At 47.9% G+C, this 57,671-nt stretch carries 39 protein-coding genes and 15 tRNA genes (2 of these 54 running past the window's edge); 32 read left to right on the top strand and 22 right to left on the bottom strand.

Annotated elements, in window-relative coordinates; genetic code table 11:
• The 8 genes from ybgF to HR45_RS11455 form a co-directional block, all read left to right on the top strand.
• Positions 1–464, top strand: the 3' portion of a protein-coding gene (gene ybgF / locus HR45_RS11490; RefSeq protein ID WP_037443048.1) for a tol-pal system protein YbgF. Its footprint begins 277 nt before the window's first position; the window shows 464 of its 741 coding nt (coding positions 278–741); its start codon lies off the left edge, out of view; the stop codon is at positions 462–464.
• Between the two features lie 165 nt (positions 465–629).
• A tRNA-Lys gene (locus tag HR45_RS11485) sits at positions 630–705 on the top strand.
• A 16-nt stretch (positions 706–721) separates the two neighbouring features.
• A tRNA-Lys gene (locus HR45_RS11480) sits at positions 722–797 on the top strand.
• Between the two features lie 28 nt (positions 798–825).
• Positions 826–901 (top strand) — tRNA-Lys (locus tag HR45_RS11475).
• Between the two features lie 21 nt (positions 902–922).
• Positions 923–998 (top strand) — tRNA-Lys (locus HR45_RS11470).
• A gap of 23 nt (positions 999–1,021) precedes the next feature.
• A tRNA-Lys gene (locus tag HR45_RS11465) sits at positions 1,022–1,097 on the top strand.
• A gap of 21 nt (positions 1,098–1,118) precedes the next feature.
• Positions 1,119–1,194, top strand: a tRNA-Lys gene (locus HR45_RS11460).
• Positions 1,195–1,217: 23 nt separating this feature from the next.
• Positions 1,218–1,293, top strand: a tRNA-Lys gene (locus HR45_RS11455).
• A gap of 114 nt (positions 1,294–1,407) precedes the next feature.
• Here HR45_RS11455 and HR45_RS11450 read toward each other — a convergent pair.
• Together HR45_RS11450 and radD are read right to left on the bottom strand one after the other, a co-directional pair.
• The gene (locus HR45_RS11450) at positions 1,408–1,665 is read right to left on the bottom strand and encodes a GrxA family glutaredoxin (protein ID WP_037443047.1); all 258 of its coding nucleotides are present in this window, start codon (positions 1,663–1,665) and stop codon (positions 1,408–1,410) included.
• Positions 1,666–1,743: 78 nt separating this feature from the next.
• A complete protein-coding gene (gene radD / locus HR45_RS11445) occupies positions 1,744–3,534 on the bottom strand; it encodes a DNA repair helicase RadD (protein ID WP_241461108.1) in 1,791 nt (596 codons plus the stop codon).
• A 191-nt stretch (positions 3,535–3,725) separates the two neighbouring features.
• On the opposite strand from radD, the gene pheS reads away from it, so the two are divergent.
• Genes pheS through ihfA form a run of 3 tightly spaced genes read left to right on the top strand, consistent with a single transcriptional unit; the run spans position 3,726 to position 7,409 of the window.
• Positions 3,726–4,706, top strand: a complete 981-nt coding sequence (gene pheS / locus HR45_RS11440) for a phenylalanine--tRNA ligase subunit alpha (RefSeq protein WP_037443045.1) — start codon at positions 3,726–3,728, stop codon at positions 4,704–4,706.
• A 15-nt stretch (positions 4,707–4,721) separates the two neighbouring features.
• On the top strand, positions 4,722–7,109 hold the full coding sequence (pheT, locus tag HR45_RS11435) for a phenylalanine--tRNA ligase subunit beta (RefSeq protein WP_037443043.1): 2,388 nt from the start codon (positions 4,722–4,724) through the stop codon (positions 7,107–7,109).
• Between the two features lie 3 nt (positions 7,110–7,112).
• Entirely contained in the window at positions 7,113–7,409 is a 297-nt protein-coding gene (gene ihfA, locus HR45_RS11430) for an integration host factor subunit alpha (RefSeq protein WP_037443041.1), read from the top strand.
• 182 nt (positions 7,410–7,591) lie between these two features.
• On the opposite strand, the gene HR45_RS11425 is transcribed toward ihfA, so the two are convergent.
• From HR45_RS11425 to HR45_RS11405, 5 genes are all read right to left on the bottom strand, one after another.
• A tRNA-Met gene (locus tag HR45_RS11425) sits at positions 7,592–7,668 on the bottom strand.
• Between the two features lie 28 nt (positions 7,669–7,696).
• Positions 7,697–7,773: transfer RNA gene (locus tag HR45_RS11420), tRNA-Met, on the bottom strand.
• Positions 7,774–7,796: 23 nt separating this feature from the next.
• Positions 7,797–7,873, bottom strand: a tRNA-Met gene (locus HR45_RS11415).
• A 28-nt stretch (positions 7,874–7,901) separates the two neighbouring features.
• Positions 7,902–7,978, bottom strand: a tRNA-Met gene (locus HR45_RS11410).
• A gap of 23 nt (positions 7,979–8,001) precedes the next feature.
• Positions 8,002–8,078: transfer RNA gene (locus HR45_RS11405), tRNA-Met, on the bottom strand.
• Between the two features lie 224 nt (positions 8,079–8,302).
• On the opposite strand from HR45_RS11405, the gene rlmKL reads away from it, so the two are divergent.
• From rlmKL to rmf, 4 genes are all read left to right on the top strand, one after another.
• Complete coding sequence (rlmKL, locus tag HR45_RS11400; protein WP_037443108.1) at positions 8,303–10,438, top strand: bifunctional 23S rRNA (guanine(2069)-N(7))-methyltransferase RlmK/23S rRNA (guanine(2445)-N(2))-methyltransferase RlmL; 2,136 nt, start codon at positions 8,303–8,305, stop codon at positions 10,436–10,438.
• A gap of 15 nt (positions 10,439–10,453) precedes the next feature.
• Positions 10,454–12,370 (top strand): ABC transporter ATP-binding protein, encoded by a 1,917-nt coding sequence (locus tag HR45_RS11395; protein ID WP_037443039.1) that lies wholly within the window; start codon positions 10,454–10,456, stop codon positions 12,368–12,370.
• 29 nt (positions 12,371–12,399) lie between these two features.
• Positions 12,400–14,247, top strand: a complete 1,848-nt coding sequence (locus HR45_RS11390) for a DUF3466 family protein (RefSeq protein WP_037443037.1) — start codon at positions 12,400–12,402, stop codon at positions 14,245–14,247.
• A gap of 382 nt (positions 14,248–14,629) precedes the next feature.
• Complete coding sequence (gene rmf / locus HR45_RS19260) at positions 14,630–14,806, top strand: ribosome modulation factor (protein WP_081933464.1); 177 nt, start codon at positions 14,630–14,632, stop codon at positions 14,804–14,806.
• Between the two features lie 69 nt (positions 14,807–14,875).
• Here rmf and fabA read toward each other — a convergent pair whose 3' ends face one another.
• Complete coding sequence (fabA, locus tag HR45_RS11385) at positions 14,876–15,391, bottom strand: bifunctional 3-hydroxydecanoyl-ACP dehydratase/trans-2-decenoyl-ACP isomerase (protein WP_037443035.1); 516 nt, start codon at positions 15,389–15,391, stop codon at positions 14,876–14,878.
• Between the two features lie 74 nt (positions 15,392–15,465).
• Positions 15,466–17,058 carry a Lon-insertion domain-containing protein gene (locus tag HR45_RS11380; protein WP_037443033.1) on the bottom strand — a complete coding sequence of 531 codons (1,593 nt, stop codon included), beginning with the start codon at positions 17,056–17,058 and terminating at the stop codon, positions 15,466–15,468.
• Between the two features lie 203 nt (positions 17,059–17,261).
• Here HR45_RS11380 and HR45_RS11375 point away from each other — a divergent pair.
• From HR45_RS11375 to rplY, 9 genes are all read left to right on the top strand, one after another.
• A tRNA-Ser gene (locus HR45_RS11375) sits at positions 17,262–17,352 on the top strand.
• A gap of 272 nt (positions 17,353–17,624) precedes the next feature.
• Entirely contained in the window at positions 17,625–18,269 is a 645-nt protein-coding gene (gene uvrY, locus HR45_RS11370; RefSeq protein ID WP_037443031.1) for a UvrY/SirA/GacA family response regulator transcription factor, read from the top strand.
• A gap of 98 nt (positions 18,270–18,367) precedes the next feature.
• Positions 18,368–20,200, top strand: coding sequence for an excinuclease ABC subunit UvrC (uvrC, locus tag HR45_RS11365; protein ID WP_037443029.1), 1,833 nt, complete (start codon positions 18,368–18,370; stop codon positions 20,198–20,200).
• Between the two features lie 43 nt (positions 20,201–20,243).
• Positions 20,244–20,792: a CDP-diacylglycerol--glycerol-3-phosphate 3-phosphatidyltransferase gene (gene pgsA / locus HR45_RS11360; RefSeq protein WP_037443028.1), complete on the top strand. Its 549-nt coding sequence runs from the start codon at positions 20,244–20,246 to the stop codon at positions 20,790–20,792.
• Positions 20,793–20,910: 118 nt separating this feature from the next.
• Positions 20,911–20,986, top strand: a tRNA-Gly gene (locus HR45_RS11355).
• Between the two features lie 8 nt (positions 20,987–20,994).
• Positions 20,995–21,068: transfer RNA gene (locus HR45_RS11350), tRNA-Cys, on the top strand.
• Between the two features lie 117 nt (positions 21,069–21,185).
• Positions 21,186–22,523, top strand: a complete 1,338-nt coding sequence (locus HR45_RS11345) for a L,D-transpeptidase family protein (protein WP_052074701.1) — start codon at positions 21,186–21,188, stop codon at positions 22,521–22,523.
• 132 nt (positions 22,524–22,655) lie between these two features.
• Positions 22,656–23,204, top strand: coding sequence for a peptidoglycan L,D-endopeptidase MepK (gene mepK, locus HR45_RS11340; protein ID WP_037443027.1), 549 nt, complete (start codon positions 22,656–22,658; stop codon positions 23,202–23,204).
• Positions 23,205–23,324: 120 nt separating this feature from the next.
• A complete protein-coding gene (rplY, locus tag HR45_RS11335) occupies positions 23,325–23,612 on the top strand; it encodes a 50S ribosomal protein L25 (protein WP_037443025.1) in 288 nt (95 codons plus the stop codon).
• A gap of 66 nt (positions 23,613–23,678) precedes the next feature.
• On the opposite strand, the gene tamB is transcribed toward rplY, so the two are convergent.
• Positions 23,679–27,530, bottom strand: a complete 3,852-nt coding sequence (gene tamB / locus HR45_RS11330) for an autotransporter assembly complex protein TamB (protein WP_052074700.1) — start codon at positions 27,528–27,530, stop codon at positions 23,679–23,681.
• Positions 27,527–29,302 (bottom strand): autotransporter assembly complex protein TamA, encoded by a 1,776-nt coding sequence (locus HR45_RS11325; RefSeq protein ID WP_081933463.1) that lies wholly within the window; start codon positions 29,300–29,302, stop codon positions 27,527–27,529. Before HR45_RS11325 ends, tamB begins: the two co-directional genes overlap by 4 nt.
• Positions 29,303–29,511: 209 nt before the next feature.
• Here HR45_RS11325 and HR45_RS11320 point away from each other — a divergent pair, with 209 nt between their 5' ends.
• From HR45_RS11320 to HR45_RS11305, 4 genes are all read left to right on the top strand, one after another.
• Positions 29,512–30,540 carry an isoaspartyl peptidase/L-asparaginase family protein gene (locus tag HR45_RS11320; RefSeq protein WP_037443021.1) on the top strand — a complete coding sequence of 343 codons (1,029 nt, stop codon included), beginning with the start codon at positions 29,512–29,514 and terminating at the stop codon, positions 30,538–30,540.
• 95 nt (positions 30,541–30,635) lie between these two features.
• Positions 30,636–31,052: a CBS domain-containing protein gene (locus HR45_RS11315; RefSeq protein WP_037443019.1), complete on the top strand. Its 417-nt coding sequence runs from the start codon at positions 30,636–30,638 to the stop codon at positions 31,050–31,052.
• A gap of 94 nt (positions 31,053–31,146) precedes the next feature.
• Positions 31,147–35,022, top strand: coding sequence for an ATP-dependent RNA helicase HrpA (gene hrpA, locus HR45_RS11310; RefSeq protein ID WP_037443017.1), 3,876 nt, complete (start codon positions 31,147–31,149; stop codon positions 35,020–35,022).
• Positions 35,023–35,384: 362 nt separating this feature from the next.
• Positions 35,385–36,143 carry a sulfotransferase family protein gene (locus HR45_RS11305; protein WP_156104062.1) on the top strand — a complete coding sequence of 253 codons (759 nt, stop codon included), beginning with the start codon at positions 35,385–35,387 and terminating at the stop codon, positions 36,141–36,143.
• 44 nt (positions 36,144–36,187) lie between these two features.
• On the opposite strand, the gene HR45_RS19720 is transcribed toward HR45_RS11305, so the two are convergent.
• From HR45_RS19720 to HR45_RS11260, 9 genes are all read right to left on the bottom strand, one after another.
• On the bottom strand, positions 36,188–40,030 hold the full coding sequence (locus HR45_RS19720) for a S8 family serine peptidase (protein WP_037443013.1): 3,843 nt from the start codon (positions 40,028–40,030) through the stop codon (positions 36,188–36,190).
• A gap of 498 nt (positions 40,031–40,528) precedes the next feature.
• Positions 40,529–41,482, bottom strand: coding sequence for a lactate/malate family dehydrogenase (locus HR45_RS11295; protein WP_037443011.1), 954 nt, complete (start codon positions 41,480–41,482; stop codon positions 40,529–40,531).
• Between the two features lie 300 nt (positions 41,483–41,782).
• A complete protein-coding gene (locus tag HR45_RS11290) occupies positions 41,783–43,504 on the bottom strand; it encodes a DUF885 domain-containing protein (protein ID WP_037443009.1) in 1,722 nt (573 codons plus the stop codon).
• A 166-nt stretch (positions 43,505–43,670) separates the two neighbouring features.
• The gene (locus tag HR45_RS11285; RefSeq protein WP_037443007.1) at positions 43,671–44,222 is read right to left on the bottom strand and encodes a hypothetical protein; all 552 of its coding nucleotides are present in this window, start codon (positions 44,220–44,222) and stop codon (positions 43,671–43,673) included.
• Between the two features lie 210 nt (positions 44,223–44,432).
• Positions 44,433–45,365, bottom strand: coding sequence for an AEC family transporter (locus HR45_RS11280; protein ID WP_037443005.1), 933 nt, complete (start codon positions 45,363–45,365; stop codon positions 44,433–44,435).
• Between the two features lie 433 nt (positions 45,366–45,798).
• Entirely contained in the window at positions 45,799–46,155 is a 357-nt protein-coding gene (locus HR45_RS11275; RefSeq protein ID WP_037443004.1) for a cytochrome c3 family protein, read from the bottom strand.
• A gap of 369 nt (positions 46,156–46,524) precedes the next feature.
• Entirely contained in the window at positions 46,525–47,331 is an 807-nt protein-coding gene (locus HR45_RS11270; protein ID WP_037443003.1) for a DODA-type extradiol aromatic ring-opening family dioxygenase, read from the bottom strand.
• A gap of 41 nt (positions 47,332–47,372) precedes the next feature.
• Positions 47,373–48,302 (bottom strand): glutathione S-transferase family protein, encoded by a 930-nt coding sequence (locus HR45_RS11265; RefSeq protein WP_037443001.1) that lies wholly within the window; start codon positions 48,300–48,302, stop codon positions 47,373–47,375.
• 74 nt (positions 48,303–48,376) lie between these two features.
• Entirely contained in the window at positions 48,377–48,826 is a 450-nt protein-coding gene (locus tag HR45_RS11260) for a DoxX family protein (RefSeq protein WP_037442998.1), read from the bottom strand.
• A gap of 140 nt (positions 48,827–48,966) precedes the next feature.
• Between HR45_RS11260 and HR45_RS11255 the strand changes: the two genes are divergently transcribed.
• The 3 genes from HR45_RS11255 to HR45_RS11245 all read left to right on the top strand — a co-directional run bounded on the left by HR45_RS11255 (position 48,967) and on the right by HR45_RS11245 (position 54,311).
• Positions 48,967–49,851, top strand: coding sequence for a LysR family transcriptional regulator (locus HR45_RS11255; RefSeq protein WP_037442996.1), 885 nt, complete (start codon positions 48,967–48,969; stop codon positions 49,849–49,851).
• A gap of 324 nt (positions 49,852–50,175) precedes the next feature.
• Positions 50,176–51,210 (top strand): efflux RND transporter periplasmic adaptor subunit, encoded by a 1,035-nt coding sequence (locus HR45_RS11250; RefSeq protein ID WP_037442993.1) that lies wholly within the window; start codon positions 50,176–50,178, stop codon positions 51,208–51,210.
• Complete coding sequence (locus HR45_RS11245) at positions 51,210–54,311, top strand: efflux RND transporter permease subunit (RefSeq protein ID WP_037442991.1); 3,102 nt, start codon at positions 51,210–51,212, stop codon at positions 54,309–54,311. The genes HR45_RS11250 and HR45_RS11245 overlap by 1 nt, the downstream gene beginning before the upstream one ends.
• Positions 54,312–54,329: 18 nt before the next feature.
• Here the strand turns inward: HR45_RS11245 and HR45_RS11240 are convergent, their stop codons facing one another.
• On the bottom strand, positions 54,330–55,367 hold the full coding sequence (locus HR45_RS11240; protein ID WP_037442988.1) for a patatin-like phospholipase family protein: 1,038 nt from the start codon (positions 55,365–55,367) through the stop codon (positions 54,330–54,332).
• A gap of 324 nt (positions 55,368–55,691) precedes the next feature.
• Between HR45_RS11240 and HR45_RS11235 the strand changes: the two genes are divergently transcribed.
• The gene (locus HR45_RS11235; protein WP_037442986.1) at positions 55,692–57,077 is read left to right on the top strand and encodes an FAD-binding oxidoreductase; all 1,386 of its coding nucleotides are present in this window, start codon (positions 55,692–55,694) and stop codon (positions 57,075–57,077) included.
• A gap of 85 nt (positions 57,078–57,162) precedes the next feature.
• On the opposite strand, the gene HR45_RS11230 is transcribed toward HR45_RS11235, so the two are convergent.
• Positions 57,163–57,671, bottom strand: the 3' portion of a protein-coding gene (locus HR45_RS11230; RefSeq protein ID WP_037442984.1) for a D-alanine--D-alanine ligase. Its footprint extends 496 nt past the window's final position; the window shows 509 of its 1,005 coding nt (coding positions 497–1,005); its start codon lies off the right edge, out of view — the gene reads right to left on this strand; it ends in the stop codon at positions 57,163–57,165.

The raw sequence follows: 57,671 nt of genomic DNA, 5'->3' as shown, positions 1-57,671 counted from the left end.
CCAAGCTGGGCACCAGCGGCACTGCTAACAGTGTGCCAGCTCAACAGAGTGTTACCGCGACCACGGGCTCAACGCCTTCGTCTCTGTCTGAAACAGATGCCTATCAGCAAGCAGTAGATCTGGTGCTGAAGCAGCGCAAGTATGATGCAGCCATTCCGGCATTCAAAAGCTTTATTAGCCAATACCCGAATTCGACCTTTGCTGATAATGCTAACTACTGGTTAGGGCAACTGCTTTATAACCAAGGCGATCTGACACAAGCTAAAGTGGCATTTGAAAATGTGGTCAGCAATTTTAAGGAGTCAGGCAAGCGCGCTGATTCTTTAGTGAAATTGGGCATGATTGCTGAAAAGTCGAATGATAAAAATGCGGCACGCAACTTCTATAACCAAGTGTTGAGAGAGTATGCGAGCAGTGCTGCGGCACGAATTGCGCAGCAACAATTGGCGGCAATTAAGCCATGATTTAACAGCAATTAACCAAAAAAACTTCACCTCGTTTGTTTTTCAGGCAAACAATAAAAAAAGCAGATTTTACGCTTGCATGAGAAACTGAAAACGGTATTATAGGCGCCCACAACGCGGGGCAGCTTAAATAGAAGTTAAAAACGTGTTGTGAAGTTTGAGCATGGGTCGTTAGCTCAGTCGGTAGAGCAGTTGGCTTTTAACCAATTGGTCGAAGGTTCGAATCCTTCACGACCCACCATTTCAAACCCTATGTTGGGTCGTTAGCTCAGTCGGTAGAGCAGTTGGCTTTTAACCAATTGGTCGAAGGTTCGAATCCTTCACGACCCACCATTTTTTTGATTTGTCGGTTATCCCAGATGGGTCGTTAGCTCAGTCGGTAGAGCAGTTGGCTTTTAACCAATTGGTCGAAGGTTCGAATCCTTCACGACCCACCATTGCATATTACCCAATTAGACGGGTCGTTAGCTCAGTCGGTAGAGCAGTTGGCTTTTAACCAATTGGTCGAAGGTTCGAATCCTTCACGACCCACCATCTAATTAATTCACGCCTATGATGGGTCGTTAGCTCAGTCGGTAGAGCAGTTGGCTTTTAACCAATTGGTCGAAGGTTCGAATCCTTCACGACCCACCATTGCATATTACCCAATTAGACGGGTCGTTAGCTCAGTCGGTAGAGCAGTTGGCTTTTAACCAATTGGTCGAAGGTTCGAATCCTTCACGACCCACCATCTAATTAATTCACGCCTATCATGGGTCGTTAGCTCAGTCGGTAGAGCAGTTGGCTTTTAACCAATTGGTCGAAGGTTCGAATCCTTCACGACCCACCATGATATAAAAATCCTTAGCTTGCTTCCTTGTATTCGCCGTTTATGCATCGCGTCTTTGTGTTTATGAATAACAAAAAAGCGCCCGTAGGCGCCTTAACTTAAGCACTTAACCACTTAAAGCATCGCGTTCTCGCGAACAAAGGCTTCAAACTCAGTGCAACCGCCAATAGGCTGTTTATCAACAAAAATTTGAGGCACAGTTTCGACTGGCTTACCGACACTTTTGGATAAGTCCGCTTTGGTGATCCCTTCTTCATGGATATCGACATAACGGAATTTAAAATCTTCGTGCTTCTCTGTCAGTTGCTCTGCTAACTGTTTCGCACGGACACAGTATGGGCAACCTGGACGACCAAAAATAACAACGTGCATGGTAACTCCTGATTGAAAATTTGCTCAACAGTACAACAGCCCGAGATATGAGTACAGTGCCGAATGACGGAATGCATGTTAGTCGCGAAAATTTGCACCAATTTGATATCGGCCCTGATAGTCAAAAAATTTATCAATGAGCTGCCAGCCGCGCTTTGCTTTGCGTTGCAGTAACAATAGATCGGGTTGTTTGAAGCGGTTCGCATCGGCAATAACGTCGTCCGCGGTTTTATATTGCGCCAGTTTTAGCCCCGGACGACAGTCGTGCTGCTTTAAAAATGCGGCATATAAGGCGCGTCGTTGTGCAGCAGTTTGCAGACGAAAGGTCTCACTGAATTGATTGCCTTCAACGTCAATATACTCAACCCGCAGCGCACCATCTTGTGCGGTCAGCAGCATAGTATCGACTCGAAAAAGGTGATGATGACGGCTGCTTAATACCTCTTTTAGGCGTTTGTCCGGATCCACCATCATCGATTGGCAGCTATTACAGTTACGCGCGGCGATATCATTTTCTGCACCGCAATCTGGGCAAATTTTAGCGCGAAAGCGAAACTGGCATTGAACTGCACTCTGGCCTACGAGCCCCTGGCAGCGGCGACCAAAGTGCTCGATGATATCGCCGTCATTATCGACTTTGCCCCAAAAGGTATTGGCAAAGCCGCATTCTGGGCAGGGAACTTGTACCGCTACAGCGTTACTTGCCGGTTTAGCCTGCGGAATTTCCGGTGCGAACAGGTCAAAGCCATTAGCAGCATAATCGATAATCAAACAATCTTGCTTGTTAGGCGCCAAACGTAGCCCTCGTCCCGCCATCTGCTGGTATAAACCGGCAGAAGCCGTTGGGCGCAAAATAGCGATTAAGTCGACATGTGGCGCATCAAAACCGGTGGTGAGCACCGCTACATTGACCATGAACTTGATTCGTTTAGCGCGAAATTCTGCAATAGCGAGTTCTCGTTTTGTCGCCGGCGTGTCTGCCGTAATCAACTCCGCTGACGCATTTTGGAGTAACTGCATAATTTCGGCAGCATGCCGCACACTGGCGGCGAAGATAATCACGCCTTGGCGATGCTGAGACAGCTGAATTAGTTGCTCAATAATAGCGGTTGTCGCACGGCCCTGATGATGTATTAGCGCATCAACCTCTGTCGCGGAATAGTCCCCTTGAGTAGGTCTAGAGAGTTGCTCGAAATCATATTGAGCACTCAGGCCATCAAAGGTTTTTGGTGGCGTAAGGTAGCCTTTTTTGACCAAATAACGTAGTGGCAATTCAAAGATGCAATCTTCAAATACGCCGTTTTCGCTGCCAACCTTGCCGTGATAATGGCGTTTGTAAATGTAGCCGCTGTCTAAGCGATATGGGGTAGCGGTAAGACCAAGTACTCTAATGTTGGGATTATGGCGCTGTAGTTCGCCCAATAATGTCTGGTATTGAGACTGTTCATCATCGCCAACACGATGACATTCATCAATAATCACCAGTGAAAAAGCGTCATTAAAGACCGCAAGATTACGTGCAGCAGATTGAATTGATGCGACCACAGTCTTGCCGTGCACCATTTTTTGTTTGAGCCCGGCAGCATAGATACTTAAGTCATCGTCCAGTAGCTCAACTTTAGCCGCGTTTTGCTCCACCAACTCTTTGACATGGGTGAGTACCAATACTTTGCCGCGCGCCACCCGTGCTAGCTCGGCAATCACAATGCTTTTACCTGCCCCCGTAGGTAACACAATGACGGCACTGGACTGGTGTCGCCTGAAATGTGTGAGCACGGCGTCGACGGCTTGCTGTTGGTAATCACGCAGCTGTAATGACGAGGCGTTGGGCATAAACAGTTTATAAATCGGAAAATTTGCCCGCAGCATACCACAGCTTGTTTTTAGCTGGAGCTTGCAGCCGAATTTGTTACGACTTTGGTGAAAAAAACTCCATGTTTTCATTCGTTAATTTAGATTGTCACTGGCTAAATGGGGGGGACTGGCGTAAAATTTCCATCCTTTAAATATCATTCAGATACACCCACAGCCCGCTGGGCTGGCATGCACTGGAAGGGAAGATGCAGCAGTTAACAGAGATCGTACAGCAGGCCCTCAACGCCATCGAAGGTGCCGCAGATCTAAAAGTACTAGACGAGATTCGTGTCGATTACCTTGGTAAGAAAGGCAAAATTACCGACCTGATGAAATTGATGGCGACGCTGAGTGCTGAAGAAAAGCCCGCGTTTGGTCAGAAAGTCAACGAAGCTAAAAAGCAAGTTCAGCAAGTGCTGAGTCAACGTATTGATGCGTTGAAAGCGTCAGAGCTTGAAGAAAAATTGAAAGCGGAACAGATTGACGTCACTCTTCCCGGCCGTCGACTGGAAAATGGTGGTCTGCACCCAGTGACGCGTACCATTGAACGTATCGAGTCTTTCTTTGGCGAACTTGGCTTCAGTGTAAAACACGGTCCAGAAGTTGAAGATGGTTATCACAACTTCGACGCGTTGAATATTCCTGAACATCATCCAGCACGTGCTGACCACGATACCTTCTACTTCAACCCAGAAGTGGTACTGCGTACCCAAACTTCGGGCGTGCAAATTCGTACCATGGAAGTAGAGCAACCGCCACTGCGTATTATCTCTCCTGGGCGCGTTTATCGTAACGACTACGACATGACTCACACGCCAATGTTCCACCAAGTGGAAGGTTTGTTAGTCGATGAAAACGTCAGTTTTGCGCAGTTGAAAGGCATTTTGCATGACTTCCTGCGTAACTTCTTTGAAGAAGATTTAGAGATCCGTTTCCGCCCATCTTATTTCCCATTCACTGAACCTTCAGCTGAAGTGGACGTGAAAGGTAAGAATGGTTGGTTGGAAGTTTTGGGCTGCGGTATGGTGCATCCCAATGTACTGCGTGGCGTTGGAATTGATCCTGAAAAATACTCCGGCTTTGCCTTTGGTATGGGCGTAGAACGTTTGACCATGCTGCGTTACGGCGTAACTGACTTGCGTTCATTCTTCGAGAATGACCTACGTTTCCTCAAGCAATTCAAATAACGGAGCTAAAGTAATATGAAATTCAGTGAATCTTGGCTTCGTGAGTGGGTTAACCCTGCGATTAGCCGTGAAGAATTAGCCCAGCAGATCACAATGGCAGGCCTTGAGGTCGACGGCGTTGAAGGTGTTGCTGGTGAATTTACCGGTGTCGTTATCGGTGAAGTGGTTGAATGTGGTCAACATCCAGATGCAGACAAACTGCGCGTGACGAAAGTGAATGTTGGTGGCGAAGAGCTGCTCGACATCGTCTGTGGTGCGCCAAACTGCCGTCAAGGCTTGAAAGTCTGTGTTGCTGTTGTTGGTGCTGTACTGCCAGGTAACTTCAAAATTAAGAAAGCCAAGCTGCGTGGTCAGCCATCGAATGGCATGTTGTGTTCTTATGGCGAGCTAGGTATCGACATCGAAAGTGATGGCATTATTGAATTGCCAGCAGATGCACCGCTTGGCACTGACGTGCGTGAGTATTTGCAGCTTGATGACGCCATTATTGACGTTGATTTGACCGCTAACCGCGCTGATTGTTTAGGCATGGTAGGTCTAGCGCGTGAAGTCGGCGTATTGAACCGCGCGACGGTCACGGCGCCAATTTGGGACGCGGTTACCGCTTCACACGATGAAACCTTTGGCGTTAATGTAAAAGCGCCTGACGGTTGCCCTCGTTATCTTAGCCGTGTGATCAACAAGGTTGATGTTACTGCAACAACTCCTGAATGGATGGTGGAAAAGCTGCGTCGTAGCGGTATTCGTTCGATCGATCCTGTTGTTGACATCACCAACTATGTGTTGATCGAATTCGGTCAGCCAATGCATGCGTTTGATAAAGCTAATCTGCATGGCAGCCTGCAAGTTCGTCTAGGTGACGGTGAAGAAAAGCTGACTTTGCTTGACGGCAATGAAATCACTGTTCCAGCGGATACCCTAGTGGTGGCTGATGATAATGGCCCATTAGCCTTGGCCGGGATTTTCGGTGGTGAGCATTCAGGTGTGAACACCGAAACTAAAGATATCGTGCTGGAATGTGCTTTCTTCGCCCCATTAGCGATTATGGGCAAAGCACGTAAGTTAGGTTTGCATACAGATTCTAGCCACCGCTTCGAGCGTGGTGTTGATCCTGAGTTGCAGCATAAAGTGATGGATCGCGCTTCTCGCTTAGTGCTTGATATTTGCGGCGGCGAAGCTGGCCCGGTTGTCGAAGTGAAAGCCGATGAATATTTGCCGCAAGCGGTTGATATCACACTGCGTCGCGTCAAATTAGATAAATTACTTGGTCATCACGTCCCCGATAGCGATGTTGCCGAAATTCTTGAACGCCTCGGATTTGCAGTAAATGTAACTGCAGAGGGATGGCAGGTAACCACTGCTACCTATCGTTTCGATATGGCGATTGAAGAAGATCTGATTGAAGAAGTCGCCCGTATTTACGGGTACAACAACATTCCCGACACCGCACCGGTAGCTTCGTTGAATATGTCGCAGCACCGCGAAAGCGACATCAAACTAGCTAAAGTGCGTAGCATGTTGGTGGCTCGCGGCTTCCAAGAAGCGGTAACCTACAGCTTCGTTGATCCTAAATTGCAAAATTTAGTACATCCAGAGCAAGCTGCGATGGTGTTGCCAAACCCAATTTCTAGCGAAATGTCAGCAATGCGTTTATCGCTGTTTACCGGTTTGTTAACGTCTGTTGGGTATAACCAAGCTCGTCAACAGAGCCGAGTGCGTCTGTTTGAAACAGGTTTACGATTCGTACCAGACGGTGATGCGCCAATGGGCGTGCGCCAAGAGCCAATGCTGGCGGCGGTGATCGCGGGGCCTCAAAGCGATGAACATTGGGCGCTTGAATCCAAAACGGTTGATTTTTTTGACCTTAAAGGTGATCTTGAAGCAATTATTGGCTTGACACTTTCCGATGCTGAATTTAGTTTTAAAGCAGCATCACATTCGGCGCTTCATCCGGGGCAATGTGCTGAAATCACAAGAAATGATCAGGTGATTGGGGTTATCGGCGCAGTACATCCGGCATTAGAAAAGCCGTTTGGCTTAAATGGTAAAACTATCGTGTTTGAACTGTCGCTAAATGCGCTGTTGCACGCCAGTTTACCGGAAGCCAAGCCAGTGTCCCGTTTCCCAGCAAATCGTCGAGATATAGCAGTTGTTGTTGACGAAACGGTTCAAGCGGGTGATATTCTGTCAATGATAAAAAAAGTTGGCGGAAATCAGTTGGTTGGCTTAAACTTATTTGACGTATACCGAGGACAGGGCGTAGTGGAAGGTAAAAAGAGCCTTGCCATCGCGCTTACGTTACAAGATAACGCTCGTACGCTTGAGGAAAAAGAGATTGCTGCCACTGTCGAAACCGTGGTTTCAGCACTCAAGACCGAGTTCAACGCATCGTTGAGGGATTAAAGTATGGCACTTACCAAGGCCGAAATGGCAGAGCATCTTTTTGAAACACTTGGCATAAATAAGCGTGTTGCCAAAGAGATTGTGGAAGCATTTTTCGAAGAAGTCCGGTTAGCGCTTGAGAACGGTGAACAAGTGAAGTTGTCCGGCTTCGGTAATTTCGACCTGCGTGATAAAAACCAGCGTCCTGGGCGTAATCCAAAAACTGGTGAAGATATTCCAATCTCCGCACGCCGTGTCGTTACGTTCCGTCCCGGTCAAAAGCTTAAAAGTCGTGTAGAAGCTGCTAACGCTAAAGAATAAGCGCCTTTCACGCAGTTACAAGCCTAATAGAACCACTACCAGTTTACTGGTGGTGGTTTTTTTATGGTGCTGAATCAGAGATATATCGCAACGTAGATCGTAGACTGGAATAGCGTCAGAAGATGGTAGGGCGAATTTCAGGCATAAAAAAAACCGACCCAAGGTCGGCATTTTATTCGCATTGGTTGCGGGAGCTGGATTTGAACCAACGACCTTCGGGTTATGAGCCCGACGAGCTACCAGACTGCTCCATCCCGCGACTGCGAACATAGACGGCTTAAGTAAATTGGTTGCGGGAGCCGGATTTGAACCAACGACCTTCGGGTTATGAGCCCGACGAGCTACCAGACTGCTCCATCCCGCGACTGAAATTTACTTAAGACTAATTGGTTGCGGGAGCTGGATTTGAACCAACGACCTTCGGGTTATGAGCCCGACGAGCTACCAGACTGCTCCATCCCGCGACTGCGAACATAGACGGCTTAAGTAAATTGGTTGCGGGAGCCGGATTTGAACCAACGACCTTCGGGTTATGAGCCCGACGAGCTACCAGACTGCTCCATCCCGCGACTGAAATTTACTTAAGACTTATTGGTTGCGGGAGCTGGATTTGAACCAACGACCTTCGGGTTATGAGCCCGACGAGCTACCAGACTGCTCCATCCCGCGTCCGTCTAAGTGGTGCGCACTATAGCGATACGGCTGAGTGAATTCAACCTTATTTCGGAAAACAATGTTCAACTGCTCAATTTCACTGCAAATGTTGCTTGGGCGTTAAGTCGTCGCGCGCGTTGGGCTTGGTGGCTTACGCGTAAAAGGCGACAAGTTGTTACCTTTTTACACTGTAGGCGGGTTATAATGCGCGGCTATTACCATTAGTGATGAACTGTTTGATGTTGAATTGTTTTGCTGCTGCGCCGAAGGGCTTTGAATACACACTTGCGACGGAATTGTCGGAGTTAGGTGCGGTTGACGTTAAAGAAAGTGTTGCCGGCGTATACTTTAGTGCTTCGCAGGAAATCTTATACAAAGTATTGCTATGGAGTCGTCTTGCGAGCCGTATCACCGTGGTGCTATATCAAGGCGCCTGTGAAAATGCCGATCAACTCTACAACGCAGCTTACGCAATTGATTGGCCAGCCGAATTTGACAATCGCGCGACCTTTAGCATCGACTTTCACGGGATGGGCGGTTTTATCAACAACACCCAGTTCGGTGCATTAAAAATTAAAGATGCGGTGGTCGACCGTTTTCGTAATGCGGGGCTTAACCGTCCAGACGTTCAACGCACTAATGCCGATATTCGTATCGATGCTCACTTCCGTCACGGACAATTGACCATCTCGTTGAATCTCTCAGGCGCGCCGTTGCATCAACGTGGCTATCGCCATGGCACTGGCGAAGCACCACTTAAAGAGAACCTTGCGGCTAATATGCTGGCTCGCGCCCAGTGGGATAAGACCTCGGCGGTTTTTGACCCGTTTTGTGGTAGTGGCACCATTTTGATTGAAGCTGCGCTCATGGCGTGTGATGTTGCACCAGGCTTGATGCGTGAGCGCTATGCGTTTGAACGTTGGCATCGGCATGACACCAACATTTGGCAAGCACTGCTTAATGATGCCAAAGCGCGTGCCTTCGTCGGCAAGAAGCACTGTGAAGTGAAGTTTTTCGGCAGTGATATCGATTCACGTATGGTCGCACTTGCCAAACGTAACGCGGCGAATGCGGGTGTGGATCATCTTATTCAATTTAATACCGCTAATGTTTTGACTACTGAAGCGCCGACGGAAGCTGGTTTGCTGATTTCCAACCCGCCTTATGGTGAGCGTTTAGGCAATGTGTCGACCTTGTTGCAGTTGTATTTTCAGTGGGGCGAATTACTTAAGCAGAAATTTGGTGGCTGGCGGATGGCGCTGCTTTGTAGCGAAGTAGAACTTCTCTCTGCGCTTAAACTAAAAGCCGATCGCCAATTGAAGATGTTCAATGGCCCACTTGAATGTGCTTTTAACCTTTACACCTTGCACGCCAATAGTACCCGTCGTCAGCAAGATTCACTTACAGAAGCTCATGAGCTGAGTGAATTTGCAGCCTCGTTCGTTAATCGCATTAAAAAGAATGTAAAACAGTTAGATAAATGGGCGGCGAAAGAGGGTATCGATAGCTATCGTATTTACGATGCTGATATTCCCGAATACAACGTGGCGGTGGACCGTTATCCCGGTCATGTGGTTATCCAAGAATACGCTGCACCGGCAAAAATCCCTGAAGCGGTCACTCGTCGTCGTTTGAGCGATGTACTTTTGTCGCTGCCAACAGCGCTGGAGATTGACCCTGAGCGCATTATTCTGAAAACTCGTGAGAAGCAAAAAGGCCGCAATCAGTATCAAAAACTGGACAGCGAAAAATTGGAGCTGACCACGCTGGAATATGGCGCTAAGTTCAAACTGAACTTGACTGATTATTTGGATACCGGCCTGTTCCTTGATCACCGCTTAATTCGTAAGTTCGTTGGTGAGAAATCCAATGGCCGCCGCGTGCTTAACCTATTTGCTTACACTGGCACAGCGTCAGTGCACGCAGCATTAGGCGGCGCCAAAGCGGTGACTACGGTCGATATGTCAAACACTTACCTAAATTGGGCCAAAGATAACTTTATGCTCAATGGCTTGATGGGGCCGCAATATCGCTTTGAGCAAGGTGATTGCCTGCAATGGATTAAAGACTGTAATCAAAGTTTTGATTTGATCTTTATCGATCCGCCAACGTTCAGTAACTCCAAACGGATGGAAGATTCGTTTGACGTGCAGCGTGACCACGGCGAACTGCTGATGGCGCTGTCAAAACTGCTGAATAAAGGTGGCGAGATCATCTTCTCCAACAATAAACGTAAATTCAAAATGGATGAGCAACTGCTAAATGACGCAGGGTTGACCGTGGAAAATATGGATGACCGCATGCTGCCGCAGGACTTTAAACGTAATCCGCACATCCATAACACTTGGCTGATCAGCTTTACTGCCAAGGCATAAGAAAAGGAACATATTTTGAGTCTGGTTCGTATCAACAATGGGTCATTGGCTTATGGTTACATTCCGCTGCTCAGTCATGCGGATTTCACCATCGAAGCTGGTGAACGGGTGTGTATTGTTGGCCGTAACGGTGCTGGTAAATCAAGTTTGCTGAAGATCCTCGCGGGCGACGTGCTGCTTGATGATGGTGAATTTAATATCGCAACCGATGTAAAAGTCAGCCGCCTGCAACAAGATCCTCCAAAAGCCGAAAGTGGCACTGTGTATTCTTACATTGCTGCGGGGCTTGCTGAAGTGGGGGACTTGCTGGAGCAATATCACCAGCTGTCGGCAGCACTCATGCATGCCAGCGACGACGAGCAGCAGCATCAGCTGGCCAAAATGGCAAAACTGCAAGAACGCATTGATGTCCTGAACGGTTGGCAATTTGATACTCGCATTCAACAAAACTGCAAGTTGTTAGGTTTAGATGCTGAAACCAAACTCAGCGAATTGTCTGGTGGCTGGCAACGTAAAGTAGCGTTGGCCCGCGCACTGGTGAGTGAGCCAGATTTGTTGCTGCTCGACGAACCCACCAACCACCTAGATATCGACACCATTGAATGGTTAGAGCAATTTTTAGCTAACTTCCGTGGGGCAATTGCCTTTATCAGTCACGACCGTGGCTTTATTCAGCGTGTAGCGACTCGTATTGTTGATTTAGACCGCGGTATCGCGACCTCTTGGCCGGGCGATTACCAAACCTATTTGGACGGTAAACAAGAGTGGCTGCGTGTCGAAGCGGAGCAAAATGCGCAATTCGATAAAAAACTCGCAGAAGAAGAAGCGTGGATCCGCCAAGGCATCAAAGCACGCCGCACCCGTAACGAAGGCCGCGTGCGCGCGCTGAAATCGCTACGGATGGAACGCCGTGATCGGATTAATCGTCAAGGTCAGGCGCAGATGTCTGTCTCTGATGCAGAGCGCAGCGGTAAGTTAGTGTTTGAAGTGAAAGACTTAAACTACAACTTGCCTGACATCAATTTGGTGAAAAACTTCAATGTCAGCGTGATGCGCGGTGACCGTATCGCCCTGATTGGTCCCAACGGTTGTGGTAAATCCACCCTGATCAAATTGCTGATCGGCCAATTAGAAGCGCAATCTGGTACAGTGCGTACCGGTACCAAGCTGGAAGTGGCTTATTTTGACCAATACCGCGAAGCGCTCGACCCAGAGCAAACCGTGGAAGAAAACGTGGGCGAGGGCAAAAGCACCGTCACGGTAAATGGTAAAGACCGCCATATCCTCAGTTATCTGCAGGATTTCTTATTCTCGCCAGCCCGAGCTCGAACGCCAGTTAAAGCGCTGAGCGGCGGTGAGAAAAACCGCTTGTTGCTGGCGCGGTTACTTTTGCGCCCAGCAAACTTAATTATTCTCGACGAACCCACCAACGACCTTGATATTGAGACCTTGGAGTTGTTAGAGTCTCTGCTCACTGATTTCCAAGGCACCTTGATTCTGGTCAGTCACGATCGGGAATTTATCGACAACACCGTGACCAGCTCATGGTGGTATGCCGGTAATGGTCATTGGAGCGAATTTGTCGGCGGTTACCAAGATGCGGTATCACAAGGTGCAAGATTCTATCGCGAAGCTGCGGAACCAGTTGAAACAAAACCGGTCGAAAAGAAAACCTCTGCCGCTCAACCCGTCGCAGCAGCGGTAAAGCCGAAGAAGCTGTCATATAAACTGCAGCGTGAATTGGAGGCTTTGCCAGAACAGATGGAGCTGTTGGAAGCCGAAATTGATGCGCTGCAACAAGAGATGAATAGCCCCGATTTCTATAGCGGTGAGCAGCAGCTTGTGGCGGAAAAACTGCAGCTTCTTGCAGATAAGGAACAGCAGCTTGAAGCATGCTTTGAGCGTTGGGAAGAACTTGAGTCATTGAAGTAACTCAGTAAATAACAATGGGAAACAATTGAATGAAGTTGAATAGTGCACTGTCGTTGGTTGCATTGAGTGTGATCGGAGTCTTACATGTCACACCAGCACATGCTGCTTCTGTTTATGAGATCGTTAACATCGAAGATGCTGATTTAAACGGTACCTTGGTTGGCTCTCAAAATGGTTATGGTCAAAGTATTAATGCCAACGGTGTTGCGGTTGGGATTGCGAAAGGTAAATCTGACCTCACCAATACAGACGTAGAAACGCAAAACGACTACATCGACAACAACTACGGTGTGTCTCCTCAAAGTACTATCGTCCATACGATTACCACTGAAATTGTCGGTAACAACTTCACTTTTCACGCGTTAGAAAACGACGCTACTACGCCTTGGTTACCTATCTTCGAATCCGTTAACGGTACGACAACGCCTTCCACCACGGATAACTCAGTCGATAGCTATTTTTATGATATTAACGACGCTGGCATTCGTGTCGGTGCTACGACAGCGCCGGAGCAAACTACCGAGTATACCGGCAGTACCGACGGTATCGACAACTGGTACTATCGCAATTATGAAATGCGCGCTTTTGTTAAAAATGGCGCTGATGCATCTGAACTCGCCATTGCCCCAACATACACCACGTATACCGATGAAGACGGCATATCGGTTGATCTAGGTGGCTGGTCAGTGGCGGCTAAGATCAACAATAACAACCTGATTACTGGTTATGGCAGTACTGCGTTGAGTAGCGCGAGCGAATCACGCGTCGACTCTTGCATTAGCAATGCCGATACCACGCCGATTGATGTATGTGTGCAAAGCTATCAGTTCAGCGATAGCGATGGTGTTCGTCGTATTGTTTATCAAACGCGTGCTTTTGTCTGGAACTACGCCAATGATGCGGTGACAGCAACCCAACTGCCGCTCGGATTAGATCCAGGTGAATCAACTCGTATCTTCCAAGCACAAGGGCTCGGCATTAATGACAATGGCGTTGTGGTAGGACGTTCGCACGTATACCGTAACGGTAATACTGACGACCTTTATTATGATGCAGCCTACTGGCAGCAAGATACTGATGGTAACTACCAGTATCACTGGATCCCTGTCATCGATAATAATGATGTACGTAGTTCAAAAGCGGTAGACGTCAACGACGCCGGCATTGTTGTTGGTAGTTATACGGCATATATCAACGGCTACAGCCGTGAGAAGTTCTTTGTCTATGACACGAACTCGCCAGATACCTTGCCTGTTACCCCAAATGATTTCTTCACTTATACCTCCGAGTTGAATAGCTATCCTAAAGACATCAACAATCAAGGTCAGGTGGTAGGTTCTATCGAAACCTCTCATGAACAAGACTTTGATGGTCCGCAAGATGGTTTTATCTATGATGTAAATACTGAAGAGTTCAGCGACATCAACGACCTGTTAACTTGTAGTTCAAAAGGTTATGAGCAAGCAAGTGACGGTACTTGGACTAAGCATACTTTTAGTGTGACTGATAGTACAGGTGCGGATCTTAGTTACGAAGCCGATATTCGCGTGGTTGAAGCAAATAAAATTACTGAAGATGGCACTATTGTGGGTACCGCCTTTGTAAGACGCCCGGTGTATCAAACGAATAGTTCGGGCAACCTAGTCTTAGATGATGACGGCAATCCGTTATTTGAGCTGGATGGTACTGGCGCGCCTGTTACCGGATATGTACCGCGTATGGTGGTGTTAAAGCCAACCAACAGTGGCTCAGCGTGTGAAATCGACGATAGCACAGATGAAGAAGGCACTGCCGCTGATGGTAACTATCAGCGTAAAGGTGCCGCTTTCTGGATGTGGCTGCTGATGTTGCCGCTTGTTTGGTATCGCAGACGCTAATCCTCTTACTGTTTATGTAAAAAATCGGCAATAGTTGCCGATTTTTTTTTGCCAGTTCGTCAGTGAGTTAAGCTTTTTGCGTAATATTTGTGCAATTTTTTGATTGATTCTCGCTGAAAAACGTTCTAATTCTGTATATGAGGTTTATGTTCTATTGCGCCTTTTGCCGTCGTGGATGGTGGTATGGGCTCAAGCTGATTAGCTTCTTATTTGATAGCGTGTGCTGGGACGTTTTTCCGACTTGGTACTGGCCTAATCTGGAGGTTGAATCAAGGGAAGGGCATTTTAGATAATTTCGCTAAGCGCACGTTAACTCGCCATCTTTTGGCAAACGCATTAGTTACCTAAACCTCGATGTCACATTGAAACAGAGGAAACTTGCATGAAGAGACAAAAAAGAGATCGGATGGATCGCGCTTTCTCCAAGGGATTCCAGGCTGGTGTAGGTGGACGATCAAAAGAAAATTGCCCGTATACAAGCTTAGACTCACGCTCGCAATGGCTGGGTGGCTGGCGAGAAGGGGTAGACGGGCGTCTCAATGGCTTGTTTAACAAATAGCAGATTTTGCCCTCCTAAGAGGGCATTTTTGTGTCTAACGCCCGCGATAAATTGCTTTGTAAGCGGTGCTTAGAACGTTGAGGTATCGCTAAATACACCGACTTTCAAATCTGTTGCCGCATAGATTTCTCGGCCATCAACTTCAACCGTCGCATCGGCAATACCCATAATCAGTTTTCGATTAATTGTACGCTTGATGTTCAAGCGATAAGTGACTTTCTTGGCTGTTGGTAACACTTGACCAGTGAATTTGACTTCACCTACACCAAGGGCGCGACCTTTACCTTCGGCACCTTGCCACGCAAGGAAGAAACCGACTAACTGCCACATTGCATCAAGGCCAAGGCAACCAGGCATCACAGGATCATCAACAAAGTGACAATCGAAGAACCAAAGTTCTGGATTGATATCCAGTTCAGCAATCAATTCGCCTTTACCATGAGTACCACCGGTCTCGTTGATTTCAACTACACGGTCAACCATCAACATGTTGTCGATAGGTAATCTTGGGGCATTTTTACCGAATACTTCGCCATGTCCACAGGCAATCAGTTCTTGTTTGCTGAAACTGTTAGCTTTTGTCATTGTTATAACCACGCGTTATTAAATTGTGCCAAGATTAGCGAACAGGTGTAAGCCAAACAAGTCCGATCAGCATATTAAATCCTGCCAGGCTTCAACTTTCTGAGTAAACGGCTGAACAACGAAAAATCTTCTTCATCGCCATTGCCGGCAAGTCGATCTAATCTGCGCTGAACTAAACCGTACAAACTCTCTTCCGGGAAGTTGTCAGCATCATCAGGCTTTCCGGTCGCCTTATTCATTAGTAGTTCCATGGCATCATCCACATGAGATATTTCATAGAGATGAAATTGTCCATTTTTTACAGCCGCAATAATGCGCTCAGGCAGATTAAGTTGCTGCACATTGGAACGCGGAATGATGACACCTTGTTCTCCGGTTAAACCACGTCTTTCACAGAGATTATAGAAGCCTTCAATCTTTTCATTAACGCCGCCAATCGCCTGAACGTTACCAAACTGGTCCAGCGCGCCCGTTACCGCAATACCTTGTGCGATAGGTTGCTCGCTAATGGCAGAAATGAGGCAGCAATATTCGGCTAACGAAGCACTGTCACCGTCAATCTCTTGGTACGACTGCTCAAATACAATGTTAGCACTTAGGTGCAGCGGCGCATCGCGACCGAAGATTTGATACATCAAAGACGAGAGAATCATCATGCCCTTGGCGTGAATGTTGCCGCCAAGTTCGGACTTACGTTCAATATCTGCAACTTCACCGTCACCGTAGTGGACTGACGCGGTAATGCGTGCTGGTTCACCATAAACGTAGTCGCCAGAGTCAATTACTGTCAGACCACAGATTTGGCCAATCATCTCCCCTGATGTGGGGAGATGAATAAAGGCATCATCAACATTTTGAGCTGACAACTGTTCCTGAGCATTGTGACGGAATTGCCGTTGCTGTTTTGCCAATCGTATGTGTTCGCCGGTTACTTCAACGTCGCCAGCAACGGTCGTCGCTTCCTGTAGCAACTGTATGAACACTTGCGAGGCTAAACTTAGCCGCTGTTGGTGCTCTGTCAATTGACAGGAGAAATTCAGCAACGGATTAACTGCAGAGGATGAGAGGCGACAATTGGTCAATTGTGCTAACTGCTGTAACCATGCGACATATTCTTCCAACGTTATCTGGCTGAGATCGACTTCATCCGCCACATCGCCAAATATAGAAAACGTGTTTTGAAAGTTACGTTCGAGTTGAAGGAGTTCACTGTAGTAGCCCGCGTGCCCAATCAAAATGATACGAGCAGTGAGTTGCTGCCATTGCTCACCCCGTTGGTAGCCATTGCGCAGCATCGCCTCTACTAACATCTCCCACAAGCGCGGCTTATGTAATAGCGAATCAGCATCTATAAACAATAAAACGGAAGTCGCTAATATTCCGTTAGACTCGGTGCCGCCAAACAACTGCGCACGCGTAATGCGACCAAACAGATAATCGAATTCTTGTTCAGCAAGTATCGCTAACCCTTTCATCAGTGCAGGTCGATGAATTCCATCAAAATCAGCAATGAACAGCCCCTGATGTTTAAGCCGTAAAAAGGTCGAAAATGCGGATTTCAATCGCGCCTGACCGAGTAATTGTTGGTCAGCTTCAGCGGCTGTTTGGAGTGACACGGCTGGAAATGAGGGTGCCAGTTGAGCAATAGCAATGGGATTTGGCTTCATACTTTCAATAACGATGAACTTAGTAAGGCAATTTTATCACATTCCCAACAAGGGCTAGTGAATTATTACCACGGTATTTCTGTGAAAAATTAATCGGTTCGGATAGATTAAGCACTAAGTTGCGCAGCTTTTGAGCGGACGAACATAATTTTGAAAATAATGGTTTACAAGCATGAGCGCAGCTTATAATATTTGCGCCGTCCGGAGGGGTGGCAGAGTGGTTGAATGCACCGGTCTTGAAAACCGGCATGGGTTTATAGCCCATCCAGGGTTCAAATCCCTGCTCCTCCGCCATATTAAGAGAACCCGCAGCTTAGCAATAAGTTGCGGGTTTTTGCTTTTCTACGCAGTAGTGTTTCATCTGACTATTCACTGATGTTTGTGCAATAAAATTAGGCTGGACTTTTCATCGAGGTAGTTTAGCTAAGCATTTGGCTGAATGGGATTCTTACTGTGTCAGTTTTGTCGTTATTGCACTTTTATAATGGGGGGATTTCAGCTAAATTACCTCTCTAATAAAGGTGAGAATCTGACTTCTTACCTATGACGATCAAGGTGGGTTCAAGTTGATTTCTTTATATTTGGTAGATGACCATGAATTGGTCAGAACCGGTATTCGAAGGATCCTCGAAGACGAAAAGGGCATAAAGGTCGTGGGTGAAGCGGGTGATGGTGAGTCTGCCGTCCAGTGGAGCCGCCAGAATGAAGCGGATGTCATTCTGATGGACATGAACATGCCGGGTATCGGTGGGCTAGAAGCAACACGTAAAATTTTACGTTACCAGCCCCACGCAAAAATTATAGTGCTAACGATTCATACTGAAGACCCGTTTCCCACTAAGGTGATGCAGGCCGGTGCGTCAGGTTACCTGACGAAAAGCGCCAAACCTCCTGAGATGATTCAAGCGATCCGTCAGGTCGCGTCAGGTCAGCGTTATCTGGCCCCAGAAATTGCCCATGCAATGGCTTTAAGCTCTTTCAATCATACTGATGAAAATCCATTTAAGAGCTTATCTGAGCGTGAACTGCAAATTTCGATGATGATCACCAACGGTCAAAAGGTCAATGAGATTTCTGAGCAACTTAACTTAAGTCCGAAGACGGTCAACAGTTATCGATATCGTTTATTTGCTAAGTTAGGGATCAGCGGTGATGTTGAGCTTACCCGTTTAGCCATCCGCTATAAGTTGCTCGATACGGGCCACTTCTAAGTACCAAATTGAGAAAACCTGTGCCACGCCTTGGGCAGGTTTTCTTATCTAGATGATTATCAGCGTTCGCGTGGTGTTTCTGCCAATAGAGAGTGATTATGTCGTCGGTGTTCAACGCCAAACAGTTCTTACGTAATGTCACGTCTGCACCGGGCGTTTATCGCATGTATGACGCCGAAGCGAAAGTTATCTATGTCGGTAAAGCCAAAGATTTAAAAAAACGTCTGTCCTCTTATTTTCGCGCTAATTTGCCCAATGTTAAAACTCAGGCGTTGGTTTCCCATATTGCCAATATCGATGTCACGGTAACTCATAGTGAAACTGAAGCCCTGATTCTAGAAAACGATTACATCAAACGTTATATGCCAAAATATAACGTGCTGCTGCGAGATGATAAGTCGTACCCTTATATTTTGTTAAGCCAGCATCGTCATCCTCGTTTGGCATATCATCGCGGTCCAAAACGTGAAAAAGGGCAGTATTTCGGGCCATATCCTAATGGTGGGGCGGTGCGTGAAAGCCTGCATCTAATGCAAAAGCTGTTTCCTATTCGGCAGTGTGATGATCTCTACTACAAGTCGCGTTCGCGCCCCTGTCTGCAATATCAATTGCAGCGGTGCAGTGCGCCCTGCGTCGGCAAGATTTCTGACGAAGCCTACCAGCAACAGGTGCGCCTCGCCGAACTGTTTTTACGAGGGAAAGATCAGCAAGTCATTGCGAGCTTAGTTGAACAGATGGAGCAGGCATCGCTTTCGCTTCAGTTTGAACAAGCGGCATTGTTTCGTGATCAGATTATGGCGTTGCGTCGAGTCGCTGAGCAGCAGCAAGTGAGTTCAGCGCATGGTGAGATGGACGTTATCGGTGTGCACTATGCCTCGGGGGTTGCTTGTTTTCATTTACTGTTTATTCGTGAAGGCAAGATTATTGGTAGTCGTAGCTATTATCCTCAAGTCCCGGATGCAACAGAGATGGCCGAGGTATTACGCGCCTTTATGTTGCAGTTCTATCTCAACAGCGATGTGCATGGCAGTGTGCCGAAAGAGATTTTGCTGAGTGAAGATTACGAAGAATTGGATGAGCTCACGGAGTTGTTATTAGAGGCTACCGCTAAAAAGGTTGCTGTGCGTACCAATGTCAGAGGCGATCGCGCTGGCTATCTTCGCCTTGCAAAAACCAATGCCACTAATGCAGTACTGACCAAGCTAACGCATAAAAACACCGTTGAAGAACGCTTTCTACTATTGGAGGAAGCACTGGAGTTCAATGGCAATATCGCCCGGATGGAATGCTTTGATATCAGCCATACAATGGGTGAAAGTACTGTTGCTTCCTGCGTAGTGTTTAATCGCGATGGGCCTCAGAAATCGGAGTATCGTCGCTACAACATCAGTGGAATTACCCCGGGCGATGACTATGCTGCGATGAAGCAAGCGCTAGAGCGCCGCTTTGATAAGGTCACGAGTAACGGAAAAATTCCCGATATTGTGTTTATTGACGGTGGCTTAGGCCAGTTGCGCATGGCGCAGGCTGTTGTTGATAGCAAGTTTGTCGGTATCGACAAGGTGCCGATGTTGGTCGGTGTGGCCAAAGGCGAAAGCCGAAAGCCCGGTCTAGAAACCTTGATTTTTGGGGACAGTGAAGAAAGCTTCTCTTTAGCTGATGATTCGCCGGCGTTGCATCTTATTCAGCATATTCGTGACGAATCGCATCGGTTTGCGATCACTGGCCATCGAAATCGTCGCCAGAAAACTCGTAATACTTCAACGCTTGAATCGATCGCTGGCGTTGGCCCAAAACGCCGCAAAGCATTACTGCAATTTTTAGGCGGATTGCAGGAAGTTAAAAACGCAAGCGTCAACGAATTAGCCAAAGTGCCAGGAATTAGTATGGAAATGGCACAAACCATACATGACGCATTGCGAGCCCATTAAATTTAAGGCAAGATTAATCCGCGAATAATCAGTTGGTTCTATCATGCCGTTTAATCTTCCTATGGCCTTAACTTGGTTTAGGCTATTTCTGTTACCTATCTTTATTGTAGTGTTCTACTTGCCTTATCCATGGGCGCATTTTGCCTCTGCATTTGTATTTTGGCTCGCGGCCATTACCGATGCCCTTGATGGCTACATGGCGCGTAAGCTGCAGCAATCAACGCGTTTTGGCGCTTTTCTCGATCCGGTGGCAGACAAGTTAATGGTGACAACGGCACTTGTTTTGTTAGTTGAACAGTTTGATAGCCCGTGGTTGACATTGCCAGCATTGTTCATGGTGGGACGTGAAATCGTGATATCAGCGCTACGAGAATGGATGGCTGAAATAGGTAAGCGCGGCGCAGTCGCGGTAAGCTGGATTGGTAAGTATAAAACTGCGGCACAGATGTTGGCCATTATTGGGCTTTTATGGCAGGTCGACACTTGGATGGTGTACCTAGCGTATGCCTTGCTGTACGTCGCCGCATGGCTCACTTTCTGGTCGATGATGAGTTACATCAAAGCGGCCTGGAACGATTTGATTGCGGGTTAATCAGTTTTAGATCAATTAGTGTGCGAACAGTCACTTAACTGGTTTTACTGAATTGACAGCACAGGTGAAAACCGTAGAATGCTCAGCCGTGAACTACGGTTCCTTCCTTCTTTTTGATGCGACATTAGCTCAGTTGGTAGAGCGATACCTTGCCAAGGTATAGGTCATCGGTTCGAACCCGATATGTCGCTCCAAATTATTAGGCGCGATGGCAGAATGGCTATGCTGCGGATTGCAAATCCGTCGATCTCGGTTCGACTCCGGGTCGCGCCTCCATTTTTTAGCAGTTCCTTATCTTAGACACCCTAAGTCATTTTCACTGTTCTATACTCAACTCAATAATCAGCGTTCGCTGCAGCTTTCATTTCCTATTGGAATAGGGAAGTCAGGACTGTGCAGATTAAGTGTCTTAGTGGGATATTCATTGGGCTTTATGTGGTGGCTGCAACCTCGGCAGTCGCAGCGCCTGCGTCCGTTCGCGAGGCAATGGTAAGCCAATTACAGCTGCTGGCCCTGTTACCTGAACAACATGCTCTACAACAGTATGTTGGCCCCTTGCGGCAATCACCTCAGTCAGCATCAACTATTACCTATCAGGCGCAGCAGGCACTGCAGCGGTTTTGGCAGCAGCATGGTGTTGATATCACTAACAGCCAACAACTCGCTGACGACAACTTTTTTCGAGTGAGCACTAAGGTTTCTGCGTTATTACGGCTTGCTGACACTGCGCCTTGGCCACAGCTTGAACCAGGTGGCTGGCTGAGACCCGGCGATAGTCATCGACTCATACCATTAATTGCTGAGCGACTTTATTTGCTAGGCGATATGCCGCTAGCAAGTGACGCTGATTATGCGTATTCAGCATCGATCGCGGAAGCTGTGCGCCATTTTCAGGCGCGACATGGTCTTAAAGTTGATGCGGTGATCGGTCAGCAAACACTCTATTGGCTTAACGTTTCGCCGTTGCAACGTGCTAAGCAATTGGCGCGCGAATATGTTGCCGAAACCAGCGTGAGGTTTAATTTGCCAGCGCAATATATCTTAGTAAATGTACCTGCCTATGAGTTATCCCTCGTTGACCAGCAACAATTGGTGATGCAGTCGAAAGTGATCGTGGGATTACCGTATCGGCAAACCCCTATGTTACAAAGCGAGATCTCCAGTATTGTGCTCAATCCGAGCTGGCATGTACCGCGAAGCATTGTGCGTCGTAATCTTCTTGCACACATTCGTGCCGACGCCGATTATCTGCAGCATCAAGCGTTTGAAGCGTATGACTATCAGGGGCAGAAGGTGGCATTAACTGAGGTTAATGCGGCAGCGGATATCGATGGTCATTTTCCGTATCGGCTGATACAAAAACCGGGAGAACACAATGCGTTAGGCCGTTATAAGTTTCACTTTTCTAATAGTTATGATGTTTACTTACATGACACCCCCGAAAAGTCGCTTTTTGCCAAGAGTAAACGAGCCCTGTCGTCAGGTTGTGTTCGCGTTGAGAAGGCGGCGCAATTGGCTGAATGGTTAGCTCAGCATGCGATAGTTGATCAATCCAAATGGCAGCAAATGCAGAATGATTTCAATACAACTCAATGGTTTAAGCTGAAACAAAAGTTGCCTGTTTATATCGTTTACTGGACAGCTTGGGTTAATAATCAAGGAGTTGCGCAATTCAGGCCAGATATCTACCATAAACAAAAACGTCAAATTTCTGGCGAATACACAAACTGATAACATGTAGTTTTGAGGCTTTTGTCACTTTTTGGTGGTAAATGGCCATTTTCAGACATTCTTACTTGACCTTGCCGCAATAGATGGTTATTTTCTGAACGGTTTCCATTAGTTGTAGAGGTAGGTTGTTAGGTGTCTTTATCTTGTCCCACACGTCGTCAATTACTCAAAGGCCTAGGTGGCGCGGCATTAATGTCGCTGGTTCCCGCTGAAGCTTTTGCTAGTCGCTCAACGAAAGGAAGTCGTTTTTTGAGTTTCTATAATATCCATACCGGAGAGCACCAGCAGGGCGTTTATTGGGAAGAGGGCGCGTATTTAGGTGAGACTCTGGAGTCGTTCAATCATCTGATGCGTGATCATCGACAAAATATTGAAGCACCTATGGATAAACGTGTTTTTGATATCATCTATAAACTGCAGCAAAAGCTCGCCACCGATAAAGAAGTGCATGTCATTTCTGGCTATCGTTCGCCTAAGACCAACGCCATGTTGGCTGCGCATAGCAACGGTGTTGCAAAGAAAAGCTTTCATATGAAAGGAATGGCGGTCGATTTGTGCATTCCGGGGGTGCCACTTAAGGATGTGCGCCACGCCGCCCTTGAGTTAAAGCTTGGTGGTGTTGGGTATTACCCAAAATCTGGTTTTGTACATGTTGACTGCGGACCGGTTCGCCGCTGGTAGTTAACGGTTTAATTGTTGTTGCTGCGCATTGGTTGTGTTAATATCCGCGCGCATTTTGCACTGGTTACCGTTGGTCGAAAATGGTAGCCCCTATTTATCTAATTGATTGAGAGTATTGTTATGTCTTATACAATTCCAGCCGCTATCCGCACGGAGATCGGGAAAGGTTCGAGCCGCCGCCTGCGTCGTGAGGGTAAAGTTCCAGGTGTTATCTATGGTACTGGTAAAGAGCCTGTATCAATTGTGTTTGATCACAAAGATATCATCAACGTTCAAACTAACGACGACTTCTACTCTAGCGTTCTGACTATCGTTCTGGACGGTAAAGAAGTGCCTGTACGTGCTCAAGCTATGCAGCGTCACGTTTACAAGCCAGTTATTGAACACGTTGATTTTGTATACGCTTAATAGCTAAGTGTTCAAAATGAAAAAGCGCCTTAGGGCGCTTTTTTTGTGTCCCCAGAGAGACGATATTTAGTTATCAATATCAAAGGTGTAATAGATATCAAGCGATTGGCCAATCGCGCTGGAGACGGACTCCAGATACAACTGTGATAACAGATAGTACCGCACTGTGACTTCATAGCCTGGAGTGAATACTCCAACACCATACTTCAGCATCAAATCTTTGCCAATATAACCACTGATGGCGACTTTACCTTCGTTGTCGGTATCAAGCTGGACGTTATTAAAGCCAAACATTTCCACCAAACCAGCAGCAGTATTGCTGATGTTGCCCATGGCTGAGCCGCCACCGCTGAATTGGCTGCCGAGAGAAATCGCTGCGCCGATCATCATGCTGCTGTTGTCACTACTGCTATCGTAGCCTTTACCCTGCAAAATGTAGGATAGGATTTCGGCCTGCTCTTTCGGTGGGTTAGAAAATAGTGTTACCTCGGGTTTCAGCGCATTGCCCGTAATGCGCACCCCTGCCACCATATCTTCGTCTTTGATTTCTCGAATCGCTTCAATATTCAATGTAGGGACTTGTGGTGGGCCAATAAACTGCAGCTCACCCCGAGAGATCGTCAGCGTCTGGCTCATAAACTTATAGGTGCCTTCCTTAAGATTTATATTGCCGTAGATTTGGACTGGCTTGCCCACTTGCTGCTGCAGGTTTAAGGTGCCGCTGAGCATGGCTTTTAACCCGTAGCCATCAATTTTCAACTTGTCACCGATATTGATGCCAATATCGGCCGTAACTGGCGTACTCGCTTGCTGAGCTATCTGTTCGGCTTGAGTGTCATCAAATACGACGTCTTGCGATACACTAACGCCGCCAGCAGGAAGTTGCGTAATGGTAATTGAGCCCGTTGGAATATCGACATTGCCGCTGATATGAATAGTGTCGCCAAGGGCTATTTGGAGATCGGGTGACACGTTTAAAATTGCTAACGGCGGCTGAATAACGGTGAGCTTATTGCCTTTTACATAGATGTTGCCTTCGGCCTTGCCATTTGGCCAACGAATGTCACCGGTTACCGCCGCTCTACCTTTACCCATTTGCCAGTCGCCCGCTAACTGAACATGTTGGCCGTCAAAATCAGCGTTAAGCAGCAACTCATCAATCTTAGTCGGATTATTGCTCAACACTAGTGCGGCTTGGGTAAGCGCTGCATTACCGTGAATTAAAGGTTCGGCAAGAGTTCCTGACAGCATGATGTTTGAGCTAAGCAAACCTTCGAGCGTTTGAAACTGGGGGATTACTTGCTCAAAAAACTTCAGGTTAAACCGATTAACGTTGATCTGCCCACTTAGCTGATGGCGCGGATCTGTGCTGATATCGACATTAGCATCAACTTTCACTAACTCGCCCGCATCTAATGACACATCGCTGTGGAAGCTATCTGCAGTTAATGTGGCCAAAATACTGCCAGCTTGATAGTTAACGGTCTCGCTGTTTTTCGTTTGCTGAGTAAATGTGACTGTGCCAGCGTCAAAGTTAAGGGCGATATCCGCAGTTGGCTTAGCATTTAACGGCAAATCGATCAGAGCACGCATGCTGGCTGAACCTTGCCAATTAATGCCATTGGGTAAAAATGCCGCTAATGCTTTGCTAGGTTGGCCTTGATAGTTGATATCCAGTTTAGGTTGCTGCAAATCCACCTGGTTACGCAGACAGAGTTGATTGTCTATCGCGCTCAAGCAAAAGGGAGTCACACTGCCGGCTTTGGAAGATTGCGCCCATTCAACTGTAATTGGCTGGTCGAGCGACCAATGACCCGCATTTCCACTCGTTTCCAGTTGGTTTATTGCTAAGGCGAGCGCTTGGGTGGACGTGTCATACTGATTATGTCCGGTGAGTGTAACGCTATTTTCACCCGCTAAGCTGAGCATAAACTGCTGCTTACTAAGATTACCGCTTAGCTCGCCTTGTAGACGTCCTAACAGCCTTCGTTGCAGACTGATGTGACCGCTGTTTAGTGCTAATTCAAATTGGTGCTGCTGCAGCGGTTGATAGTGCCCCGCAATTGTTAGTGCCTCGATTTTGTAACCTTGCCAGCCAGCCGCAAGAAGTTTGCCATCTACCTTAACTCGCGGCTGCTGTGCATCACCATCGACCGATAAATTGGCATTGAGATTGCCGTAACCCTTTGGCAACCATTGCGCGAGATCAGGCACTTTTAGCTCGCCCTCAAGATCCCAAGATTCGCCAGCATTGCCTTTAACAAAGAATCGACTGTTAAGGGCAGTCAGCGTCAATCCATCAGAATGAAGGGTAAAACCGTCGCTGGCATTAACATTACCTTGTAATGCAAACGGCAGTTGATCGGCACTGCCAGTGAGGGCGATATTCTCTAAGGCAATACGCCAATGGCCTTGCTGGTATTGGCCGCTGCTCGTGATTGGTCCAGCAATATTACTGTCTGGTAGACGAAACGCTGATGCGGTTGAAGCCTGTGAGAGGGGCGTTTTTCCGGTTTGTGTAACCAGATTAATTGCCCCGAGATTGAGGTCAGCTACTTGGGCATCTAACTGCCAATTAAGCCCTTTAGCATAATTTAGTAAGCCATTAAATGTGACATTACCCGCTGACGTTTCAACATTGAGGTTATCTAAATCAAGTTGCTGCTGTTGGTGATGAACTGTGCCGTTAAGCGTGACGGCTTCCACGAACGGTGTAAACAGCGTGCCATTAAGCGTGGCCTGTTGCGCCGCTAAAGATCCCTGACTGGTTAATGTTAACGCCTCGGTACGATATTGCGGTTGATTAAATGGCCACTGTAGCTGACCATGATTGATGTTAATTTGATAGGGCAGTGCTGGATCGCTTAGTGCAATCTCAGCATCGAGTTCGGCATTTTGGGTGCCGCTGAGGAACGCTGTTAAGGAGAGTTTAGCCATATCCCCCTGCAGCGACAGCTGTGCATCTTGCACGATTTTTTCATCGCTTCCTGGCAGTTGTTCCATGGCAATTTGCGCTTGTAGCTTTGCCGGGTAATTTGCCGTTAAATCGGCGCTGCCTTTTACCGAGATGGCGCCAAAGCGATGTACCAAGGTCAGTTGCGCCACGTCTAGGTGACTTCTATTGATCTGTCCCAATAATACCAATAGCGGAAACTGCTCTTTAGTATCGGCTAGCTCAAGCGTGGTTCCTTCTAAACGCGCCATCTTCACTTGAATAGGAAAGGGGACAGCCACAGTCGGTAAGTTCGCTAATGGCCAAGTGTCATCGTCATTCGCCGATTTATCAGCGCTGCCGGGGGCTAACATTAGTTCGCGGCCGACTAATCGCTGGACAATGATGCCTTGTTGACCCCAGTCGGCATTAATATCGATAGATTCTGCTTGGTAGCGCATTTTATTGATTTTGATATCAATAGTATTCAAGTTAGCGTTGCCTAAGCTAATCTTAAACGGCAGCGCAAAGTTGGACTGTTCAAGCTCGTCTTTCGCTTTCTGTTTGGTATCGTCAACTTGATTATTATCATACGTTTGAATGGCAACATTAATCTCGTCAGCGTGCAAGGCATCGACGCAAACTTCAGCTTTAAGTAAGCACCGTGGACGCCAATCAAATTCGGCTTTGGCGAGTTTGATATCAATGTTGTTATTTTGCCATCGAATATTTTCAAGTGATAAATGACTGTTGAGTGAGCCACTTCGATACTGCAGCGTTAATCCGGGAACCCATTGATTTGCCAACTTGACAGTAACATTGCTGCCAAAAGGTGTAGCGACAAGCAAGGCTATTATCAGTAGTAACAATAGCGGCACGTAAATTAGGCTGCGTACGGTATTTTTAAGCCAACGACGTACGCGTAAACCAACGGTGTTATGCGTATCGTTTCTGTCTTGAGGTGGTATGGAGGACTGTTTGGTCATAGCTCAGTCCCCATCGTTAAGTGAATACGCCAAGTGCTGTAATCGACTTGAGGATCTTTTACACCAAATCCCACATCTAATTTGACCGGTCCGAGCGGAGAAATCCAATGTACACCGCCCCCTACCGATACAACCGGATCAAGCTGGCCGGCATCAAACGCATTACCACCATCCACAAACGCTGCAACACGCCAAGTGGGGGTGACGTAATATTGATACTCTAGGCTGCCAACAGCAAGGTAACGGCCACCGACAACTTGCCGAGCCAGTACGCCGTCATCATTGGTATATTCAATGTAAGGACCGAGTTCTTGGTAGCTGAAACCGCGGATGCTTTGATCACCGCCGGCAAAATAGCGCAGCGATGGCGGGATCTCAGCTAGCTCGCCGCTAGCGGTAAGGTTTACGCCCAAATCGAGGCGCGAGACAAAGCGATGTTTTTCAAAGAAGGTATCTATCCACTTTAACTGCGCCTTTAACCTCGTAAGTCGGATATCAGAGCCTAATATTGGGTCTGTATATTCAACGCTGTAGAGCTGACGGTAACCCGCTTTAGGATCGAGCGTATTATCGCTACGTACTGTTTTGCTGATACTACTGCCTAACATCACGAACATAGGATCATAGGCTTCGCCCGATTGGTTGTAGCTTTCCTGCAGGCCATTAACATAGTAAGAGAACAACCAACCGCTAATGCGCTTATTACGGGCAACGCCCAATATCTTTTTGCGGGATTCTAGCTGCCCTGAATTCGTAAATTCACCACGTTCTTCATCAAACGTCTGGTTTACGCCATAACTGTCCCACAACATACCAGCTTTGATCTGTAGCTGATCATTTAGTGGGTGTGATAGCGGGATCGTATAGGTAAACAACGCCTTAGGGCGTTCAGGCGTCCATTCCAAACTGGTTTCCTGCGAGTGGCCATGGCGATTGACTTGAGGCGTTTTCCAGATCAATTTGACGCGAGGTTCTACCTCTTTTTGACTGCTATTACCGATATCGGCACCTAAACCAATTTGAAATGAATGTGCAGGCTTGGGGGTTAACTCGGCTTTCACAGGGACTTGTCCATCTGTGAGTTTATCTATCTGCGGTAGTACTTTTATTGAAGCGAAATAGCCGGTATCAAGCAGTTGTTGGTTCAATGCGGCAATTCGGCGGGTATTGTATTTAGCATGTGCTCTGAACGGAATTAGCTTATCTAATAACTCCGGCGCTAGCGTTGAGCCTGAAAACGTAATATCGCCAAAGCGATAGCGCTTGCCAGAGTTAAATATCAAGTTAATCTGTGCCGTGTTGAGATCGCGATTTACGCGGATTTCTGCTCGTTCATATTCACCATCAAAATAACCGCGAGCGAACGCAATGGCTGATAGCTGTGACTTCATTTGCTCGTAGTCACCATGGTTGAGTTTATCGCCAGGCTTTAGTGCTACTGAATTTAACCAGCGATTAAACACTGGGTCATCTAACATCTCCCCGTGAATACGCACGTTGATCCATTGCAGATGCGTTACTTCTCCGGGGGTAATGTCGAGTTGTAGTTGCCAGGGACCTTGTTCTGTCTGCGCTAAATCCTGTTTGAATTTACCGTGGTAATACCCCAATGATTCAAGCGCACTGGTAATGCTGTCATCAACATTAAACAGATAGGCGTCGCGCTGCGCATCCGTGACCGGATCGTCGCCCAAATAGGCTTGGATGTTACGCTTTAATGCGCCTTCAACGCCGTTGATTTTGACTTTTAGCAACGGCTTATCATCGGCCATAGCGGATAACGAAAAGCTGCTAAAGCTACATAGGCAGAATAGGGGGAACGCGGCTAGGGCATGTTTAACAGACAAATGTAATAACCGTGGTTTACAAGAGCTTCCTTAAACTAATTGTGAACCCTAGCGCTACATACAGGCAAGGGACAGATTGTAATTGGCTATGAAAATCGCTACAAAAGGACGTCTGTTAACAAGGAAGCAATAAAATGAAAACCAAAATAAAAACTGCTGCTTTAGCACTTGCGCTATTTTCGCCCTGTTTTGCCTCTTCAGCCGCCGAAGCGCCGTTTGCAATCGTGATTCATGGTGGTGCTGGCACGATATCCAAAGCCAATTTAACCGATGAACAGATTAAAGAATATAAAGCCAAGTTAGCCGAGGCAGTGAATGCTGGCTACGAAGTTTTAGATGACGGTGGTACTAGCCTCGACGCCATTCAAAAGGCGATAAATATTCTTGAGTCGAGTCCGCTGTTTAATGCCGGGAAAGGCGCGGTATACACTTGGGATGGTAAGCATGAAATGGATGCTTCAGTCATGGATGGAAGCACCATGAATGCTGGTACCGTCGCTGGCGTAAGTCATATCGAGCATCCTATTGATCTGGCGCGAGCCGTGATGGAAAAATCGGAGCATGTGATGCTTTCCGGCAGCGGTGCGGAAGAATTTGCATTAACTCAAGGGTTTAAATTGGTGCCCGCTAATAGCTTCGATACCGACCATCGCTACCAGCAGTTATTAAAGGCAAAGGCTAAAATCACAGCCGCAGAGCAACATGATTACCAAGCTAAAATCGATCCGCTCGATTTAGACTATAAATTCGGCACTGTTGGCGCGGTGGCGCTGGATAAATCGGGTAATCTTGCTGCCGCAACTTCCACCGGTGGTATGACGGCAAAACGTTATGGTCGCATTGGTGATTCGCCGATTATTGGCGCCGGCACCTACGCTGAAAATGGTGTTTGCGCGGTGTCGGCAACCGGTCACGGCGAATACTTCATTCGCTATCACGTCACCGGCGATATTTGTGCTCGGGTGAAATATCAGCACAAATCCATTATTGAAGCGGCTGATGAAGTCATCAATAGCCGCTTGATTAAAGCGGGTGGCACCGGTGGTGTGATTGCAGTCGATCAACGCGGCAATATCGCTACGCTGTTTAATACAGAAGGCATGTATCGCGCTAGTCGCAAGAATGGTGAGAAGCCGGTCGTGATGATCTGGCGTGAGGAATAACTCTGCCAGGCTAACGCCAAGCGATAAATTCTAAGCTTTATCAATAATTGCCGACTACACTTTTAGTTGAGACATTGGATTTCTTTGGGGGAAACATGGACTCACTAAGAGTAGAAGACTTTATGGATCGATTTCCGGTTAAGCTATCTGCCGAAATGACGATTGCACAAGCCGTGGAATTACTGTTAAAAGAACATAAGCCGGGAGCACCTGTTGTGGCACCGAATGGCCATCTGGTTGGTTTTTTATCTCAACAAGATTGCATGGGGGCCATGTTAAAGAGCAGCTATTACTGTGATTTAACTGATTTGGTCAAAGATCGGATGCGCACCGATGTGTTAAGTGTGTCACCCGATCACAGTATTTTGTTGCTGGCAGAACAAATGCTGGGACAAAAACCTAAAATTTACCCAGTGGTTGAGCATGGTCAGGTGATAGGGGTGATTGATCGCTATAACGTTTTATCTGCAATAAACGGCTATATGAAACAATGTTATATGGCGCCAGCATAGGCATTTTTTACACTATGTAATTGGTGCTCATCTGTATTCAAAACGGCGTATCCTTGGTAGGATCGCCGTTTTCGTTTTTACTGGATGTTGAGTTTTGAACGCCAAGTTGTCTCCTCTGTCTCGCGAATATCTAGCCCGTTGTTATCAGCCGGATGCGGCCCGCATTCGTCGCGAGCTGTTCAAATCAAAATCGCTGCAAGATGCCACTAAAAAAGCTGAGTTACTGGCCAAGTTAACCGAGCGCGCAGAAGCGGCGTTTGAAAAATCCAATCAGCGCATGGCGTCACGGCCGACGGTGAGCTATCCCGACGAACTGCCGGTATCGCAAAAGCGCGATGAAATCGCTTCGGCCATCATCAATAACCAAGTGGTGATTGTGGCGGGCGAGACCGGCTCTGGTAAAACGACCCAGTTACCGAAAATCTGTTTGGATCTTGGCCTCGGTGCCCGTGGTTTGATTGGGCATACCCAACCGCGGCGTTTGGCGGCTCGCAGTGTGGCAAGCCGCGTAGCCGAAGAGCTGCAATCTGAGCTTGGCCAAACCGTCGGCTTTAAGGTGCGTTTTGCCGATGCGATTGCGCCAGATTCCTACATCAAGCTGATGACCGACGGGATTTTGCTGGCGGAACTCTCAAACGACAAATGGCTGTCGCAGTACGAATGTTTGATTATCGATGAAGCGCACGAGCGCAGTTTGAACATCGACTTCATTCTTGGCTACATGAAAGAGATCCTGCCAAAACGCCCCGATCTCAAACTGATCATCACCTCGGCCACCATCGATGTGGATCGCTTCTCCAAGCATTTTAACGATGCGCCAGTGATTGAAGTGAGTGGCCGTACTTATCCGGTTGAAACTCGCTATCGGCCATTGCTGCAAGACGATGATGACGATTTGGATTTGATGGAAGGCATCTTCAAAGCGGTCGATGAACTGTGCGCGGAAGGCCCCGGCGATATTTTGGTGTTCCTCAACGGTGAGCGTGAAATTCGCGATGTGGCGGATCAGCTTAATCGCCGCCAACTGCGTGATACCGAAGTGTTGCCGTTGTATGCGCGCCTATCTTATGGCGAGCAATCGAAAGTGTTTAAATCGCACATCGGCCGCCGTATTGTGCTGGCCACCAACGTGGCGGAAACCTCATTAACTGTGCCGGGCATTCGTTATGTGATTGACCCAGGTACCGCGCGCATCAGTCGTTATAGCTATCGCACTAAGGTGCAGCGCTTGCCGATTGAGCCGATTTCTCAAGCCAGTGCTAACCAGCGCCAAGGCCGTTGTGGTCGTGTTGGCCCCGGCATCTGTATTCGGTTGTATGACGAGCTCGATTTCAACAATCGCCCTGAGTTTACCGATCCTGAAATTCTGCGTACCAACTTGGCCTCAGTCATTTTGCAGATGTTGTCGATTGGCCTCGGTGACATTGGCGCGTTTCCATTTATTCAGCCGCCGGATGAGCGCAATATTCGCGACGGCTTTTTGCTGCTGGAAGAGCTGCAAGCGGTTGGGCGTCACAAAGGCCAGTTAAAACTCACCAAACTCGGTCAACAACTGGCGAGCATTCCGGTCGATCCGCGTTTAGCGCGAATGGTGCTAGAAGCCAACAAGCTCGGCAGTTTGCATGAGGTGATGGTGGTTGTGGCGGCGTTGTCTATTCAAGATCCGCGTGAACGCCCGATTGAGAAACAACAAGCGGCGGATGAATCCCATCGCCGCTTTGCCGATAAAAAATCGGATTTTGTGGCATTGTTGAATCTGTGGAATTACCTCAAAGAGCAGCAACAAGCGCTGTCTGGCAGTCAGTTCCGCAAACAGGTGAAACAGGAGTTTTTGGCGTATCTGCGCATTCGTGAATGGCAAGATTTGTACGCCCAGCTGCGCCAAAGTGTGCATGACTTGAAATGGCGCTTGAACAGCGAGCCCGCTAATTACGAACAGCTGCATCAAGCGCTGCTGTCTGGCTTGCTCAGTCAAATCGGCTTTAAAGACGCCAACAACGAATACCTCGGTACCCGCAATCGCCGCTTCTTTATCTTCCCCGGTTCACCGCTGGCGAAGAAAGGCCCGAAATGGTTGATGGCGGCCGAGCTGACCGAAACCTCGCGGCTGTTTGCTCGCAGTGTGGCGTCGATTGAGCCAGAATGGCTTGAGCATCTCGGCGCGCATTTGATCAAGAAGCAGCATAACGAACCCCATTTTGAAGCCAAGCAGGGCGCGGTGATCGCCTTTGAAAACCAAGTGCTGTATGGCCTCACGGTAGTGAATCGCCGCCGGGTGCAGTTTGGCCCCATTGATCCTGTGTTGGCGCGTGAAATCTTTATTCGTAGCGGCTTAGCCGAAGGGCAACTCAAGCTGCGCGATAAGTTCTTCAGCAGCAATTTACAGCTGTTGGAAGAGGTGGAAACGCTGGAGCATAAATCTCGCCGCCGCGATATTTTGGTGGATGAGGATGTGCTGTTTGCTTTCTACGACGAACGGGTGCCAGAAGGTATCTACAACCTGCCGCTGTTTAATCGCTGGTGGCGTAAAGCCAGCCGCGAAACGCCGGAGCTATTGAACTTCGACCGTGACTTGCTGATGCAGCGGGATGACACCCATGTGTCAGCGCTCGATTTCCCTGATGTATGGCAGCAACACAATCTGCGTTTACCGCTGAGTTACCGTTTTGAGCCGGGCGAAGAGGACGATGGCGTATCGCTGCACATTCCGGTGGCGCTGCTCAACCAAGTGGAAGATAAAGATTTTGACTGGTTGGTGCCGGGGCTCAGAGAAGAGAAATGCGTCGCGCTGATTCGTGCGTTGCCAAAACCGCTTCGCCGTAACTTTGTGCCGGCGCCGGATTATGCCAAAGCCTGCGTGCAAGCGATGGAGCCGTTTGAGAAATCTTTGCTCGACGCGCTCAGTTACCGTTTGCTGCGCATGAGTGGCACCAAAGTGGCGGCAGAAGATTACGATATCGCCAGCATTCCTGTGCATCTGCGAATGAATTTCAAGGTGGAAGACGATAAAGGCAAATTGATTGCCCAAAGTCGCGATCTTGATGGCCTTAAAGCCAAGCTGCAAGGCCAAGTGAAAACCGCTATTCGCCAAGTGGCCGATAAAGGCATTGAGCAGGAAGCGATTACCGAATGGAGCTTTGGCGATCTGCCGAGCGAATATCAGCGTAGCCGCGGCAACTATCAAGTGAAAGCTTATCCGGCGCTGGTGGACGAGGGCAAAGATGTTGCTATCAAATTGTTTGATGATGAGCAGCAAGCCAATAAACAGCACCGCCAAGGCGTGCGTAAACTGCTGCTGATCAACATTCCATCGCCAGTGAAACACCTGCAACAAGCGCTGCCAAACAAAGCCAAATTGGCGATGTACTTTAACCCGTTTGGCCAAGTGCAGTTGCTGATTGATGACATTATCAATGCCGCGATTCAGCAGATTTTGGATCAGCAAGCGCTGGATGTGCGCTCGCCTGAACAGTTTGAGGCGGCGCGGGATGCGGTGCGGCAAGATTTGAACAGTGCCGCGGAGCAGATTTCACTGAAAGTGGAAGCGATTTTGACTGCGCATCAGCGCATTCGTAAGCGCTTAAAAGGCAAGATCAGTTTTGAAATCGCCTTTGCCATGAGTGATATTCAAGCCCATCTCGACAGCTTAGTGTTTAAAGGCTTTGTGGAGGCGACCGGTTGGCAAAAGCTGGATGACATTATTCGCTACCTGAAAGCGATTGAAATGCGCTTAGACAAACTGCCGGTGGATCCGAACCGTGACAAGTTGCATCTGCTCAGCATTCAAAATGTCACCGAAGAGTACAAAGCAACGCTGGCGAAACTGCCTAAATCCTTGCCGGTACCAGATGAACTCGCCAACGTGCGTTGGATGATTGAAGAATATCGCGTCAGCTGTTTCGCTCAAACCTTAGGCACAGCATATCCAATCTCAGAAAAACGGATTTTGAATCAGTTACGAGATTTCTAAAACTTAAAAAACAGCGCCTTCGGCGCTGTTTTTGTTTGTCTTACTCGTATTAACGACAAAAGCCATTAAGTACCTCCTCAGATGGTTAATCTCAACGTGCTGTAATTTCGCTAATGTTACAGACTAAAGCTGCAGAGTACCGTTATCTAAGCTCTCAATTAATGAGAAGCAAGAAGGCGCTGTTTATGCTGTTCAGCACAGGCGCTAGATACAATGATTAACAGTTTTCATCACCTAAATCCCTTATGATTTTGCGCTAATTTTAGCGTTTCGAATCGTTGGCATTGGCGTGCAGGACATGACGATTTGCACGCTATAACAATCAATGATTGCTAAGAAATGAGGTGTGTTGGCTGATGAAAATGATGAGAAAACTAGGCGAATTATCTACCATTGTCGCAAATCCACGATTACGACGTTGTGATACTAAATACTTATTTATTTTCAGTCATATGCGTAGTCGTTCTACCGTGCTTTCTCATATTTTGGGCAGCCATGAGCAAATATGTGGTTACAGTGAGCAGCATCGCTCTTACCTTGCTCCTCGTGACTTTCAATTTATGCGTGCCAGTCTTTATCAAGACTTAAAAGGTGACTTTGAAGGGAAGTATCTATTAGATAAATTGCTGCACAATCGGCAGCAGGTATGTAGCTCGCTATTGCAGCGCGTCGAGCACAAACTGATATTCTTACTGCGCGATCCCCGTAAAAGTATTAGCAGTAATGTTAAGTTGGGACAGGCCAAGGGACGAGGTTGGTTTCAGAGTGTGGATAAGGTGACTGACTACTATTGTGAAAGGTTACTGCAGCTCGAACGTTATGCCGAACAGTTCGATGGGCGTTATTTTTTTATCGAATCAGAACAGCTCGTTGAACGCACTGAACCGCTGTTGGCAGACCTAAGTGACTGGCTAGCATTGCCTAGCCCGCTGGGGAATCGCTATAACAAGTTTAATAATACCGGCCGCCCTCGTTATGGTGATTCCAGTGACAACATCAATACCGGTAAGGTGGTTAAAACACTGCCACATGATGAAATTGAAATCCCAGCCTCGCTGCTTGAAAAGGCTGAGAGTGCCTACCTGCGCTGCTACGCTAAGCTGAGCGCGGGTTGTGTCTAAAAAGAAAGGCTCCCGAGGGAGCCTTTGTTACTTAACGTTTGCTATTAAGCAGTTTTTCTACGTAACCACACTAATGGCATCAACAGCAGAGACATCCAACCCAACGCACCGCCGCTATTTGGCGTTTCGTACACGTTGACGGTCACAACATCCGTTTTGCTGTTGCCATGTGGATCTGACACAGTCACTTGGAAGGTAAGGATTTCACCGGCGTCATCAACATCAGGAGCTTCTGGGCTGATAGACGATGCAGTTGCATCAAAGCTCACAGGTGTACCTGCAAGTTGTACCCACTTGAAGGTCAACTCGTCAGCGTTTGCATCGCTACTGCCTGAAGCGTCTAAGGTGAAAGTTTCACGTTCACCAACTTCAGCAGGGCCCTCAATCACCAGTTCAGGCGCGACTTCTGCAACGCTGAAGCTGTAATCTTGCGAGATACTTTCTGCGTTTGCTGAGTCAACAATGTTGTTGATTGACATTGTGTAGTCGCCCGCTTGACGAGGAATAAAGTCAAACGTTGCCGCTGTCGCAACAGCATGCGGCGCTTGGGTGATTGTCCACGCTACACTACCTTCACTGATTTCACCACCGTCAGAAACGTTAGCGGCTTCTTGACCCATAGGCAGCAGTGCGTTGATGGTGTAGGTACGTGCGACATCGCTACGGTTTGCCGCAATCGGCATACTGATAGTATGTGTAACACCCGGCGCCAATTCTCCAGCGAGACTTGCCGTTGACGGCAGGACAACATCATCCTCTACACGGGTCAACACCACTGGAATAGACACATCATCTGCTGTTTCGTCAGTGCTGCTCAGTACCAGCATGGCGTAGCTTTCATCACCTACGGTGAAGCTATCGTCCCACGTATAAGCCAGTGAGAAGTCAGTGTTATCACCGCTTAGGTCAACACTGAAGTTATCATCAGCCTCGTCAGTGACGATAGTCGTCTTCAAGGTGAATGGATCTTGAGCAGTAGCTGATGACGCTTGATAGCTTTGTACGAAGATGTAGTAATCACCTGGGATTGGATTAGTGATACTGACACTTTCATCTGAGCCAGCGTGTAATGAATAACCCGCGTAGCCATCTAAAGAGCCATCACCATCAACATCTACCATTACCCACAGATCTAGGTCAGGCGCAACATCGCTGCTCAGCTTAGTGACAAACATCTGCGCATTTTCTGGTACGCGGTAGCCGACATAGTCAACGCCATCACTCAGGTCGTCCAAGAAGTCTGATACATCAGAATCTTGTCCAACGGTTGATTGATAGATATCAGCCTTGTTCAAACCGGAAACGGACGCTTGTACACCGGTCAGATCCAGATGTTTAAGGCCGGTAGTGACGAATTGATCCTTGTCACGTCCTGCCTCGATTGAGATTTGTGCTGGCAGGTTACTACGTGCAGACATTACCGCAATTGGCATTCTCGCCGCTGGGTAATCATCCGAGGTCAGTTCTAGCTGGCCAAACGCGTAAGTGCTGGTATCGGCCAAATCAGACACGTCAGCGGTAATGGTCAGGGTTTGTGATTCACCAGCAGCCAGTGTGAAAGTGGCAGGGGTGACGGTTAACGCTAATCCAGAATCCGCGTCAATTGCAGCGCTAGATGCCGCCCAAGTACCCGCACCTGTCGCAGTGACTGTACGTGTCCAACTACAAGTTGTTACACAAGTTGAGTCAGTCATGCTCGGAATGTTCAGGGTGCGAGGATCACCACCTAAGTCAGGATCCGCATCGACGTAGTTATCATCGGCTTCATCCATGACCAAACCAGTCTCAGCTGCTAGATCAACGCGAATACGACCCGCGCCAACGTCAAACTCATCAGCAGGTGTTGTTGCATCCGCTTTGGTCATCGCTTGTGCTGTGGTTGCCGTCAGCATTAATGCGGAACGAATATTATCTGGTGTCCAGTCAGGATGTGCTGACTTCAACAGGGCACCCGCACCAGCAACATGCGGTGTTGCCATAGAGGTACCAGACATCAGGGTGAAGTCTGATGGAGCAGGACCTGTGACATCATGACCGTAATGTTGATCCGCTTGTGCTGCGTAGATATCTACACCAGGAGCCGCAATAGAAGGTGTCATGACATCGATGTAGCTGTTAGGACCAAGCAAGGAGAAGCTTGCCAATACATCGCCTTGACCTTCGGCTGTGATGACTTTGGCACTCAGGGTTGCTGATTGCTCTCCGTTTGCATCAATCGATGCTTTAATGGCTGCGCCATCTGTGTTGCCCAAGAATACTGCAGGGATGGTGGAATCTTCTAGACCTGCCATAGTCAGACGAGAATCATCACCGTCAGCATTAAAGACGATAACGCCTACAGCGCCCGCATCAGCAGCATTGCCAACCTTGGTCGCGAAGTTACAGCTACCCCGTTGGATCAGCGCTAATTTGCCGCTGAATGCATCAGCTGGGAATGCTGCGCAACCATCAAGGTCGTCAGCAACGTAGGTTACTGGCGCAGTAATGTCTTCAGCAATCGCCGGACCACTACCTACAGTATACAAATAGCTTTCACCAGCAAATGATACAGCACTGCCGATTTCACGAGGATGCGTGGAAGCCGCTACTGCAGTGTACCAAGGTGCACTCTTGCTGGTGGTATATGGGCCTTGATCGCCATTGCCTGCGGCAACGGCAGCGAAAATGCCAGCATCACGGGCTGCGAGGAAGCCCATTTCAGTGGCGCTGTCCCACGGGTTACCGCCACCACTAATTGAGTAGTTGATGACATCAACACCATCAGCAACAGCGTCATCCAATGCTTTCAAAATAGCCGAGGTTGGACAACCTGCGTAAGTGTCATCAGTGTCACCGGGAGAACAAATTTGATAAGCGACAATGTTGGCATGAGGCGCGATACCCGCAACGCGATCGAATACTAGATCGGTCACAATACCATCGCTTTCTTCTTTACCTGGATCTGGCGTGACGTACGGCACACCAATCAGTACGTTACCCGCAGCGGTACTTGCGGTGTGAGAACCATGACCATTGTAGTCTTCACCATTCTTCGCTGGTGGAGTATCACCGAAAATAGCGGTGTCATCGTAATCGTCGGTAATGTCTTCGTAGCTGCGCACACCGATCAATTTATCGTTACACATGCTAGCGAAATCACCGGCACAATCACCTACGTAGACGCCTTGACCCCAAGGGTTGGTATGGTCATAGCCATCACCGCCGATATCGGCAAACGAAGGATGATCTGTGTTGATCCCAGTATCTAACACGCCCACGATAACGCCTTCACCCATGGCGGCAGTGCCAGTTGCAGTACCGTCCCATACTTTGTCGGCACCGACGAATGCAGGGCTGGAATCAGTGGCTAACTGATAAGAAGCCTCGCGTTCGACGTAGGCAACTTCAGGCAGTTGTGACAAGGTTTTTGCTTGCTCTGGGGTTAGTTCCGCAGAGAAGCCGTTGAACGCATAATGAAATTTTTCTTTGGCAATTACACGAACACCAGCGGCAGCAGCCATCATCATGACGTTGCTCTGCTTAGCATTCAAATATTGCACATAGGATTTCACTTTGGCCGAAGAAACATTCAGCTTGCCTTTGCCAGCGCTCTTAGCAACTGATGCTTTATCAAGTTTAGTGGCCGCGAGACCGCTGATGGAACCTGAATAACTCGCTACCGGAGAGTCAGCCAAACGTACGATATAGGTGTACTTTTTATTGGCTAATCCTGGTTCTTCGACAAATTTCAGTTTGCTGCTTTTACTACTCTGACCTTTAGCGGCAGGAGCAGCATGTTTAAGATTACTGGGGACTTGGATTGACGGGTTAAGGATAGGTGCCGCGACGGTATAACCACCGACACCCATCAAGGCTGCCGAAACAGCAATTGCGATTTTGTTTTTCAAGAGACTACTTCCTGTATAAGTTTTTATAGTGTCATTTTGTCCAAATACTCACCGCAGATATCGCCGAAGCGTCTAAAGAATTTTTGCGATGAACATTGATTTCTATCATCTTTCGCAAACTTTATGCAACAACTGCAACCTCATTTACATTTTTAACTATGTAACGATTTGTAAAGTATTTATGGGATAACTATCCGTAAGGTGCCGTTATAACGACTTATTGTGTTGATAGGCAGATTGTTGGTGGGTCAAAATGGCGATTTGATGTGGTGTGTGACTTTTTGATGTCAGTAACAATGTTATTGGCGTAGGGCGCTACATGGACATTTTCAGCAAAGTGCATTTTACAAATGTAACATCTCGTTTGAATGCACATCTCCTAGCACTCAGCACTATGTTTGTTAATGCAACACGGTAAGGTGGGCAGGCGACTCGTGGGGGATTTAGATAGCATGTGTGAGTGCGCCACCTACATTGGCAGCGCGGACAAACGCAGGATCAACAGTTGAGTTCCGTTATCTTGGCAACGGATTCAATCACACCGCGGATCTGTTGGTGAATTTGCTTGAGCTCGGTCAGCTCCTCTGCCGTGAAAGGGTGCTCCAGCACTTTTTCAATGCCGTTGCGGCCAATCACAGATGGCAAGCTGAGCACTGAACCAAACAGGTCATAGTGGTTATCGACTAATACACCGACAGGAAGCACTGAGTGTTCATTTAAACTGACTGCTTGGATAATGCGATAGACACTGGCGGCGACACCGTGAGTAGTATTGAGTTTGCGTTTAAAGATTTCGTAACCCGCTCGCTTGACGTCTTGTAGCAGCTGTTGCGGATCGATACGTGGTAACTGATTATTGTCGCAATAGAAATCGATTGGTTGGCCACCAGCGCCCAGAATACTTGCGGGCATAAAGCAGTGACTGCCATGCTCGCCGAGAATGTAACCAAACACATTTTTGGGATCGAGTTGGGTATGATCGCCGACAATTTTCATCAATCTCGCAGTATCTACGACGCAACCGCTGCTAATCACCTGATGAGCGGCAAATCCGGTATTGTTGATAATAAAAAACGCCGCAAGGTCGCAGGGGTTGGTTACCACGATGAGAATTGCATTGGGTGCGTATTGTTCAACGTTGCGGGCAATATCGACACAGATACGCGAGTTGACCTCTGCCAGTTCAATACGTGGTTGGTCGGCTTTGATCTGTGCGCCAGCGGTGATGACCACAATATCGGCATTTTCCAGCATTGCGTAATCATCGCCCGCATTGAGACGAATATTTTTTCCAAAAGTCAGTGAGCTAGCGTGTCCAAAATCCATCAGCTCACCTTCGGCGCGAGCCCCGTTTTTATCGAGTAACACCAGCTCGCGACAATTGCCGAGTGCTAACACATAGTTGCATACGGCAACGCCAACCGCGCCAGCGCCAATTACGCCAATTTTCATTATTATCCCTTACGACTAAAGTGGTAATGGTGAGGATTGTCCGGTTAATCGAACACAGGGCAAGTAATCGCGTTGATTCTTGTATGGTTTTAGTGTCAAAAAAATTTGACGGGTTTTTATTAATTGATTGAAATGTATTTGGTATTTACTTAAAAGATTTCAAATATCCACGCCATCTAGACTTTCAATTGATGTGGCGGATTTTGTCATTTTAAGTCGCTTGAATGGAATTAAAATGGAAGGGAAAATATGCAATAGTTGCATTGGCCAGCACACTGAGTGCTGACCAATGCATTTAGCTTACTTAACAGAAGGAATGAACTCATCCTCAACGGCTTGTTTAAGCAATTTCGGCGGCAATAACCCTTGTGCCAAAATAAAATCATGGAAATGCTTTTGATTGAATTTATCACGCAGTTTCATTTCAGTGGTGACACGTAATTCGCGTAAATTCATATAGCCGTAGAAATAGGAGGTGGCTTGTCCTGGCATACGGAAGGTGTAACGCTCGACTTCGTGCTTGGCAAAGCTATCTGACAGCACGACATCATCAGTCAATACTTTTTCCGCTTCGGCGGGCGTCATCATCCCCAAATTCAACATAGGATCGAGGAACGCTCGCGCAGCGCGTTGCAAACGTGCTTGCAGTACAAACAGTTGGCCTTCTTTTGGAAAGTACTGCTTCATAATCGCTTCAGCGTACAATGCCCAGCCTTCAACGTTGGCACTGTTCATGGCAAAAATAGCCCGAGCGCTAGAAACGCCATTTTCCACCATCGCTGAAAATTGCAGTTCATGGCCTGGGCGCGCCTCGTGGGCGGTCAATGTCCATGAGAAGCCTTCACCGGTAAAATCTGAGCCTTTACTCGCAGGATCTAGCATCGGCAGCACAAATTCACCATATTCGCCCTGATTACCAATCAAACGTGGCGGATTCATATGCGCCGCGGGCAGGGCCGCCGTTTCAGCCGCTGAGGCTACGCGAATGTTGGCTTGGCGCTTCGGAATCGTGACGATGTCATGCTGCTTAACGATTTGCTCAATGGTTGCCAAACGCTGCTTAAAGAAGGGTAACACTTGGTCACCGGTCACTTGCTTCTTCTTTAATTCACGAATGACGGCACGATAGTCATCGTCTTTTAATCCCTGCTGTTTAGCAATGTCAGTTGCCAATACCTGCATCTCATCTCGGATTTCTGCAAACTCAAACAGCGCTTGTTGCATCAATTGTCGTGGCGGCTCATCGACGCCGTAACCTTTAAGAGCAGATTGATAAAGCGGCTCCGGCATGACGTTGCTTTTACTGGCTATCGGCAGGACCTGTTGTTGCAACCAATCGTGATATTGATGTAACTGCTTTGTTAGCGTGGCAAAGGGCTGCTGCCAACCTTCAATTTTATGATCAATAAAAAGTTGCTTGGTGCCATCGAGGAATTTGTCGGTGTTGGCTATCGCTTGCTCAACTTCAACATGGTACGGCGCTTTGAGAGAGCCGTTCGTCAATGCTGCTTGGGTACGCTGCATCGCCTGCGTGGCAACATCTGTGTTGCCGTTGGCGCCAACATAATTGTTTAATCGTTCCACCGCTTTTTTCATGCGAGCGGGGCTGTTACGGTCATCGAGTAATGTTTGCAGGCCACTAAAGACAAACTCACCGACATTATAAAACGGCAGCGCATACTTATCGGTGATATCTGCTGAGTCTACTTGTTGTTGCAAGGTATCTATCATGATCTGCAGATCTTGTTGAACGCGCGGATCTTGCTCCTGTTTTTTAGCGTTACTCAGCTTGACGATTTCGGCAAGGATGGTTTGTTTTGCTTTTTGCTCGGCGGCCAGCGAGAGGTTAGACGCTAGACCATCAACTTGCTCAATACCGAGTTGAGACCCAACTTCTGGCTGTTGTTGTGCCATTACCGACAATACGTCCATCGCATATTGATTGCTGGTTTTTACCCATTGCGGTTCAGCCGCAGAAAGTGAGCAGCTCACGGCACAGGCCAGCAGCAACATTTTTTTCATAATCGTTTTCCTGAGAAGTTGCTAAATATGTAGCTTGAGTTATACGCAATCTGCGGGAGAACACCATAAAAAATCGGTAACATTTTCTAACTGTAATGCACAGTTGTGGCGATACAACTGCCTAAACCGCAATGTTGGGGGTGATGAAAATGATAGGTTAACGAGTTTAATGAAGCAGGAATGTGGCCCGGTGAAACAGCCACGCCGCAAGCAGATAAAGCGCCACAATGCTCAGACAAAAAACGACGGAAAATTGCTGTTGCGGGGATAGGGTAACCGCGGAGAGCGGCATTATATGAATCGATAAACCGACTGTAATGGCAAATAATACGGCTGCCATTGCCAGCATAGTAAAGCTCATGCCTCTAGGACGACGTTGTGACCACAATGTGCCAATCACACCCACCATAATGACGCTAAAAAAGAACAGGTTATGATCGTCCGCTGGTGTATTCATAAGCCCTACAGCTAAGTTCGCCCACACTAAAAGCAATGATGCGACCATCGCTAACGCGGTGGCGACGCGGTAAGGGAAATGGTTGCCAGCACGATGGCTGATCCACTGATAACAACTGGCGGTGCCTCCAAGCAGCACTGCGGCAACGATAAAGTCGCCATAAGACCAAACCACGCCATTTGTCACTTGTGATGATATGAAGGGAACTGAGAGTAAACTGAGCGGAAAAATTGCGGGCCACAGTTTTGCTAACTTCTCCATGTATCTATTCTCCAACCATCTTAGTGACTCGACAGGGCACTAGTCTTAAATGCTAGTAAATGAGATTGAACATCATTAGCGATAATAGGACTGCTTGCAACTGTTTATGCGGTATTAATCGCATATTAATAATTCATACTGGAGAACAACCTGGAAAGCCAATATTAAATAGCAGAGTATGCTGTTTAATAAAATAGAGCGGCTAACGGCTTATATCAACTGCAGATAGCGTAAGGTACCAAAGGCGGCGGCGGTAACGGGGAGCGATATCAGTGTGGTCACCGCGATGATGCTGGCGGCCAAGCGATGGTCACCACCGAGATTGCGCACCATAACATAGCTGGCCGCGGCCGTTGGGGCGATAGACAGTAACAAAACAATGCCTAAGGCCATACCGCTGAATCCCATCAAATATGCTGCTGCCACCATGACGCCGGGATACAGCAGACACTTGCACACTGTGGCGATCCCAATATTGAGCCAGTCTGCACTAAAGGAGCGAAATTGCAGTGAAGCACCCGTGCATATCAGAGCTAGCGGCAGGGTTAATTGGGCAAAATAGTGACCCGTTTTGAGCATCCATTGCGGAAGTTGCACCTGTAAATACGAAAAGGGCAACGCCAGCACGATGGCGATGATAAGCGGATTCGTCAGCATGCCCTTAATGCTTTGCAGTAACGAGCGTTGGCCATCGAGATAAAAATTCAGCACAAATACTGACAGGATATTAAACAGAATGGTGATACAACCGAGGTAAACCGATGCTACAGCAATACCTTCTGTGCCGTAGGTATTGGCACAATATGCGAGACCAATAATCCCCATATTAGCGCGAAATCCCCCTTGAATGACCACTCCGCGCGCATTAGCAGGCTTTACAATGCCATGACAAAAAAGCATGAGCAGGGCGAAGAACGTTGCCGTGGCGATAGCGCCAGTCAAAATAAGAGGTAAGTTTGCGGCATGGTGAAAATCTGACTGGCTGATCGACAGGAACAATAGCGCCGGTAGCGCCAAATTAAATACCAGTTTTGAGCCCGCTTCGACAAATCCATCGTTGAGCATTTTATAACGATATAACGCCCACCCCATGAGTAACAAAATTAACACTGGGATCAGCGTGTTGGCGATAAAGGTGAACATTCAGCGCATTCCGTCGATAAGGCTATTGAGCAAATACTGAATCAGCATTTGCCTAAGTAGCATTATCCTAACAGATGTGTTGAGTAAACGTCGCTAGCGAATGTGCCGAAAATTTGTATGAAAACGTGAAAAAAACGGGGGGTTAAAATAACCCCCTTGCCGAAATGTCCACGTAAAATTCAGGGCAGCAGGGATGAGCCATGAAACAGGATAAAAGCAACTTACCATCAGCGATGTTAAATCGCGCTGGCGCTAGCAAGCTGAAAACCGGCCAACAAGGTGGATAAGCTAACTCCACAATACGCAATGATGAGATGCCAGCGATGAGACTTCCCGAACACTCGCTGGCGATGTTCGGCGTATCAAGCGCGCTAGCAGATGCAGGGATAGCATGCTCTAGCGCATTTGATACGGTTAAACGCAAATCAACCGATTACGGCGCAACAAAGTCGAACTGGTGGCATTCGTTGCATACCACTTCAGACGCTTTGTGCATGTGGTGACAATCAGTACAGTCGAGTTCTCCTAAGTGTCCATCCATATGCGGATTAACTTCTAGGTCCGGATGATTTTTTTCAGTCAGTGCGCGCACGGCATCGTAACTCTGATGGCAGCTTAAGCAGCCTTCGGTTGTACCCGCATGTTGCATGCCTTGGGTATGGCATGATTTGCAGGCCACATGGTTTTCTTTATGACTACCACGGAGTTGTACCGCGTTAGCATTAAAGGCCAATAATGCGCTTGAGGCGATAACCGCAACAGCAGAAAGTAGTCGAAGTGATTTTTTCATTTGTTTACCACGTCAGTAAATATCATATGTATAACATATTGGATTTTGGTCGTTGGGTAAATTAGTAGACATAGATTCTAAAAGGCGGCTCACAGTAAGCTTAAAAACTCATAGTGGGATCACAATGAATCTCAGTAATTACTGATTTAGCGAAAACAATACAAGTGAAAGGTTAAGAGGTAATGCATTGATTAACATGGAATGTTGTTTTCTTATTTACCGAGTGAACGCGGCTGTGATGAAATAATTTGATCGCAAATCTGGCGCAAATTAACGCCACAATAAATCCGCGGTTGAGAATGAGAGCGTCATAAGCAAGGTGGTTAAACTTAGGTTAACCACCTGCAAAACTTGGGTAACTTACTGCAATTAAGCGAGTGATTTGCCTAACCAGGTAAAGGAACTGGAATGTTTATTTAAAATAACAACATCATCTGTGATATCGGCTGGACGTCCGGCAAGCCCATAACAAACATGTAGTGGCAATAAATGCTCTTCACGCGGCTGACAATAACGAGCGTTTGGCGCTTGACTCCAGTTGGCTAATCCTTGGGTGGCCGCAGTCACATCGTTGGTATTAACCGTCTGTTGTAGCCATTGTTCAAAACTGAGATTTTTCTGCTCTCGTTCTGAGGTGTGCTGAGCAAAAAATTCACGCATGTTGTGGAATGAGAAGCCAGAACCGATGACCAGCAAGTTATCGTAATCAAGCGCTTGCAACGCCTGACCGATAGCTAAATGTTGCTCAGGGCTCAGATTATTCACCAGTGATAATTGGACACAGGGAATATCAGCTTCTGGATACATCAACATCAAGGGCACAAACAGACCATGGTCATAGCCGCGCTTGCTATCTTGGCGTACCGGAATTCCGGCCGCTTGCAGTGCATCATGCACTTTTTCGGCTAACGCCGGCTCGCCTGGTGCAGGGTATTGAATTTTATAGGTTTCTGCTGGGAATCCATAATAGTCATAAATCATGCCCGGTTGCGCGGCTGCAGTGACGGTAGCGACGCTTTCTTCCCAATGCGCACTGATCAACAGAATCGCGCTTGGTTTATCTAGTTTTTTGGTCAGCCCTTGTAAATGTTTCACCATCTCCGCGTGGGCAGGATCATTGAGCAGTGGCATAGGGCCGCCGCCGTGAGAAATAAAGCTGATAGTTGGCGTTTTCATAACTTACTCCAAAAATTATGCGGTTGCTGACGAAGTGGTGTCTAAATCTTATCTGGGCCCACTGGTACAATACCGGTAGGATTCAGCGCTTTGATTGAGTAATACCCCGCCTTAATATGCTCAATATTAACGGTCGAGCTAATTCCTTCTAACGCGAGTACTCGTTGCATATAAGCGTGCAGATAAGGCATCTCTTTGATCTGATTTCGATTGCATTTGAATAAGCCATAGTAGGCCGCATCAAAACGGATCAAGGTGACAAATAAGCGGATATCTGACTCGGTAAACCGATCGCCAAACAGGAATTCTCTGCCATCACTGAGGCGTTGCTCCAGCATATCGAGGGTGCTAAATACCGCTTGATATGCTTCTTGGTAGGCTGCTTGAGTTGTAGCGAATCCTGCTTGATATACTCCATTATTCAGTGAGTTATACATCTCTTCATTGAGCGTGTCGATATTCTTAGCCAAATCTTGTGGATACAAGTCTGGTCCTTGTTGCACGTGCTCGATAAACGCACTGTTGAACATGCGCACAATATCTGCTGACTCATTATTGACAATGGTTTGGGTCTTTTTATCCCATAACACTGGAACGGTTGCGCGCCCGGTAAAGTGAGGATCGGCTTTGGTGTATAACTGATGAATAAATGCCGCGCCATTAAGCGGATCCGCATCTGCGCCATTAAAGCCACCAAATTGCCACCCTTGATCAGACAAGCGCGGATTGACTACCGTGACGTCAATGTAGTCGGTTAATCCTTTTAACGCTCTCGCCATTAGGGTTCTGGATGCCCAAGGGCAGATATAGCCAACATAGAGGTGGTAGCGGCCTTTTTCTGCTTTAAATCCGGAGCTACCATCGGCGGTAATCCAGTTGCGAAATGAAGAGGTCTGGCGAATAAATCGGCCTTGCTTATCTTTTGCTTGCACCGGTTGCCAATCTTCTGTCCATACACCATCTACTAACATAATCTGCTCCTTGGTAAATCGCAGGGCTCTAGCAGCAGAGCCCTTCACATGGAAATTTGGTTAACGTTTTGACATTAGCGTGCTAGACGTGCTGCAATTTTGCTGTCTACCGAGAAACGACCGCTTCCTTGTATTGCCAGCGTCAGTAGCGCCACCATCAGTGCCAATGCGTATTCGTAACCGTTGTTGGCAAGGAACAGACCGTTAGATATATGGACCGACAGGATGGCCATCAGCATGGTAAAGGCGGCAACCAGTGCTGCTGGGCGGGTCAAAAGTCCTAGCACCAGTGCTAAGCCACCAAAGAACTCAGCGCTACCGGCAAGTAATGCCATCAAGTAACCTGGTGTCATCCCTAGGCTTGCCATCCATTGACCGGTGCCTTCTAAGCCATAGCCGCCAAACCAGCCAAATAGTTTTTGTGAACCGTGTGCCGCCAAGATGATGCCAACAGGTACTCGCAAAACCAATGATGCTACGCCAGCGTTGGTGGCGAATAATTTGTTCAGTAATTGTGATTTCATGATGTTTCTCCAAAGTGTTTAAAACTTGCTGTTTTCGGGTGTCTCTCGACGTTGGAGATACTTTACTTTGTGACAGGACGAAGATTAATATGGCTAACAACGCAATATTATAAACGCAGCATTTATAATGGGGTTGGCTGATGGATCGGATTGATGTTTTACGTGCCTTTGCCATGGTGGCAACAGAAAACAGCTTTACCAAAGCGGCAGACAGGTTGCAGCTATCGCCACAGCTAGTGAGCAAATATGTGTCGCGACTTGAGGAGAACGTTGGCATTCGCTTGGTGAATCGCACCACGCGCAAAGTGCACTTAACTGAGGCCGGCATGCGCTATTTTCAGCGGGCGCAACAACTGCTCGACGACTTTGATGACTTAGATCATCAACTAAGTGATTTGCAGGAAGATGCGCGCGGCTTGCTTAGGATAAGTGCGCCGGTCTCGTTTTCCAGCGCCCATATGGCGCGGCTATTGAGCGATTTTCGCCGTGCTTACCCTCATGTTGACGTGGACCTTCAGCTTAATGACCGCAAAGTCGATATCATCGAAGAAGGTTTTGATGTGGCATTGCGTATCGGCAACCTGAAGAGTTCATCATTAATCGCAAAGTATCTGGCACCGATCCGTCTAGTTATGTGCGCTTCGCCAGCGTACTTAGCGGAATTCGGTACACCGCAGAGTGCTGATGATTTGCAACAACACCAATTTCTCAGTTATAGCTATATGGAGCGAAATCCGTTGTGGCCGCAAGGTCACGATGCACTGATTTCTAACAATGGGGATGTATTGGTTCAGGCCGCAATTGCGGGGGCCGGAATTACATTGCAGCCAACCTTTATCGCTGGAGCTGCGTTAGCGGACGGCCGTTTAATCCAAGTGCTGCCGGAACTTGAGCCTGAGCCGCTGGGATTATATGCGGTGTATCCGCATCGTAAGTTGCTGGCCAGCAAAGTACGTAGCTTCTTGGATTTTGCTGATGGCTATTTTGGCAATCCGCCATATTGGGATAGTGTACTGAGTCAGTAGCGCTACGCTCACCATCTTGTTCTGAGCTAATCTCCAACAATCATGGCAGCAGTGGCTGCCTTGATTAGTCATCTTTTGGATTACCCCTTCGATTGTTTCAATCCAAACTTAGCTTCATTATCGGGTTTGCCTATCTCGTTTAACACACTGATTTTAATTTGGATTTAATGAATATCCGCTAGAGTCAGTAAGATTCCGCGAACGAATAGCACTTGTCGTCCAATAGTGTCTAACATTAAAGCCGCTACACTTAGTATTTCAGCGATAAAAGAACGGATTAGCGCACAAACGTGCTTGCATTGCCTCATTTGAAAAGGACTCCTAATGCCGAACCTCTTCAGTCACCAATTCCTCGCACGTATGCTCGGCGTCAGCTTATTTCTCTTCATTGTTAATCTCAGCGCTGCCGAAGCGCCCGCGAAAAGGGTGGTTGCCAAAAACATCAGTTTTGAACATGAAATTACCCGTGTTGATATGGTCGGTACTGCGGAAGCGGATAAATCAGTCGTCTTATATCCTGCGGTGGCAGAACGGGTGGTGGCGGTGAACTTTAAACCTGGTGACAAAGTAACTGAAGGCCAAGCATTGGTGCAACTTTACGCAAAACGGCAACAAGTGGCGCTTGAACGGGCCAAAATCCAGTTGGCCGATGCTGAACGTACCGTTAAACGTTTAACCGATATTCGCCAGCAGGGCGCGGTGCCTCAAACAGATCTTGATGATGCGATTACTCAGCGCGATCTTGCCAAAGTATCGCTTGAAGAAGCCCAAGTTGAGTTAGAAGAACGCATCGTGCGTGCACCATTTAGCGGTTATGTGGGCTTAACCGATGTTGAGGTCGGCGATCGCCTCAGCATTAATACGCCGATTACCAGCATTGATAGCCGTGACGCCCTATTTGTGAACTTCCAAGCACCTGAAACCGCCTTTAACCTGCTAGCGTCGAATGCGGAAATTATATTGCGTCCTTGGAATAATCGCGCGGAACAACTGCCCGCCAAAATTGCGCAGCTCGATTCACGGATTTATGTCGCCAGTCGAACCATTCGCGCGCGTGCCATCATTGATAACCGTGACGATAACTTCCGTCCCGGCATGAGTTTTCGAGTTAGCCTGCAAATTGTTGGTGATGAATATGCGCGGATTCCCGAGGCGGCATTGTCATGGGGGGCAACCGGCGCTTATGTCTGGGTTGTTGATAATCAGCATGCCACACGCGTTGATATTCAAATTATGCAACGTCTGAAAGGTCGCATTTTGGTGGCTGGAGAGCTTCGCGCGGACACTTTGCTGATTACCGAAGGCATTCAGAATCTGCGTGAAGGACAGGCGGTGAAAGTGGTTGAGGAGCAGTTTTGATGAGCCTGCAACATTACCTGCAAACTAGCGATCTGCCATCACTCTCAATTCGTCGTCCGGTGTTGGTTGTGGTGCTTAATTTGCTGATTATCATTGCCGGCTTTGCGGCGATAAATGGCGTAGAAGTCCGTGAGTTGCCCGATGTCGATCGCCCCATCGTTACGGTACGGGCCAACTTTCCCGGTGGCTCTCCCGAAACAGTCGATACCGAAGTCACCAGCATTCTGGAAGGGGCTGCGGCACGTGTCAGTGGTGTGAAGAGCATTCGCGCGCAAAGCGAAGAGGGTAACGCGCGGGTCGTGGTTGAATTCCGCCCCGGCATTGATCTGGATAATGCCGCCAATGAAACCCGCGAATCGGTCAGCCGTGTGCAACGTGAACTCCCAGATGATGTAGAACAATTATCAATTATTAAAGCGGATAATGACGCGACCAGTGCGGTAAGTCTGGCAATCTCGAGCGATGAAATGGAACTCGAAGAGTTGACGGAAGTCGTGGATGTCGACTTAGCACCGCAATTTCTCAGTATTCCGGGCGTTGCCGATGTGCGCTTAAACGGCGATCGCGAGCGTGTGCTGCGAGTGATGCTCGATCCGCTGCGGCTGACCAGTTTTAACTTAGCGGTGACCGATGTTGCAAATGTGCTGGAGCAGGCGCCATTTGACGTACCCGCCGGGAGTTTACGTTCTACTGACCAACAATTGATTGTGCGTGCCGATGCCACTTCTGTGACCGCCGAGCAAGTAGAAAACATTGTCGTGCGTGGCGATATTCGTATTGGTGATGTCGCTTCGGTGTACTTCGGCCCCGCTGATGCCAATTCGATCGTAAGGCTTGATGGCAAACCTATTATCGGCGTTGAAATCATTCGACAAGCACGTTCAAACACCATTGAGATTTCAGATGAAGTGCTCGCGATGGTGGAGCGGTTAAAAACTCGCTTTCCTAAGCTTCACTTTCAAGTCACCTCCGATGATGCTGAATTTATTCGTGATTCCGTGAAAGAAGTGATCACCAGTTTGGTGTTGACTGTGCTGTTGGTGATCCTCACCCTGTGGATCTTCATTGGCTCCTGGCGGGCAACAATTGTCCCCGCATTGTCCATTCCGGTGGCGCTGATTGGTTCTATCGCGATTATTTGGATGTTGGGATTTTCCATCAATATCTTAACGCTTCTGGCGTTGGTACTGGCGACCGGGCTTATCGTTGACGATGCGATTGTCGTGTCTGAAAACGTACAGCGGCGGCGAGCGATGGGATTGGGCGCACGTGCGGCTGCGGTTGTGGGCAGTCGCGAAGTCTTCTTTGCCGTTGTGGCGACGACGGCGGTGCTCGCCGCCGTGTTTATTCCGATTGCATTTTTGCCGTCAACAGCAGGGCGCCTATTCCGTGAATTTGGGGGCGTGTTGGCTGGTGCCGTTATCATTTCATCGTTTGTGGCATTGTCGTTGGTGCCCGCCTTAACTGCACGATTACCTAAAGAGCAACATGATAAAAATGGGCTATTTAGTCGCCTTGGCACACGGTTACTCAATGGTTATCAAGCGAGTTTGCAGTGGGTGCTTAACCACGCATGGCTTGCCTTCTTTGGCTCAGTGCTGGCAGCGGGCGCTGCGGCGCTACTTTACACCCAATTACAGAATGAGCTATTGCCGACAGAAGACCGTGGCACCATACGTATCTTCGCCCGCGGCCCCGATGGCGTCGGTCTTAATTTTATGGAACGGCAAGCGCGCAAAATGGAAGATATTTTGCTGCCCTATGTCGATAAGGGCGAAATTGATTCCATCTACTCCGTGGTTGGGCAATGGGATCCGAATATCGTGTTTATTACCGCGCCGCTGAAACATTGGGATGAGCGTGAAGAATCGCAGCAAGACATTATTGATAAAATTCGTGGGCCGTTAGCTGCAATTCCAGGCGCACCTGCGCGTGCGTTTGGCGCTAATAGTTTGAATTTGCGCGGGCAGGGAGGCGGTTTGCAACTGGCGCTGACCGGTGAAAACTATGCCGCAATCTACGCCGCTGCGCTCGATTTTAGTCGTGAAATTGAGCAAAATCTCCCGCAACTGGGTACGCCTGATATTGGCTACAAACCCACACAACCGCAGCTGCGGGTGAATATTGACCGCCGCCGTGCGGAAGAGTTGGGCGTGCCACTGTCTGATATCTCTTCCACTTTGAGAGTCGCGATTAACGGCGATGATATTGCCGATTTGAATGTCGGCGACCAGTCGATTCCGATCATGTTACAAGCGCATAACGGCGCGATAAACGACCCCAGCGATCTGTCGAATCTTTATGTTGGCTCGCAATCAGGTCAGTTAGTGCCGTTGTCGAGTTTAGCAACCATCTCTGAAGAGGGAGTTGCAGCTGAACTTAATCGGCAGGCGCAGCGCCGTGCGATTACTCTGGAGATGGATCTGCCAGATGATTTTCCAATTGACCAAGCAGTTATGCATATTCGCGAGCTTGCTGACCGGACCTTGCCTGACAATATCGGCATGTTGTTTTTAGGCGAAGCGTTGACGTTTGAAGAAACTGCGCATGAGGTGATGCTCACCTACCTGCTGGCATTTATCATCGTGTTACTGGTACTTGCGGCGCAATTTGAGAGTTTAAACAGTGCCATTGTCGTGATGTTGACTGTGCCGTTCGGCATCGCCGCAGCCCTGTTGGCACTGTTCTTAACCAATACCTCGATTAATATCTATTCGCAGATTGGTCTGGTGATGTTGATTGGCCTGCTAGCCAAGAACTCTATTTTGTTGGTGGAGTTTGCAGATCAACTGCGCGATCAGGGATTGGCCGTGCGAGAGGCGGTCGAAAAGGCGGCCCATATTCGCTTACGGGCAATAGCCATGACATTGTTTTCGACTATCTTGGGCGGTTTGCCGTTAATTCTCTCAACGGGCGCTGGCGCGGAGGCGCGCAATGCCATCGGTTGGGTGGTGTTTGGTGGATTGGGGATTGCTGTGGTGTTTACCCTCTACCTCACGCCAGTGCTGTATCTTGCCCTAGCGCGTTTTACAAAGCCGCGTGCAGACGAAAGTAAACGGCTGGAGCAGGAGTTAAGTGAAGTGCAACATATTGGCCATTAATCGGCACCGCTTGGAGAGCTAGCGGGAGACAATATCTGGCTTATTGGGTTTAGGTGTGGCGTTATCATACCAAGCCAAAAATTGTTCAGCACCTTGGCGCCCTGAGTCGAGCAACGCTTGTTTGAGTTCATCGCTAATATCGAAGTCTGTGGTGTTCACCCCAAGAGTGTCGATATAAACGGTGCGCGCCCAGTCATCACTGTGCAAGTGGGCATTTTGCTGAGCTTCTAACACAGTACGTATCAGTGCCCAGGTGTAGTCAAAAAAGTGGGTGATTTGACGGTGAACCGCTTGTGACGGATCCTGAACTACCGCGATTTCTTCTTTACTATCAAGACGAAACCCTAATGTTTCATGGTTGTAGATGTAATTGGCTGCCGCATTGGAGGCGGCTTGTTGGCGATTCAAGCGCTGATAGTAATCGGTTTGACGGCATTTAGCCGCATCGACATAGCAGCTACGATCAAACAGTTTGATAGGGTAATTATTTAGCAAACCCCCATCCACCATTACATCGCCTTGCGGGTTACGTTTAGCCGCAAAAAAGAGCGGAATCGACATTGAAATCCTGACTGCATCAGCGATAGCGATCGTTGGCGTATGTTCAAACGAAAACACTTCTGAGAACGAGGTGGCGAGGTTAGTGCAAACGAAATAGAGTGCTTTGAATCCATGAGTTGCACGCATAGCATGCACGTCAGCAAAGGTTGATTCACCGTTGCCCGTTTTGGCGGCAATCAGCTCAGCTATCCATTGGCGAAAGAAGTCACCCTTATACCAACCAAACTCATCTAATAGTCGTTGGCTGTCACGGACGATGCCCCATGAATCATCCATAAACTGGTTAAAATCCAGCGACCAAAGCAGTCTTCGGGTCTCATCAAGCGAATAACCGAGCCCAAGTAACACAGCATTAATAGCGCCTGCTGAGGTACCGCCGATACGTTCAATATTCGGCATGATATTGCGTTGTTCGAGGATGGTTAACGCGCCGACATAGGCGATGCCTTTTACGCCGCCGCCTTCAAATACAAGATTTTTAAATGGATATTGCATGTTGCTCTCCATGACCGATTTGCTTGTTTCCTCAACATATTATCCAGTATCGATAGTACAACATCAGCAGTGAACAAACGAAAATGTGAAAAACGTTAAGCGGTTAGTTGATAACGCTTGAGAGTAACTGATCGGAACACTGACAAAAACCTAATGAAATAGTGGCTTTCTGCTAGGCTAAAAATTCAAACAGTTCTTAGTTCGTTGTTGGGACTATCTCAGAACCAAGCTAAAAACATCTAGTGATGAGTACTCTGAACGCAGTTCGAATTAGCAAGATTCCATGTTCGTGAACACTCATGTGTAACATGAGAGGACAATCGAATGAACACCCTTCAAACACGTGAAATCGATGATTTCAAACAGCACTTCCACGGCACAATTGTGACCCCAAACGACCCAGACTATGATGAGGTTCGGCAAATTTGGAACGCGATGATTGATCGCAAACCCGCCATTATCGCCCGTTGTACAGGTGCAAATGATGTGATGGCAGCAGTTAAGTTTGCCCGTCAGCACAAGTTATTGGTATCAGTACGTGGTGGCGGCCATAACATTGCAGGCAATGCCATCTGTGATGATGCGATGATGATAGATTTATCCTTGTTAAAAGACGTCAACGTGGATGCACAGACTCGCCGCGCGTTGGTGTCTCCCGGCTGTACGCTTGAAGACGTTGATAAAGCTACTCAGGCACACGGGTTGGCGACGCCTGTTGGGATTAACTCAACTACCGGTATTGCGGGATTAACACTTGGCGGTGGTTTTGGTTGGCTAAGCCGTAAGTTCGGAATGACTATCGATAATCTGTTGTCTGCCGATGTGGTGACCGCAGATGGCCGCTTACTGCATGCTAGTGATACAGAGAATGCCGATCTGTTCTGGGGCTTACGTGGAGGCGGTGGCAACTTTGGTATTGTCACGCAATTTGAGTTTCAGCTTCATCCGCTTGGGCCAGAAGTCCTCAGCGGCCTCATTGCGTTTCCATTTGAACAGGCGAAATCTGTGATAACGCAGTTTGCACGTTTTACCGAAACGGCACCGGCTGAACTCAGTGTGTGGATGGTTGCCCGTAAAGCGCCACCTTTGCCGTTTTTACCTGAGGAGGTTCATGGGAAAGAGATTATCGTATTGGCACTGTGCTATGCCGGCGATCCTGCCGACGGTGAAAAACTGATCGCACCATTACGTAGTTTTGCAACGGCCTACGGTGAGCATATTGGTGTTCAGCCATTTTGTGCTTGGCAACAGGCGTTTGATCCTCTGCTGACGCCGGGTGCACGAAATTACTGGAAGTCACATAACTTTGAACATCTGAGTGAAGGTGTTATCGATGCGGCCATTGAATATGCGGCAAGCTTACCTTCTGCTCAATGCGAAATATTTATCGCATCGCTCGGCTGTGAAACGGCGAAAGCGGCGGCAGATACGATGGCATATTCCAGCCGCGACGCCAATTATGTGATGAACGTGCATGGGCGTTGGGATGATGCAGCGGATGATCAGGCTTGCATTACCTGGGCGCGTGAGTTTTTCGCCAAGACCAAACCTTTTGCGAGTGGCGGAGCTTATGTCAATTTCCTCACCCAAGATGAGTCGGAACGGACGGAATCTGCCTACGGTTCTAACTATATGAAATTGAAGCAACTTAAGAAAAAATACGACCCCGATAATTTTTTCAAAATTAACCAGAATATTACGCCGGACTGATCGTTTAGCGCAGTACACGATCGAGCATTCAAAAACGAAAAAGCCAAACAATCACGTTTGGCTTTTTTATGTGTTAAAGCAACGCTTAGCTCAGCTGGGCTTTGATGTTATTTAATAGGTACTCAGTGAAGTCTTCGCCATGGTGCGCCAACATTTTCGGGAACATAGAGATTTTGGTCAGTCCCGGGAAGGTGTTGATTTCATTTAGCAGGATTTCACCTTCATCGCTAAGGAAGAAATCAATGCGTGACAGATGACGTAACTTTAGCCCTTTAAAGGCGCGTACAGCGTAGTCGCGGATCTGCTCGATTTGCGTTTCAGAGAGATTGCTGGCTTCCACTTGGGTCGTAGCGTGACTGCTCGCGGCATACTTTTCTTCAAAGGTGTAGAAAGTATTATCGGCGCAGATGATCTCGCCTGGCTTCGTGGCAATCACGTCGCCTTGATATTCGTAGACGGCAACTTCCAACTCACGCGCACGAATGGTTTTTTCGACAATCACATAAGGTGAGTATGAAAAGGCCTTGCTGAGTATTGGCGCAATCTCTTCGCGTTTGTCGACTTTAAAACAGCCAACGGATGATCCTTGAGACG

It is taken from the genome of Shewanella mangrovi, assembly GCF_000753795.1.
GTDB lineage: Bacteria > Pseudomonadota > Gammaproteobacteria > Enterobacterales > Shewanellaceae > Shewanella > Shewanella mangrovi.
The sequence above is the reverse complement of the archived record's forward strand: the minus strand, read 5'-3'. Positions and strand labels throughout refer to the sequence as shown.

Bases quoted from the DNA above. Each gene is read 5' to 3' on its own strand.
- HR45_RS11450 (WP_037443047.1), bottom strand. From the start codon at position 1,665: ATGCACGTTGTTATTTTTGGTCGTCCAGGTTGCCCATACTGTGTCCGT.
- radD (WP_241461108.1), bottom strand. From the start codon at position 3,534: ATGCTGCGGGCAAATTTTCCGATTTATAAACTGTTTATGCCCAACGCC.
- pheS (WP_037443045.1), top strand. From the start codon at position 3,726: ATGCAGCAGTTAACAGAGATCGTACAGCAGGCCCTCAACGCCATCGAA.
- pheT (WP_037443043.1), top strand. From the start codon at position 4,722: ATGAAATTCAGTGAATCTTGGCTTCGTGAGTGGGTTAACCCTGCGATT.
- ihfA (WP_037443041.1), top strand. From the start codon at position 7,113: ATGGCACTTACCAAGGCCGAAATGGCAGAGCATCTTTTTGAAACACTT.
- rlmKL (WP_037443108.1), top strand. From the start codon at position 8,303: ATGTTGAATTGTTTTGCTGCTGCGCCGAAGGGCTTTGAATACACACTT.
- HR45_RS11390 (WP_037443037.1), top strand. From the start codon at position 12,400: ATGAAGTTGAATAGTGCACTGTCGTTGGTTGCATTGAGTGTGATCGGA.
- rmf (WP_081933464.1), top strand. From the start codon at position 14,630: ATGAAGAGACAAAAAAGAGATCGGATGGATCGCGCTTTCTCCAAGGGA.
- fabA (WP_037443035.1), bottom strand. From the start codon at position 15,391: ATGACAAAAGCTAACAGTTTCAGCAAACAAGAACTGATTGCCTGTGGA.
- HR45_RS11380 (WP_037443033.1), bottom strand. From the start codon at position 17,058: ATGAAGCCAAATCCCATTGCTATTGCTCAACTGGCACCCTCATTTCCA.
- uvrC (WP_037443029.1), top strand. From the start codon at position 18,368: ATGTCGTCGGTGTTCAACGCCAAACAGTTCTTACGTAATGTCACGTCT.
- pgsA (WP_037443028.1), top strand. From the start codon at position 20,244: ATGCCGTTTAATCTTCCTATGGCCTTAACTTGGTTTAGGCTATTTCTG.
- rplY (WP_037443025.1), top strand. From the start codon at position 23,325: ATGTCTTATACAATTCCAGCCGCTATCCGCACGGAGATCGGGAAAGGT.
- tamB (WP_052074700.1), bottom strand. From the start codon at position 27,530: ATGACCAAACAGTCCTCCATACCACCTCAAGACAGAAACGATACGCAT.
- HR45_RS11325 (WP_081933463.1), bottom strand. From the start codon at position 29,302: ATGGCCGATGATAAGCCGTTGCTAAAAGTCAAAATCAACGGCGTTGAA.
- HR45_RS11320 (WP_037443021.1), top strand. From the start codon at position 29,512: ATGAAAACCAAAATAAAAACTGCTGCTTTAGCACTTGCGCTATTTTCG.
- HR45_RS11315 (WP_037443019.1), top strand. From the start codon at position 30,636: ATGGACTCACTAAGAGTAGAAGACTTTATGGATCGATTTCCGGTTAAG.
- HR45_RS11305 (WP_156104062.1), top strand. From the start codon at position 35,385: ATGATGAGAAAACTAGGCGAATTATCTACCATTGTCGCAAATCCACGA.
- HR45_RS11295 (WP_037443011.1), bottom strand. From the start codon at position 41,482: ATGAAAATTGGCGTAATTGGCGCTGGCGCGGTTGGCGTTGCCGTATGC.
- HR45_RS11290 (WP_037443009.1), bottom strand. From the start codon at position 43,504: ATGAAAAAAATGTTGCTGCTGGCCTGTGCCGTGAGCTGCTCACTTTCT.
- HR45_RS11285 (WP_037443007.1), bottom strand. From the start codon at position 44,222: ATGGAGAAGTTAGCAAAACTGTGGCCCGCAATTTTTCCGCTCAGTTTA.
- HR45_RS11280 (WP_037443005.1), bottom strand. From the start codon at position 45,365: ATGTTCACCTTTATCGCCAACACGCTGATCCCAGTGTTAATTTTGTTA.
- HR45_RS11275 (WP_037443004.1), bottom strand. From the start codon at position 46,155: ATGAAAAAATCACTTCGACTACTTTCTGCTGTTGCGGTTATCGCCTCA.
- HR45_RS11270 (WP_037443003.1), bottom strand. From the start codon at position 47,331: ATGAAAACGCCAACTATCAGCTTTATTTCTCACGGCGGCGGCCCTATG.
- HR45_RS11265 (WP_037443001.1), bottom strand. From the start codon at position 48,302: ATGTTAGTAGATGGTGTATGGACAGAAGATTGGCAACCGGTGCAAGCA.
- HR45_RS11260 (WP_037442998.1), bottom strand. From the start codon at position 48,826: ATGAAATCACAATTACTGAACAAATTATTCGCCACCAACGCTGGCGTA.
- HR45_RS11255 (WP_037442996.1), top strand. From the start codon at position 48,967: ATGGATCGGATTGATGTTTTACGTGCCTTTGCCATGGTGGCAACAGAA.
- HR45_RS11250 (WP_037442993.1), top strand. From the start codon at position 50,176: ATGCCGAACCTCTTCAGTCACCAATTCCTCGCACGTATGCTCGGCGTC.
- HR45_RS11245 (WP_037442991.1), top strand. From the start codon at position 51,210: ATGAGCCTGCAACATTACCTGCAAACTAGCGATCTGCCATCACTCTCA.
- HR45_RS11240 (WP_037442988.1), bottom strand. From the start codon at position 55,367: ATGCAATATCCATTTAAAAATCTTGTATTTGAAGGCGGCGGCGTAAAA.
- HR45_RS11235 (WP_037442986.1), top strand. From the start codon at position 55,692: ATGAACACCCTTCAAACACGTGAAATCGATGATTTCAAACAGCACTTC.